53 protein-coding genes, 1 tRNA gene and 1 other RNA gene (2 of these 55 only partly in view) are annotated in these 57,671 nt (G+C 42.7%); 9 read left to right on the top strand and 46 right to left on the bottom strand.

Annotated elements, in window-relative coordinates; all coding sequences use genetic code 11:
* The 3 genes in view from rpoZ to BN3282_RS11585 are tightly spaced (at most 25 nt apart) and all read right to left on the bottom strand, a layout consistent with a single transcriptional unit that may run on beyond the window.
* On the bottom strand, positions 1-109 hold the 5' end (the start) of the coding sequence (gene rpoZ / locus BN3282_RS11595) for a DNA-directed RNA polymerase subunit omega (RefSeq protein ID WP_059069359.1). It extends 134 nt beyond the left edge of the window; the window shows 109 of its 243 coding nt (coding positions 1-109); the start codon lies at positions 107-109; the stop codon falls past the left edge of the window.
* 25 nt (positions 110-134) lie between these two features.
* Positions 135-758, bottom strand: a complete 624-nt coding sequence (gene gmk / locus BN3282_RS11590) for a guanylate kinase (protein ID WP_059069357.1) — start codon at positions 756-758, stop codon at positions 135-137.
* Positions 759-775: 17 nt separating this feature from the next.
* Positions 776-1,654, bottom strand: a complete 879-nt coding sequence (locus BN3282_RS11585) for a YicC/YloC family endoribonuclease (protein WP_059069355.1) — start codon at positions 1,652-1,654, stop codon at positions 776-778.
* 282 nt (positions 1,655-1,936) lie between these two features.
* On the opposite strand from BN3282_RS11585, the gene BN3282_RS11580 reads away from it, so the two are divergent.
* Complete coding sequence (locus tag BN3282_RS11580; RefSeq protein ID WP_059069353.1) at positions 1,937-3,673, top strand: Rqc2 family fibronectin-binding protein; 1,737 nt, start codon at positions 1,937-1,939, stop codon at positions 3,671-3,673.
* Positions 3,674-3,676: 3 nt separating this feature from the next.
* Here BN3282_RS11580 and BN3282_RS11575 read toward each other — a convergent pair whose 3' ends face one another.
* Genes BN3282_RS11575 through pheA form a run of 3 tightly spaced genes read right to left on the bottom strand, consistent with a single transcriptional unit; the run spans position 3,677 to position 6,973 of the window.
* Positions 3,677-4,501: a DUF6612 family protein gene (locus BN3282_RS11575; RefSeq protein WP_059069351.1), complete on the bottom strand. Its 825-nt coding sequence runs from the start codon at positions 4,499-4,501 to the stop codon at positions 3,677-3,679.
* Positions 4,502-4,515: 14 nt separating this feature from the next.
* A complete protein-coding gene (locus BN3282_RS11570) occupies positions 4,516-5,826 on the bottom strand; it encodes an ATP-binding protein (RefSeq protein ID WP_059069349.1) in 1,311 nt (436 codons plus the stop codon).
* Between the two features lie 16 nt (positions 5,827-5,842).
* Positions 5,843-6,973, bottom strand: coding sequence for a prephenate dehydratase (gene pheA / locus BN3282_RS11565; protein WP_059069347.1), 1,131 nt, complete (start codon positions 6,971-6,973; stop codon positions 5,843-5,845).
* An 84-nt stretch (positions 6,974-7,057) separates the two neighbouring features.
* On the opposite strand from pheA, the gene BN3282_RS11560 reads away from it, so the two are divergent.
* From BN3282_RS11560 to BN3282_RS11545, 4 genes are all read left to right on the top strand, one after another.
* On the top strand, positions 7,058-7,435 hold the full coding sequence (locus BN3282_RS11560) for a putative ABC transporter permease (protein WP_082667535.1): 378 nt from the start codon (positions 7,058-7,060) through the stop codon (positions 7,433-7,435).
* Positions 7,436-7,573: 138 nt separating this feature from the next.
* Positions 7,574-8,110, top strand: a complete 537-nt coding sequence (locus BN3282_RS11555) for a nitroreductase family protein (RefSeq protein WP_059069344.1) — start codon at positions 7,574-7,576, stop codon at positions 8,108-8,110.
* Positions 8,111-8,156: 46 nt separating this feature from the next.
* Entirely contained in the window at positions 8,157-9,077 is a 921-nt protein-coding gene (pyrB, locus tag BN3282_RS11550) for an aspartate carbamoyltransferase (RefSeq protein WP_059069342.1), read from the top strand.
* 16 nt (positions 9,078-9,093) lie between these two features.
* Complete coding sequence (locus tag BN3282_RS11545; RefSeq protein ID WP_059069339.1) at positions 9,094-9,531, top strand: aspartate carbamoyltransferase regulatory subunit; 438 nt, start codon at positions 9,094-9,096, stop codon at positions 9,529-9,531.
* A gap of 184 nt (positions 9,532-9,715) precedes the next feature.
* Here BN3282_RS11545 and rnpB read toward each other — a convergent pair.
* The 11 genes from rnpB to BN3282_RS11495 all read right to left on the bottom strand — a co-directional run bounded on the left by rnpB (position 9,716) and on the right by BN3282_RS11495 (position 19,981).
* Positions 9,716-10,088: RNase P RNA component class A (rnpB, locus tag BN3282_RS14480), an RNA gene on the bottom strand.
* A gap of 30 nt (positions 10,089-10,118) precedes the next feature.
* Positions 10,119-10,598 (bottom strand): ribonuclease HI, encoded by a 480-nt coding sequence (gene rnhA / locus BN3282_RS11540; protein WP_059069337.1) that lies wholly within the window; start codon positions 10,596-10,598, stop codon positions 10,119-10,121.
* Between the two features lie 46 nt (positions 10,599-10,644).
* Positions 10,645-11,331 carry an MBL fold metallo-hydrolase gene (locus BN3282_RS11535; RefSeq protein ID WP_059069335.1) on the bottom strand — a complete coding sequence of 229 codons (687 nt, stop codon included), beginning with the start codon at positions 11,329-11,331 and terminating at the stop codon, positions 10,645-10,647.
* Complete coding sequence (locus BN3282_RS11530; RefSeq protein ID WP_059070431.1) at positions 11,328-11,792, bottom strand: MogA/MoaB family molybdenum cofactor biosynthesis protein; 465 nt, start codon at positions 11,790-11,792, stop codon at positions 11,328-11,330. Before BN3282_RS11530 ends, BN3282_RS11535 begins: the two co-directional genes overlap by 4 nt.
* 47 nt (positions 11,793-11,839) lie before the next feature.
* A complete protein-coding gene (locus tag BN3282_RS11525; protein WP_059069333.1) occupies positions 11,840-13,120 on the bottom strand; it encodes an amidohydrolase in 1,281 nt (426 codons plus the stop codon).
* Entirely contained in the window at positions 13,101-13,958 is an 858-nt protein-coding gene (locus BN3282_RS11520; RefSeq protein WP_059069331.1) for a purine-nucleoside phosphorylase, read from the bottom strand. Before BN3282_RS11520 ends, BN3282_RS11525 begins: the two co-directional genes overlap by 20 nt.
* 92 nt (positions 13,959-14,050) lie before the next feature.
* Positions 14,051-15,523: a stage IV sporulation protein A gene (spoIVA, locus tag BN3282_RS11515; RefSeq protein ID WP_059069329.1), complete on the bottom strand. Its 1,473-nt coding sequence runs from the start codon at positions 15,521-15,523 to the stop codon at positions 14,051-14,053.
* An 87-nt stretch (positions 15,524-15,610) separates the two neighbouring features.
* Positions 15,611-16,624, bottom strand: coding sequence for an NAD(P)H-dependent glycerol-3-phosphate dehydrogenase (locus BN3282_RS11510; protein WP_059069327.1), 1,014 nt, complete (start codon positions 16,622-16,624; stop codon positions 15,611-15,613).
* Positions 16,625-16,628: 4 nt separating this feature from the next.
* Positions 16,629-17,264: a glycerol-3-phosphate 1-O-acyltransferase PlsY gene (gene plsY / locus BN3282_RS11505; RefSeq protein WP_059069325.1), complete on the bottom strand. Its 636-nt coding sequence runs from the start codon at positions 17,262-17,264 to the stop codon at positions 16,629-16,631.
* A gap of 3 nt (positions 17,265-17,267) precedes the next feature.
* A complete protein-coding gene (der, locus tag BN3282_RS11500) occupies positions 17,268-18,596 on the bottom strand; it encodes a ribosome biogenesis GTPase Der (RefSeq protein ID WP_059069323.1) in 1,329 nt (442 codons plus the stop codon).
* Between the two features lie 35 nt (positions 18,597-18,631).
* Positions 18,632-19,981, bottom strand: a complete 1,350-nt coding sequence (locus BN3282_RS11495; protein WP_059069321.1) for a DUF512 domain-containing protein — start codon at positions 19,979-19,981, stop codon at positions 18,632-18,634.
* Positions 19,982-20,198: 217 nt separating this feature from the next.
* On the opposite strand from BN3282_RS11495, the gene BN3282_RS11490 reads away from it, so the two are divergent.
* The gene (locus BN3282_RS11490) at positions 20,199-21,377 is read left to right on the top strand and encodes a ribose-phosphate pyrophosphokinase (RefSeq protein WP_059069318.1); all 1,179 of its coding nucleotides are present in this window, start codon (positions 20,199-20,201) and stop codon (positions 21,375-21,377) included.
* 288 nt (positions 21,378-21,665) lie between these two features.
* Here BN3282_RS11490 and BN3282_RS11485 read toward each other — a convergent pair whose 3' ends face one another.
* From BN3282_RS11485 to mgtE, 14 genes are all read right to left on the bottom strand, one after another.
* Entirely contained in the window at positions 21,666-23,240 is a 1,575-nt protein-coding gene (locus BN3282_RS11485) for an IS1182 family transposase (protein ID WP_059066519.1), read from the bottom strand.
* 161 nt (positions 23,241-23,401) lie between these two features.
* Positions 23,402-24,022, bottom strand: a complete 621-nt coding sequence (locus BN3282_RS14930; RefSeq protein ID WP_059069316.1) for a zinc ribbon domain-containing protein — start codon at positions 24,020-24,022, stop codon at positions 23,402-23,404.
* Between the two features lie 42 nt (positions 24,023-24,064).
* Positions 24,065-24,544, bottom strand: coding sequence for a DUF1653 domain-containing protein (locus BN3282_RS11475; protein WP_059069314.1), 480 nt, complete (start codon positions 24,542-24,544; stop codon positions 24,065-24,067).
* A gap of 71 nt (positions 24,545-24,615) precedes the next feature.
* The gene (ilvA, locus tag BN3282_RS11470; protein ID WP_059069312.1) at positions 24,616-25,830 is read right to left on the bottom strand and encodes a threonine ammonia-lyase; all 1,215 of its coding nucleotides are present in this window, start codon (positions 25,828-25,830) and stop codon (positions 24,616-24,618) included.
* Positions 25,831-25,833: 3 nt separating this feature from the next.
* Positions 25,834-26,775: a signal recognition particle-docking protein FtsY gene (gene ftsY, locus BN3282_RS11465; RefSeq protein WP_059069310.1), complete on the bottom strand. Its 942-nt coding sequence runs from the start codon at positions 26,773-26,775 to the stop codon at positions 25,834-25,836.
* Between the two features lie 13 nt (positions 26,776-26,788).
* A complete protein-coding gene (gene smc / locus BN3282_RS11460; RefSeq protein WP_059069308.1) occupies positions 26,789-30,349 on the bottom strand; it encodes a chromosome segregation protein SMC in 3,561 nt (1,186 codons plus the stop codon).
* Between the two features lie 12 nt (positions 30,350-30,361).
* Positions 30,362-31,051 carry a ribonuclease III gene (rnc, locus tag BN3282_RS11455; protein WP_059069306.1) on the bottom strand — a complete coding sequence of 230 codons (690 nt, stop codon included), beginning with the start codon at positions 31,049-31,051 and terminating at the stop codon, positions 30,362-30,364.
* A 61-nt stretch (positions 31,052-31,112) separates the two neighbouring features.
* A complete protein-coding gene (gene acpP, locus BN3282_RS11450) occupies positions 31,113-31,343 on the bottom strand; it encodes an acyl carrier protein (RefSeq protein ID WP_059069304.1) in 231 nt (76 codons plus the stop codon).
* Positions 31,344-31,366: 23 nt separating this feature from the next.
* The gene (gene plsX, locus BN3282_RS11445) at positions 31,367-32,395 is read right to left on the bottom strand and encodes a phosphate acyltransferase PlsX (protein ID WP_059069301.1); all 1,029 of its coding nucleotides are present in this window, start codon (positions 32,393-32,395) and stop codon (positions 31,367-31,369) included.
* Positions 32,396-32,502: 107 nt separating this feature from the next.
* A complete protein-coding gene (rpmF, locus tag BN3282_RS11440) occupies positions 32,503-32,682 on the bottom strand; it encodes a 50S ribosomal protein L32 (RefSeq protein ID WP_004068723.1) in 180 nt (59 codons plus the stop codon).
* A 3-nt stretch (positions 32,683-32,685) separates the two neighbouring features.
* Positions 32,686-33,216 carry a YceD family protein gene (locus BN3282_RS11435; RefSeq protein WP_059069299.1) on the bottom strand — a complete coding sequence of 177 codons (531 nt, stop codon included), beginning with the start codon at positions 33,214-33,216 and terminating at the stop codon, positions 32,686-32,688.
* A gap of 71 nt (positions 33,217-33,287) precedes the next feature.
* Positions 33,288-34,484, bottom strand: coding sequence for an acetate kinase (locus BN3282_RS11430; protein WP_059069297.1), 1,197 nt, complete (start codon positions 34,482-34,484; stop codon positions 33,288-33,290).
* Positions 34,485-34,563: 79 nt separating this feature from the next.
* Positions 34,564-35,559 carry a phosphate acetyltransferase gene (pta, locus tag BN3282_RS11425; protein ID WP_059069295.1) on the bottom strand — a complete coding sequence of 332 codons (996 nt, stop codon included), beginning with the start codon at positions 35,557-35,559 and terminating at the stop codon, positions 34,564-34,566.
* A 128-nt stretch (positions 35,560-35,687) separates the two neighbouring features.
* Positions 35,688-37,022, bottom strand: a complete 1,335-nt coding sequence (gene mgtE / locus BN3282_RS11420) for a magnesium transporter (protein ID WP_059069292.1) — start codon at positions 37,020-37,022, stop codon at positions 35,688-35,690.
* Positions 37,023-37,116: 94 nt separating this feature from the next.
* Between mgtE and BN3282_RS11415 the strand changes: the two genes are divergently transcribed.
* Entirely contained in the window at positions 37,117-38,403 is a 1,287-nt protein-coding gene (locus tag BN3282_RS11415) for a nucleotidyltransferase (protein WP_059069290.1), read from the top strand.
* 145 nt (positions 38,404-38,548) lie between these two features.
* On the opposite strand, the gene BN3282_RS11410 is transcribed toward BN3282_RS11415, so the two are convergent.
* From BN3282_RS11410 to polA, 6 genes are read right to left on the bottom strand one after another with little or no spacing between them, the layout of a single operon-like run.
* The gene (locus BN3282_RS11410; RefSeq protein WP_059069287.1) at positions 38,549-39,409 is read right to left on the bottom strand and encodes a DegV family protein; all 861 of its coding nucleotides are present in this window, start codon (positions 39,407-39,409) and stop codon (positions 38,549-38,551) included.
* Between the two features lie 15 nt (positions 39,410-39,424).
* Complete coding sequence (locus tag BN3282_RS11405) at positions 39,425-40,789, bottom strand: PFL family protein (RefSeq protein ID WP_059069285.1); 1,365 nt, start codon at positions 40,787-40,789, stop codon at positions 39,425-39,427.
* A gap of 29 nt (positions 40,790-40,818) precedes the next feature.
* The gene (locus BN3282_RS11400) at positions 40,819-41,091 is read right to left on the bottom strand and encodes an ACT domain-containing protein (protein WP_059069283.1); all 273 of its coding nucleotides are present in this window, start codon (positions 41,089-41,091) and stop codon (positions 40,819-40,821) included.
* A gap of 21 nt (positions 41,092-41,112) precedes the next feature.
* Positions 41,113-41,910 carry an MBL fold metallo-hydrolase gene (locus tag BN3282_RS11395; protein ID WP_059069281.1) on the bottom strand — a complete coding sequence of 266 codons (798 nt, stop codon included), beginning with the start codon at positions 41,908-41,910 and terminating at the stop codon, positions 41,113-41,115.
* Complete coding sequence (gene coaE, locus BN3282_RS11390; protein WP_059069279.1) at positions 41,907-42,491, bottom strand: dephospho-CoA kinase; 585 nt, start codon at positions 42,489-42,491, stop codon at positions 41,907-41,909. Before coaE ends, BN3282_RS11395 begins: the two co-directional genes overlap by 4 nt.
* A gap of 42 nt (positions 42,492-42,533) precedes the next feature.
* Complete coding sequence (gene polA / locus BN3282_RS11385; protein ID WP_059069277.1) at positions 42,534-45,149, bottom strand: DNA polymerase I; 2,616 nt, start codon at positions 45,147-45,149, stop codon at positions 42,534-42,536.
* Between the two features lie 130 nt (positions 45,150-45,279).
* Here polA and BN3282_RS11380 point away from each other — a divergent pair, with 130 nt between their 5' ends.
* Positions 45,280-45,918 carry an HAD family hydrolase gene (locus BN3282_RS11380; RefSeq protein WP_059069275.1) on the top strand — a complete coding sequence of 213 codons (639 nt, stop codon included), beginning with the start codon at positions 45,280-45,282 and terminating at the stop codon, positions 45,916-45,918.
* 111 nt (positions 45,919-46,029) lie between these two features.
* Here the strand turns inward: BN3282_RS11380 and BN3282_RS11375 are convergent.
* From BN3282_RS11375 to BN3282_RS11355, 5 genes are all read right to left on the bottom strand, one after another.
* Positions 46,030-46,112: transfer RNA gene (locus tag BN3282_RS11375), tRNA-Leu, on the bottom strand.
* A gap of 66 nt (positions 46,113-46,178) precedes the next feature.
* On the bottom strand, positions 46,179-47,447 hold the full coding sequence (locus tag BN3282_RS11370; RefSeq protein WP_059069273.1) for a diaminopimelate decarboxylase: 1,269 nt from the start codon (positions 47,445-47,447) through the stop codon (positions 46,179-46,181).
* The gene (locus tag BN3282_RS11365) at positions 47,444-48,154 is read right to left on the bottom strand and encodes a TrmB family transcriptional regulator (protein WP_059070430.1); all 711 of its coding nucleotides are present in this window, start codon (positions 48,152-48,154) and stop codon (positions 47,444-47,446) included. Before BN3282_RS11365 ends, BN3282_RS11370 begins: the two co-directional genes overlap by 4 nt.
* Before the next feature lie 189 nt (positions 48,155-48,343).
* Complete coding sequence (gene pyk, locus BN3282_RS11360; protein ID WP_059069271.1) at positions 48,344-49,780, bottom strand: pyruvate kinase; 1,437 nt, start codon at positions 49,778-49,780, stop codon at positions 48,344-48,346.
* Between the two features lie 42 nt (positions 49,781-49,822).
* Entirely contained in the window at positions 49,823-50,668 is an 846-nt protein-coding gene (locus BN3282_RS11355) for a rhomboid family intramembrane serine protease (protein WP_059069269.1), read from the bottom strand.
* Positions 50,669-50,954: 286 nt separating this feature from the next.
* Here BN3282_RS11355 and BN3282_RS11350 point away from each other — a divergent pair, with 286 nt between their 5' ends.
* Positions 50,955-55,196: a 2-hydroxyacyl-CoA dehydratase gene (locus BN3282_RS11350; RefSeq protein ID WP_059069267.1), complete on the top strand. Its 4,242-nt coding sequence runs from the start codon at positions 50,955-50,957 to the stop codon at positions 55,194-55,196.
* A gap of 134 nt (positions 55,197-55,330) precedes the next feature.
* On the opposite strand, the gene BN3282_RS11345 is transcribed toward BN3282_RS11350, so the two are convergent.
* The 4 genes from BN3282_RS11345 to gpmI form a co-directional block, all read right to left on the bottom strand.
* Positions 55,331-55,579 (bottom strand): hypothetical protein, encoded by a 249-nt coding sequence (locus BN3282_RS11345; protein WP_059069265.1) that lies wholly within the window; start codon positions 55,577-55,579, stop codon positions 55,331-55,333.
* A 138-nt stretch (positions 55,580-55,717) separates the two neighbouring features.
* Positions 55,718-56,386, bottom strand: coding sequence for an HAD-IA family hydrolase (locus tag BN3282_RS11340; protein WP_059069264.1), 669 nt, complete (start codon positions 56,384-56,386; stop codon positions 55,718-55,720).
* Positions 56,387-56,403: 17 nt separating this feature from the next.
* The gene (locus BN3282_RS11335) at positions 56,404-56,907 is read right to left on the bottom strand and encodes a GreA/GreB family elongation factor (protein WP_059069262.1); all 504 of its coding nucleotides are present in this window, start codon (positions 56,905-56,907) and stop codon (positions 56,404-56,406) included.
* A 109-nt stretch (positions 56,908-57,016) separates the two neighbouring features.
* Positions 57,017-57,671, bottom strand: the end of a protein-coding gene (gpmI, locus tag BN3282_RS11330; protein ID WP_059070428.1) for a 2,3-bisphosphoglycerate-independent phosphoglycerate mutase. 884 nt of this gene lie beyond the right edge of the window; the window shows 655 of its 1,539 coding nt (coding positions 885-1,539); its start codon lies beyond the right edge, outside the window; the stop codon is at positions 57,017-57,019.

The raw sequence follows: 57,671 nt of genomic DNA, 5'->3' as shown, positions 1-57,671 counted from the left end.
TTGATGTCGCAAGGACGATCGAGTAACGGCTGTTTACGATCTTTGTCTCTCCTTCTTCAACATCTTTATTTACCACTTTCATCAAATCTGTATAAGATGGGTGCAGCATATTTTGTCTCCTTTCTTACTTCTTCTCAAATTTCATTCAATTCAGCTTTAATTTCCTGTATAAATTCCATGTTACGGTCACTGCGCAAATGCTCTCCCTGTATGATAGAGTGCATCTTCTCGGCACATGCTCTTAAGTTGTCATTGATGATCAAATAATCATAACACTCCATTTTTTCCGCTTCCTGTGCGGCACGCTTCATACGAGATTCTATAATCTCCATAGATTCTGTTCCTCTGCCGATCAGACGTCGTTTCAATTCTTCTATAGACGGAGGTGTAACAAATAAAAGCAATGTGTCCGGGAACTTTTCTTTCACCTTCAGAGCGCCCTGGATCTCTATCTCCAAGATCACGTCTTTTCCGGCGTCCAACATTTTTTCTACGTATGCTCTTGGTGTACCGTAATAATTTTCCACATACTTAGCATACTCTATCAGTTCTTCTTTCGCAATCATTTTTTCAAATTCATCTTTTGTTTTGAAGAAATATTCTCTGCCCTCCTGTTCGCCCGCTCTTGGTTTACGGGTCGTTGCAGACACAGACAGCGCATAGGTTTCACTGTAATTTGAAAGCAATTCCTTCATAAGTGTCCCTTTTCCAGAACCGGAAAATCCAGAAACAACGATCAAAATTCCTCTTTTTCTCATATCTTTCTCCAACTTATCTATTCTATATTTTGTATCTGCTCTCTGATCTTCTCAATCTCTGTCTTTAATCCGATCGCATAATTAGATACTTCCAGATCATTTGCCTTCGACAAGATCGTGTTTGCCTCACGGTTCATCTCCTGTGCAAGGAAATCTAACTTTCTGCCGATCCCCTCTTTTTCCTCCAGTGTATTTTTCATGTGTGAAACATGGCTTCTTAATCTGACTACTTCTTCATCCGTACAGATCTTATCCGCAAATAAAACAACTTCTGCCGCGATCCGGCTTTCCTCTATCTGTGTATCGGCAAGAAGTTCTTTGACTTTATTTTCCAATTTTTCGCGATATTCTGACACAATCTCAGGCGACCTTTCCTCAACAGATGAGAGGAGGCTCTCCATACCGACCAGTTTTTCCAATATATCTTCTTTTAAATGACGTCCTTCTGCCTCTCTTGTCTCCACCAACTGTGCAAAAGCACCGGTAAGCGCCTCTTTTAAGCCTTCCCACAATTCCTCTTCATCTTCACACTGTTCTTCCAAAGTCAATACTTCTGGATACCGCGACAATGCAGATACCTTTATATCATTTTCCAGAGAAAAATCTGTCTCCATCTGTTTTAAATACTTCAAGTATTCACCCGCAAGAGCCTGGTTATACTTTAAAGCGCCTTCTCCTTCTGACAGATTTTCATAAGAAATAAATATATCTACTTTTCCCCGGTTCGCATACTGCTTCAGCAGATTCCGGATAGCCGTCTCAAAAAAGTTCAGTTTCTTAGGCATACGGATATTGACATCCAGATAGCGATGATTCACGCTTTTTAATTCTACCGTATATTTTCTGGAGTCTTTTTGTATCTCACATCTTCCATAACCAGTCATGCTTTTTATCATATATATATCCTCTGTTTTCCTATTTTAAATTTGCGTAAAACCCCTTTCTACACTTACGATATTATACCCCCTGTAATAGGATACGGTCAACCTTCTAAAAATCTTTTTTAGTATTTTCAAAAAATATGGCTGTACACAGATAAATTTTATGCTTTTCTGATGAAAATCCAAATTTCTTATGGTATCATTTGTAGGTATAATATGAAACCTTAACCCAAAAGGCAGCCTGTAACTCTTATGAGGCCCGGCATTGTCTAATACTATATGAATTGAGGATACTATATGGCTTTTGATGGAATCGTCGTGGCAAACCTTGTCCACGAATTAAAAACAGAATTACTTAATGGAAGGATCGCGAAGATAGCACAGCCGGAAACCGATGAACTGCTTCTGACGATAAAATCTGTTGCAGGGCAAAAACGGCTTTATATCTCTGCAAGCGCCTCCCTTCCATTGATCTATCTTACTGAAACAACAAAAACAAGTCCCATGACAGCGCCCAACTTCTGTATGCTCTTGAGAAAGCATATAAACGGAGGCAGAATTGTAGATATACGACAGCCCAATCTGGAGCGTATCATCTGTTTCACAATCGAGCACTTAGACGAATTAGGCGATCTGTGCCGAAAAGATCTGATCGTAGAGATCATGGGAAAACACAGCAATATCATTTTTTGTGACGGAGACGGCAGGATCATCGACAGTATCAAGCACGTTCCTGCCCAGATGAGTTCTGTCCGTGAAGTTCTGCCCGGAAGGACCTATTTCATTCCCGATACAATGCAAAAAGCAGATCCTTTGCATATAGCAGAAAAGGAATTTATCTGTCTGCTGGCAGAAAAGCCTATGCCTCTTTCCAAAGCAATATATACTAGTTTTACAGGCATCAGCCCCGTAACAGCAGAAGAGATTGCTTTTTTATCCGGCGTAGATTCCAGACTTCCTGCCAAGGATCTTTCTACAGACATCCTGCATCATTTATACACCCAGTTTTCCATTTATTTTTCTGATGTAAAAAATAAGAGTTTCACTCCCGCGATCTATTACGACGGGGAAGAGCCAAAGGAATTCTCCGCACTGCCGCTGACACATTTTTCTGCCTTAAACCGAAAAGAGTTTTCCTCTGTTTCTGCTGTATTAGAAACCTACTACGCTCTGCGCAATACACGTACCCGTATACGCCAGAAATCTGCCGATCTGCGCCATATCGTGCAGACTGCTCTGGAAAGGAACCGCAAAAAATATGACTTGCAGCTCAAGCAATTGAAAGATACGCAAAACCGTGATAAATACAAAGTATACGGAGAACTCATCCACACATATGGATACGGTCTGAAAGAAGGCGCGGAAAAATTGGATGCCCTAAATTACTATACGAATAAAATGGTATCCATTCCTCTCGACACTCAAAAAACGCCCGCTGAAAACGCACAACACTATTTTGATAAATATAACAAACAGAAACGCACCTTTGAAGCGCTCTCTCACTTGCTTAAGGAAACAAAAGAGGAGATTTTATATCTAGAGTCTATCCAGACTGCACTGGATATTGCCCTGACTGAAGAAGATTTAGCTGAGATCAAAGAAGAATTGATCCGTTCCGGTTATATGCGTCGTAAATTTACAAAGAAAAAAGTAAAGATCAAAAATCTGCCGCTCCACTATATATCCTCCGATGGTTTTCACATGTATGTGGGAAAAAACAATCTGCAAAACGACTGGCTGACCTTTGACTTTGCCGTTGGAAATGACTGGTGGTTCCATACAAAGAACGCGCCCGGTTCCCATGTGATCGTCAAATCAGAAGGACAGGAACTGCCAGATTCTACTTTTGAGGACGCAGGCCGTCTCGCCGCTTATTATTCCAGTATGAAAGGCGGAGAAAAAGTAGAGATCGACTATGTTGAGAAAAAACATGTGAAGAAACCCAAAGGCGGAAAACCCGGCTTCGTTGTCTATTACACAAATTATTCCCTCGTAATCGACAGCGACATACGAAACATTAAAAGGGCGGAGTAACATTTACTCCGCCGCTTCTTTCACTTCCACAGGCACCTGTATTTTTTCGATTTCTCCATACTTTCTGAAGACAAGTTCAATCGTAAAATCTTTTACATTTTCCCCCTGCCCATAGGAGTCATACAGACCATCCACCGCTTCTTTCATGTCTACGATCATCCTTGCCGGAAGCATTTCTTTTTTATATACATCAAAAGTCACAGGAATTTCCATATTTTCTATTGTTTCCATGTCCGGCAGTTCCAAAAGTCCAAACGCATAGATCATTTCTTTCCCCAAAAAATCTGTCAATTCTTTGCATGGAATATTTCCATACATCTGATAGCACTCTTGTCCCTCCACCTCCACAGTCTCTCCAGACAGATGAAATTCTTCCATGTGTTCTTTTGCAGACTGAAAAAAACTTTCATTGACTCCAATCTGCGCAGAAGTATCTGCTTCTTCTTTCATCCACTCTCCATAAATACTGCTGTATGTTACGTGTTTTTCTCCTTCTGTCACCTGATAAATTTCTATATCGCTGGCAACCTCCGCGCCTTTTACATGCACTTTTGCGGTTCCCTTTGCATGTCCTGCTTTTGGACGGGCAGTGGACTCCATATCCATCTCCATGGATATCCCCCTGCTGTCTACTACAGTTTCCACTCCTATATCCAGCTTCACCGTATTTGCAAAAGATTCCTCTTTCTCCATGTTTTTTGCCGCGCTGTCTACCAGCTTTTTCGATGTTTCCTGCCTGCAGCCTGTCAGGACTGTCACTCCTGTGCATAATAAAACGATCATACAAAGGACTGAAGCAATGTGTTTTTTCTTTCTATTTTGCTTCATATACTCTCTCTTTTCTAATTTCTGACAGTTTCTTGTTCCTGTCCAAGCAGATAATCAATAAACTGCTGGGCTGTCCTGCCTGTCATTCCTCCATGGGATAATTCCCACTTATTCGCTTCTAGAAGAAGCTTTTCCTCCGCCATAGTGATATTATTTGTCTTCGCCAGTTCTTTTACGATCTTCTGAAATTCTTTTTTATCCGGAGAACCAAAATAAATCGTTACGCCAAACCTTGCCACTAAAGACAGCTTTTCCTGTACTGTATCATTCGTGTGAAGTTCTTCATCTCTGTCTGCTTTATCTCTGAAAGTCTCTCTTACAAGATGCCTGCGGTTCGAGGTGGCATAGATCAAGACATTTTCCGGTTTTCGCTCCAATCCGCCTTCGATCACAGCCTTCAGGTATTTGTATTCGATTTCAAATTCTTCAAAAGACAGATCATCCATATAGATGATAAATTTATAATTTCTGTTTTTAATCTGCGCGATCACATCGTTTAAGTCTTGAAACTGATGTTTATAAACTTCGATCATGCGCAGTCCCTGATCATAATATTGATTTAAAATTGCTTTGATAGAAGAAGATTTCCCAGTCCCCGCATCGCCGTAGAGGAGACAATTATTTGCGCGGCGCCCCTCCACAAACGCTTTCGTATTATCGATCAGCTTTTTCTTGGCAATCTCATAACCGACCAGATTGTCCAGATGTACATGTGCAATATTCGTAATCGGAACGATCGATGGCTTTTCTCCTTCTTCATGTTCTATCCGAAACGCCTTGTGAAGTCCTAATTTTCCTACACCGAATTCTTTGTAAAACTCCGTCAGTTTATCCTGAAATGCTTCTATTGACTCTGCTTTTCCAAGAGATCGGCTAAGGTCGCAGATCCTGTCCCGGATACGGCGGTTAAAAATCTTGCCTCCGTTATTTCCATTTTGATAAGAAAACAATACTGACAGGCACTCTGCCTTCAGCGCATTCTCCATGGGCTGAAAATCATAATCAAATAATTCTTTAAAAATAGCGAAGTCATGTTCCGCGATCGTATTGATACTGCCCTTAACTTTACCGACAATTTCGCATGAAGTGCTGTAGGCATTCTCATCATTTGCCAGCAGAAAAGTAAGATATGTATGCCATAAGTTACCCTCAAATCCATGACTTGTAGAAATTTCTAAGATTTCATTCATGCAGTCAAAAAGAAGCCCTCGCAGATCCTCTATATTATAATAACTGTTATGATAATTCTCCATTAAAAAAGTCATATCTTTTAAGACTTTTTCATAATCCATATGCTTGTACAGCATTAGTTCGTTTGTTCTCATTGTTCTTCCTCACCTGTTAATAATTCCCCAAAATTTTTAGATTTCTTGCTTCCTCTCTGAGTCCCCGGATCGCGTTCTTCACAGCCGGTTCTGCCATATTTCCCTCAAAATCAACAAAAAAACGGTATTCCCAGTTTCTCCCTTCCATAGGACGAGATTCGATCTTTGTCATATTTAAATCGTTATATATAAAATGAGAAAGAATCGTATACAGCGACCCGCTTTCATGGGGCAATTCAAAACAAATACTGATCTTATTCGCTTCTTTTAAGAATATTTTCTGATTTGTGACCACGATAAAACGCGTCGAATTATTTGGTTCGTTATTTATTTCCTCTATCAAAGATGACAGACCGTATATCTTAGCCGCATATGCGCTGCATACAGCCGCCTGTGTTTTATCCCGATCCTCCAATATCTTTTTCGCTGCGATCGCCGTATTGACCACACTGATCTGCTGCCAGTCTGCATGTTTATCCAGAAATCTGGAAGTCTGCATCAAAGCCTCTGCCTTAGAATATACTCTCTTTATATCTGTAAGAGAAGCGCCCGGCACTCCTGCAAGAGTATTGGTAATGGGGATGACCGTCTCTGCCACAATATAATTTTCAAATTCATCCAACAGATCATACATCTCGTTTACTGCTCCCGCGGAAGAATTCTCAATAGGTAACACTGCATAGTCTGCGGCACCTTCCTCTATCGCCTCCATTGCATCACGAAATGTCCGCACATGAAAACTATTTACGTTTTTCCCAAAATATTTCTGCATTGCTGCCTGCCCATAGGCTCCTTCCACCCCTTGAAAAACAACTCTGGCAGAATCTTTTTCAAGGGAATCCACCTGAATAAACGGCAATCTTCCAAGTGCCCCTGCCGAAACAAGCTGCTGATACTGCAGTTTTCTGCTCATGGACATAAGCTGTTGATACAGCTCCTGGATCCCTTTTTTATTAAATTCCCCGGATACTTTGGACGCCACATCTGTTAGTTTATTTTTCTCCCTTGTACGGTCAAATACCTTTCGTCCAGTCTGGATCTTAAATTCCCCGACTTCACTGCAGACCTGCATCCGTTTTTCATATAATTGAACGATCTCATTGTCTATCTTATCTAATTGATCTCTTAATTCCTCAAGTGTTGCCATCCTTTTTCTCCTTTTTCAAAAACTAAATCACATTATAATACATTTCAGGCATAAAATCTACGTTTCTAACTCATACTTTTTCTTATGAAGAATAAATTTATCTTATGCGGCACCCTTGGATGGTGCATGGAAATCCTTTTTACAGGGCTTCATTCCCTGCAAAACAAAGAGCATACCCTTACGGCGCATACTTCTATCTGGATGTTCCCAATCTATGGCATGGCATGTCTTTTAGCGCCTGTCTGTCGTCTGTTAAAAGGGAGAAATCCCCTCCTGCGCGGAAGTATATATGCCTGCTGTATTTTCGCCGGCGAGTATACGACCGGTATGATCTTAAAAAAGCATCACGCCTGTCCCTGGGATTACACAGACTCTCGTTTTAATGTAAACGGCGTGATACGCTTCGACTATGCCCCGCTTTGGTTTGGAGCCGGTCTTATTTTCGAGAAATTCCTGTCCTAGATCTTGTAAATCCCCTGTTCTGAAGCTTGAAAATTTCCAGTTGAAAATCTTTTATAGATAGTATATTATTAGAGGAAGGAAATTTTCCCGCAGGTCTTTCTTCTAAGACTTGTGTTTTCAGACAGGGAGGTTACATATATGAATATCACGGAATGTATTAAAACTCGAAGAAGTATCCGCAGATACAAACCGGATCGGATCGATCATTCTATTATGGATTCTATTATTTCAACTGTTTCTTATTCCCCTTCTTGGAAAAATACCCAAATCACCCGTTATATTTTAATTGAAGACACTTCTATTTTAAAGCAGATTGCTGATCAGTATGTGCCTGCATATAATTCTAAGATCATCAGCCAGGTCCCTATGCTGGTCGCACTGACTTTTATAAAAGGGCGTTGTGGTTATGAACGAGATGGTTCTTTTTCTACCCAAAAAGGAGACCGCTGGCAGATGTTCGACGCGGGTATATGCGCGCAGTCCTTCTGTCTCGCCGCAAAAGAACAGGGTCTGGGAACTGTGATCATGGGAATTTTCGATGAAGATGGGATTGCAAGCCTTCTTGACATTCCTAAAGAACAGGAGCTGGCTGCTCTGATCGCAGTCGGATATCCAGCCATAGAACCTGAAGCTCCTCAACGCAGATCCCTGGAAGACTTGCGTACATACAGATAAAAAACTACCGGCTGTTACCGGCAAAAAATAGGAGGATATTTTATTTATGAGACATTTAATGAGTCCATTGGATTTTTCTGTGGAAGAACTGGACAAACTGTTGAATCTGGCACAGGATATTGAAAAACATCCTGAAAAATACGCACATGCCTGCGCCGGAAAGAAACTTGCCACACTGTTTTATGAACCGAGTACACGTACTCGTTTGAGCCACGAGGCGGCTATGCTGAACTTAGGCGGCAGTATCATGGGTTTTTCTTCTGCTGACTCCAGTTCTGCCGCGAAAGGGGAAAGTGTGTCTGATACGATCCGCACAATTTCCTGCTATGCAGATATATGTGCTATGCGTCATCCTAAAGAAGGTGCCCCGATGGTAGCCAGCCAACATTCCTCGATCCCAGTCATCAATGCCGGGGACGGCGGACATCAGCATCCTACGCAGACCCTGACTGACCTCTTGACAATCTTAAACGTCAAAGGACGGCTTGACAACATGACCATCGGTCTGTGCGGCGACTTAAAATTCGGACGTACCGTTCATTCTCTCATCCATGCTCTTGTGCGCTATCCCGGCATCCGTTTTATTCTTATTTCACCAGAAGAGTTGCGCCTGCCTGGATATATGCGTCACGATGTATTGGATAAACTGAACATTCCTTATAAAGAGGTTGTCCGTCTGGAAGAAGCTATGCCTGAACTTGATATTTTATATATGACACGAGTCCAAAGAGAGCGCTTTTTCAACGAAGAAGATTATGTTCGCATGAAAGATTTCTATATATTGGATCAAAAGAAAATGCGCCTGGCTCCTTCTGACATGTATGTTCTCCATCCGCTTCCGCGTGTCAATGAAATAAGCGTTGAAGTGGATGACGATCCCAGAGCAGCATATTTTAAGCAGGTGCAGTACGGCGTTTATGTGCGCATGGCTTTGATCCTCACTCTGCTTGATATTCATGTAGACTAACGTAAAGGAGATAATTATGGTTAAAAATACTTTAAATGTAGGACGTATTTCTGAAGGTTTTGTACTCGACCATATTGAGGCCGGCAAAAGTATGGAAATCTACAAATATTTGCATTTGGATAAATTAGACTGTTGTGTCGCGATCATTAAAAATGCAAAAAGCACAAAAATGGGAAAAAAGGATATTATGAAGATCGAATGCCCCATTGACTTCATGGATCTGGATATACTTGGATTCATCGATCATAACATCACAGTAAACATCATTGAGAATGAAGAGATCGTGTCTAAAAAAGAACTTCATCTTCCAAAAGAGATCACCAATGTCATCCGCTGTAAAAACCCGAGATGCATCACTTCCATTGAACAAGGCCTAGATCATGTTTTCGTCCTGACAGATGAAGAAAAACAGACATACCGTTGTAAATACTGCGAAGAAAAATATAGTTTGTAATTATATATTTAACGAAGCAACAAGCAGTGCGAAAAGAACAGCTCATGCCCTGTATCATACTTGCATGTAAACAGGGTGTGAGCTGTTCTTTTTCATTCGGCGATAGCCAATAACGAAATAAAGCGTAAGCGGAATTGAGCTAACACTACGGAAGTATTCGAAAGAATGATTGTGTGATAACTGTATATTAAGCAAGACGATAAGCCGGGTTATGTCGTTGGACAATCATCTATCTAGGCCCAGCGTCGCCGCGGGGCTCAAGCGACTTACCTGAAGCGTGACGGGCCGCCACATCGCTTCTGTCTAGTCTTGCTTCGGATGGGGTTTACATATGCCCTTCCTGTTACCAGCAAGGCGGTAGTCTCTTACACTGCCTTTCCACCCTTACCAGCTGACAGTTCCCAGGTATACCCTGAAAACGCTCACTGGCGGTTTATTTCTGTTGCACTTTCCTTGGAGTCACCTCCACCGGACGTTATCCGGCATCCTGCCCTATGAAGCCCGGACTTTCCTCGTCTGCTGCCTGCGCAGTCAGCCGCGATTGTCTGTCTTACTTAACACAATTTCAAATTATACTATAACTTCCTCTACATGTCTACCCCTTCATCCACGATCAATGCTGTTCCGTCCGCCGCTGTCGTCGCCAGTGTATCACAGCGTTCATTCTGTGGATGTCCGTCATGCCCCTTTACCCAGCAAAAACGCACCTGATGCTTCTCCTTAGCAGACAGCAGCCTCTTCCACAGATCTATATTTTTTACCGGTTCATTTTTTCCTCGTTTCCAGCCCTTTTTCAGCCAACTGTCCACCCAGTGCTGATTAAAAGCATCTACCACATATTTTGAATCCGAATATACCTCCACTTCACACGCACGGTTCAGTGCCTCCAGTCCGGCGATCACCGCCATCAGTTCCATCCGGTTATTGGTCGTGCGGACATACCCCTGCGATAACTCTTTTATATGCAATTCTCCTTTTGTATCTACATACTCCAATACGGTTCCATATCCCCCCGGTCCATCTGGGTTCCCCCGTGCAGCGCCATCTGTATATATTTTCACAAGCATACGCTTTATTCCTTTCTTTTCACTGATTCATTCTACAGTTCATTCTCTATTCTAAAGAAAATATCTGTCCTTCTTTTTCTATAATCTGGATCTTATCCAAATACTCCTTTGTGCACTGCTCAAGAGACAGCCTGTGAAAAATATCATACTTTTCCCAAAAATGCATCGGGAATACCACTTTTGTATCTGTTCTTTTCATAAAGCAGTCCAATCCTAAACAATACTGTTCTCCTAGTCTGGGATCCACTGGTACAAAGGCAACATCTATTTTCTCTTTCTGCAGTTTATTAATCTCCTGCTGATAAGATCTTCTCATCTGTGTGTTATACTTCTGGGTTTCTCCTTCCCAATGCCACCAGTTTAAATCCCCTGCATGATAGATCGTTTTCCCCGCATAATGGAGCAGAAAAGCCACCCCTTCATCTGTAGAACGCAGTGTCTCTATCCTAAGTCTTCCTATCCTTCTTTGCTCTCCCGGATTTACAAAGAGAATGTTGCCTTTCTCATTTACCTGTATATCGGCAGAAAGAATATACTGGATCTTCGGAATCGTTTCCTGCAGTATAAAAATCTCTTTCTGAAAATGATCGTAATGCGCATGGCTTGCAAATACATAGAACTCCTTTTTCGTATCGATCTTCGGAAGCTCCCCTTTATAATAATCAAACAGGAAATACGCTGTTTCCATTTCAACAAGAAAACCACTGTGTGCTAAATATAGTACTTTCATCATATCTTCATTGTCTCCACTATCTGCACCAATTCCGGAAGGATATATTCCAATCCTTCTTTTGCTGCTTTTGCACTGTCCGGAAGGTTCACGATCAGCGTCTTTTTTCTGATGCCGGCAGCACTGCGATCTAACAGCGCTTTTTTGGAATATCGGATCATATATGCCCGTACCGCTTCCGGTATTCCGGGGAGCAGCCTGTCCGCAGCCTCTGCCAGGGCATCCGGCGCACAATCTGAAGCCCTGTATCCGCAGGCTCCCGTTGTCAGTATCAGATCTACGGCTCCTGTGTCCGCAAGCTTGCGCAGGACAGATGACACTAACGCTTTTTCCTGTGGAAGGGCTCCCACTGCTTTTACTTCAAACCCCACCTGAACAAGCATTCTCTTCATCGCTGCTGCTGACGCACTTTCTGCCTTTGCTTTATACATACCTGTATCCACTATAAATATTGCTGCTTTCATCTTTTTGTACCCCTTTCTATACTTTTGTTCTCCCCGTTTGTCTGTCTTCACTCTCCCAAGATCCGTCTGACCGTCTTTTCTGCCTCTCTGTATATTTCATCCCTCGATGAGTCCAGATAAAACTCTCCGTCTCGATACAGTACTTTTCCCGCGATCATTGTCATCTTTACATTCTGCTTGCTGCCGCTGTATACCAAATTTTTCTCGATATGCTGCATAGGCTGCATGTTCGGCTGTTTTAGATCGATCAAGATCATATCTGCCTTTTTCCCGACTTCCAGTGTATCACATTCCGTCAGCCCCATAGCATGTGCTCCATTTACAGTCGCCATTTTAAGCACTTCCAACGCAGGCACCGCCTCTGGATCCTCGCAGACAACTTTCTGCAGCCCCGTTACCAAAAACATCTCCCGGAACATATCCAGGCAATTGTTGCTTGCCGGTCCGTCTGTCCCGATAGCAATAGGAATCTGCATATCAAGATACTTTTTGATCGGGGCAATACCGCTTGCCAGCTTTAAATTAGATGCCGGATTGGTCACGATATAGAGCCCTCTGTTTTTTACAACATCAAAATCCGCATCTTCCATATGCACGCCATGAAAAAGTCCGCCACCGTACTGGAACAAGCCTAAAGAATCCATATAAACAGGAGGGGTCATCCCCGTTCTGTTTTTACAGTCCTCGACTTCCTGCTTTGTCTCCGAACAATGAACATAAACAGGCGCTTTATACTTAGCGGCAAGGGCTGCGATTCCTTCCATCTTCTCCCTGGAGGTCGTATACTCTGCGTGAAAACCTAACTGATAAGAGATGAGCTTGGACTTGTCCTGATTATATGTCAGATAGTCTGCTTCCACCTGCTCTATTGTCCCGCCAAAATCATTAATGCTTTCGCAGAATACATTTCGAAAACCTGCATCCTGCGCTGCACGTGCACCGTCTGCCCGGTACATGTACATATCGAACATGGCGGTTATCCCGCTTGTCAGATATTCCAGAATCGCCAGTTTAGTAAGCCAGTATACATCTTCCCCCGTAAGGCACGCCTCCGCCGGAAAAACCTTCTTATGTAGCCAGTCATCCAGCTTCATATCATCTGCATGCGATCTTAAAAAAGTCATCGCAGAATGTGTATGTGCATTTTTGAATCCCGGCATCAATAGATTCTGCTCCCCATCGATCTCCAGATCCCATTTTCTGTTTTCTTCGTTCCTAGGCTGTCCTACATAAACGATTCTATCGTCTTCTATCCAGACTTCTCCGACTATCCTCTTCCTGCCTTCCTCCATCGTCAAAATCTGCACATTATAAATTCTTGTGTTCATCTTCATTTTCTCCCTCATGCAGCTTTATAATAGTCTTTGTCACGAGTCGTTCAAATTCCTCCGCACGCTTATCCGCCACTGCCTGTACATCCAGATGACGCAATTCTTCTGTCGAAATCCCGCTCGCCATATTGGATATGCAGGATATGCCGCACACACATATACCTGCATGCCGTGCCGCCAGCGCCTCGCATGCAGTACTCATTCCCACAGCATCCGCACCAACGGCAGCATACATTTTGATTTCCGCCGGACTCTCAAAATTAGGGCCGCTCGTCTGTACATACACTCCTTTTTGAAGTGGAATCTTTTCTTCTTTTGCTGTCCTTGCGATCACTTCCTGTAATTCTTTATCATAAATCTGTGTCATATCCGGGAAACGCTCGCCTAATTCTTCTATATTTGCTCCAATCAAGGGAGACGGTACAAAGCTAGATATCTGATCTGTTATCATCATGAAATCGCCGACTGAAAAGTTCTGATTGATCCCGCCTGCGGCATTTGTCAGAAATAAAGCTTTTATGCCCATCATCTTCATCAGGCGTACAGGCAAGACAACTTCCTCCATGGAATACCCTTCATAATAATGTACTCTGCCTTTCATCACCATAGCCGGAGTATCTCCTATGTAGCCCAAAAGGAATCTTCCGTCATGTCCCTGCACTGTAGAAACTGGGAACTCCGGGATATCTCCATATGGTATCTCGCATTCTACTTTCATATTTTTTGCATATCCGCCAAGTCCGGAACCGAGTATCAGCCCCACTTCCGGTTTAAAATCTGTCACTGACCTACAGTATTCATAGCAACGTTTTATCCGTTTATATTGTCTGCTCATGTGCTTTCACTCCTTTTTTCAGCTTATAAGTATTGTACTACATAATGATCATTTTCACCATAAAAGTTTTTGTTTTCCTTTTCCTGGACACCTCATATGATGATACACACAAGCCCTCCATTGCTGTCATTGACGATCTTCTGCATGGAATCTTGTAATTTCACTTGACTTTCCTCGTTGATCATCGTGATTTTGTTTCTCATCCCGTCCATAACAAGTTCTTCGATCGACTTACCAAAAATATTTGTTCCCCATATTCCTTGTGGTGTCTCACTCTCCGTTTTAATATATTCGACCAGATCTTCGGCTTGTTTTTCATTGCCGACGATCGGTGCGATCTCCGTCTCTATGACTGCACGGATCATATGAATAGAGGGCGCTTCTGAATGAATCTTTACACCGTACTTACTTCCCTGTTTTATAATAACCGGTTCATCCAATATAATATCTTCCTTTTTCGGGCTTACGACCCCATATCCCTTCCGCTTCACATCTGCAAACGCATCTTTGATCTGCGTATATTCTTCCTTCATCGCTGAAAGTTCTTTCATCGCCGCGATCAATTCATATTCTCCTTTGATCTGGGCACCTGTCAGTTCACTCAGCACTTCATAATAGTATTGTTGTTTGAAATCAATCCGTATGCGGATACAGCCTGTATCCATTTCTACTTTCTCTATCGCGGCTTTCTCTATGTATGCACTCTCCTTAAGTTCCGGCTGGCTAAGAGCACTTCGTATATCCTTCATACCTTGCATAAATGCCTGCGCATTTTCCAAGACATCTTTCTTGATCTTATGTTCTCTGGAGAGCATCTCTACCCATTTAGGGATAAAAAATTCTACTTCCGAGATTGGAAATTCATAGAGCACCTGCTGCATGATATCATGAATATCCTCTGCTTTTAGCTGTTCACAATTTACCGGTACAACTGTAACTCCATACTTCTGGCTTAATTCTTCTTTTAACTCCTTTGCTTCCTGGGTATAGGGCTTTAAACAATTCAGCAAAATAACAAAAGGCTTCCCAATACTTTTCAATTCCCGGACTGTCTGTTCTTCTGCGTCTATATAATTTTCTCTGGGAATCTCCCCAATACTGCCATCCGTAGTCACCACGACTCCTATCGTCGCATGGTCATGGATCACCTTTTGAGTGCCGATCGCCGCCGCCTTAGTAAACGGGATCTCATACTCAAACCAAGGTGTCTTAACCTGACGTTCTTCACCTTTTTCAGTATGTCCCGACGCTCCCTCTACCATATATCCCACACAGTCTATAAGACGGATCTTCACTTGTACGTCTTCCGAAAGATCTACGGTGGCCGCCTCTTTAGGCACAAACTTAGGTTCTGTCGTCATGATCGTCGCACCGGAAGCTGACTGCGGCAGTTCATCCTGTGTTCTTTCCTTTGCGTGTTCATCCGTCATATTGGGGAGCACCAAAAGATCCATAAACCTTTTAATAAAGGTAGATTTTCCTGTCCTTACCGGCCCTACTACCCCAATATAGATTTCTCCGTTTGTCCGTGCTTTCATATCTTTGTATACTTGAAATGAATCCATAAAAATACCCCCTTATTCTGCTGATAACAATCTATGCTTACAAGGGGGTATTTATTCTGCTTTTTTATTCTTTACAAAATTCTTTCTTTATTCTTCCCAGGGTAATTCTTCATGTTCGCTCTTTGATGCTCTCTGCATCAATTCATCTACTGCCTGTGCAGGATCTTTTCCTTCAAACAACACAGCATTGACCTGCTCTACGATCGGCATGGACACTTCGTATCGTTCCGCCAGTTTTTTTGCCGCTTTTGCGGAATAGACGCCTTCCACGACCATCTTAACTTCCTCACATGCCTCCTGCATAGTTCTTCCCTGCCCGATCAAATATCCTGCCTTTCTGTTTCTGCTGTGTACACTGGCACAGGTCACAATGAGATCTCCTATTCCGGTCAGACCAGTGAAACTTTCTATCTTACCGCCCATCCTGACACCCAGTCTTGCAATCTCTGCAATTCCTCTTGTGATCAAAGCCGCCTTTGTATTGTCTCCGTATCCCAGCCCGTCCGCAATGCCGGCCGCAAGAGCAATGACATTTTTCAGTGATCCACCTAGTTCAATTCCTAAAATATCCGGACTTATATATACCCGGAATACCCTGCTGATAAACATAGACTGTAAATACAGCGCTGTCTGCTTTGACTTTGCGCCGATCACACAGGTCGTCGGGAGCTTTCTCCCTACTTCCTCCGCATGGCTGGGTCCTGACAATACAGCGACATCCGCCTGCGGTATTTCCTGTTCAATCTGCCGGGACAAAGTCAACAATGTAGTTTCTTCAATTCCTTTTGCTACATCTACGATGATCTGACCTTCTTTGACATATGGGCACATCTTCTTTGCAGTTGCCCGCGTAAAAGGCGAAGGCACGGCAAGGACGAGAAAATCTTTGCCAATGATCCCTTCTTCCAGACTATTTGTAATGCGCATGCTTTCCGGAAGCTTGACACCTGGCAGCTTTGCTTTATGTTCCCGCTCTTGCTGCAGCATCTTTACTTCTTCTTTATCAATAGACCAAACAGTAACCTGATGTCCATTGTCACTTAAAAGTACCGATAAGGCTGTCCCCCAGCTTCCTGCTCCAAGAATTCCTACATTTGCCATCTTTTTACTCCTTTTTCTTTGAACCAAATTTATTCTCTGTCCCTGCCAGCAGTCTTTTGATATTATCCTTATGCCTGTACCAGGCGAGAACCATCAGCGCAAACACAAGTATATACAATTCATACAAATACATGGCTTCCATGTCAAAGCATCCCAGTTGTCCGCAGACTACAACCTCTAAAAAAAACATGGACGATGCCAGAAGGGAACCTAGAGATATGTATCTTGTGAAAAGCACGGCGATCAAAAATGCTGCCAGTGGGATCAAAGCCATCCAAACTTTCGTAGAAATGACAAGTCCTGCCAGCACAGCGATTCCTTTTCCACCTTTAAATTTTAAATAAAAAGGAAAATTGTGCCCCAACGTTGCTCCAACCCCTGCATACATTGCCAAAAGTGGAAGGCACTCGCTTCCTCTGTATAGATAACGCACGAGCAAGATTGCTATCACACATTTTAGTACATCCCCTGCAAAAGTCATAAGCCCTGCTTTCCACCCCAGAACCCGCAGGGCGTTGGTAGAGCCGGCGTTTCCACTTCCTTTCTGCCGGATGTCGATATGGTTCATTTTTCCTACTAAATATCCTGTCTGCAAAAGTCCGCACAGGTATCCGATCACAAGACAAATTAACCGCTCCATTCTCTACTGCTCCTTTTCCTTTCTTTCTCTGATAAAAAATTTTAAGGAAGTACCTCTGAAACCAAAGGCCTCTCGAATTTTATTTTCCAGATACCTTGTATAAGAAAAATGCATCAGTTCCTTATCATTTACAAAAATAACAAAAGTAGGCGGTTTTACGGAAACCTGTGTAATATAGTACAATTTTAGACGTTTTCCTTTGTCTGAAGGCGGCTGCTGCATTGCCACTGCTTCTGTCATGATCTCATTTAATACTCCTGTAGCGATCCTAAGGGTCTGATTCTGTATCACCATATCGATCGTATCAAAAAGTTTATGCAGACGCTGTCCTGTTTTGGCAGACACATACAAGATTTCTGCATAGGACAGATAAGATAATGTCTGTCTGACACGAGCCTCAAATTCCCGCATTGTTCTGTCATTTTTCTCGATAGCGTCCCACTTATTGACAACTATGATGATCCCCTTTCCTCTTTCATGTGCGATTCCGGCAATTTTTGCATCCTGCTCGGTCACTCCTTCTGAAGCGTCGATCACCACAAGGACCACATCTGCTCGCTCCACAGCGGTCACAGTCCGTATGATACTATATCTTTCTAATTCTTCTTTGATCTTATTCTTACGGCGCAGCCCGGCAGTATCTATAAAAACGTACTCCTGTCCGTCATGTATGACCTCTGTGTCCACGGCATCTCTTGTCGTACCTGCTATGTCGGATACGATCACGCGGTTTTCCCCTATAAGCTTATTGATAATAGAGGATTTCCCCACATTTGGCTTTCCTACGATCGCAATACGCGGACGATCATCTTCTGTTTCTTCTTTCACATCATCTAAAAAATGGGAAACCACTGCATCTAGCATATCGCCGATCCCCAGACGTGATGCTGCTGAGATCGGAATCGGATCTCCGATTCCAAGGTTATAAAATTCATATACATCTGGCATATATTTTTCAAAGTTATCTACTTTATTTACACAAAGAAGTACCGGCTTGCCTGAACGGCGCAGCATATCTGCCACTTTAGAATCTGCGTCTACAACTCCCTGTCTCACATCTGTAATAAAGATGATGACATCCGCCGTATCGATCGCGATCTGTGCCTGCTCCCGCATCTGTGAAAGGATGATATCCTTACTGTCCGGTTCTATTCCTCCTGTATCGATCATTGTAAATTCCCAATCTAGCCAGGATACGTCTGCATAGATCCTGTCTCTTGTAACACCGGGAGTATCTTTTACAATAGAGATCATTTCCCCTGCCAGGGCATTAAATAATGTAGATTTTCCTACATTTGGTCTGCCTACAATCGCAACTACTGGTTTACTCATGATTATTTATTACCTTCCTGATCCAAATTATCTCTTCACCTGTTCTCTCTTTCTTGTGCAGCCTCGTTCTTACAGAGTACTGCGGCAAGTAAATCCTGTCCGCTTGATTTTACAATATATACCGGAACTTGTAAAGCATCAGCCACTTCTTCTACTGTAAAATCATCTAAAAAGGTATTTTCCTGCACCCGCAGCATATTACAGGGCAGAAGCAGCCTTTCTCCCAACCTTTTTCCCTTTAGCTGCGCCACCAGATCCTGACCTGTTATAAGACCTGATACCGTGATGCGCTCCCCAAAGAAATCATTGCGTATAGGATAAATATGGATATCTTTATTAGGAAATTTTTCCTTTACTTTTTCCATCATTGCTTCCAGATACGGCGCCATCAATTTTCCTGTCGCGATAGAAAGTTCCCCTGTCTCTTCATCTCCTTCTATATATGCCAGCTCCTTGTCAAACTCATTTAGAAGAAGCCTGACCATCCCCACTCCGTTTTCCAGCTGCGGATAGCCGTCATAGCGTTCTTCCTCCGGTAATTCCTTTTCCGCAAGAAGATACCATTCATCTCCTGCATGGATAAAGTGTGTGCCGTATTCCTCATATAGCTTTTTCTGCCAGCAGTGAATGAGCTCCAGCACCTGTCTGGCATCCTCCTTTTGAAATGGTTCCAAAGGATACAGACCCTCTCTGTATTTCGTGAGCCCTACGGGTACGACAGATACACTCTTAAGCTGCGGCATATATTCCGTCAAATCCCGGATCGTGCGTTCTAATTCTGCCCCGTCATTGATGCCTTTACACAGTACGATCTGTCCGTTCATCTCGATATCCCCTCTGCAAAGTATATCGACCTTTTTCAATGCCTCCCCGGCAAATCGGTTGTGCAGCATCTTACACCTCAGCTGTGGATTCGTCGTATGAAATGAAATATTAACCGGACCCAACCTGTATCTGACAATCCTCTCTACATCTTCTTCACTCATATTTGTAAGTGTAATGTAATTCCCCTGCAAAAAGGAAAGTCTGGCATCATCATCTTTAAAATATAATGTTTCCCTCATCCCTTTTGGCATCTGGTCGATAAAACAAAACATACACTTATTTCTGCAGGATCGGTATTCATCCATCAGCCCCTGCTCAAACTCAATCCCCAGTTCTTCGTCTGCTTCCTTTTCAATTTCCAGTTCCCATTGTTCTCCATTCATCTTTTCGATCAAGAGAACGATATTTTCTTCTCCTGTCAGGAAATAATAATCAAATACATCCCGGATCTCTTGTCCATCTATTGCGAGCAGTTTATCTCCTGATCCAATCTGCATCTCCTCGGCGATACTGCCCGGACGTACGGCTTTTACTCTATGTTCGTGCTTTTCTTTTTTCAATTTCTAACGTTCCTTTCCCGTCACCTGTGCTGCTGTCTAACCTTTCCATTTATACAGCCGGCTTTTCAAAAGTACTATATAGCATAGTATACCCTTTCTTTATACGTTAAACAGTATAACATAATTCCTGTTCCATTCAAAGCAATGCTTGAATTTACCGTAAAAAAATGATATAAACATATATGATATGTAAAATATATAAACATAGGAGAAGATCATGCCAAATATAGAATTATTAGAAAAAACCCTTCCTATCGCTCCCTTAAAAATCGTAGCAATGGAAAGCTGCAGAGCATTAGGTCAGAAAGTCAATGATTATATTGTCTCTTTCCGGGCAGATACCATCAATGAAGTATCCGAGTCCCCTTTGTATGTCAATTACAGATCCAATAATTATCTCGTAGACTGCTCCTGTCCTCGTTTCGGAACCGGAGAAGCAAAGGGAATGATCAAAGAAACAATCCGCGGTACAGATTTATTTATCATGACAGATGTCTGCAACTACAGTCTGACTTATACCGTCAATGGTCATGTAAATCATATGTCCCCGGACGATCATTTTCAAGATTTAAAAAGAGTCATCTCTGCCGCAAATGGAAAAGCTCGCCGTATTAACGTCATTATGCCTTTCATGTATGAAAGCCGCCAGCACAAACGTACAAAGCGGGAATCTCTGGACTGCGCGATCGCGCTGGAAGAGCTGACTGCTATGGGTGTGACAAATATTATCACTTTCGATGCTCATGACCCACGTGTACAAAATGCAATTCCTTTAAAGGGATTTGACAGTTTCAATCCTCCGTACCAATTCATGAAAGCACTGTTTCGTGATGTACCAGATTTTATTGCAGATAAAAAACATTTGATGATCATCAGTCCTGATGAAGGAGCAATGCACCGCGCCGTTTATTTTTCCAACGTACTTGGCGTAGATATGGGAATGTTCTACAAACGCCGTGATTACTCCACTGTAATAAACGGGAAAAATCCAATCGTAGCTCATGAATTTTTAGGAGACGACGTAACCGGAAAAGATGTGCTCATCATTGACGATATGATCTCATCAGGAGAAAGCATGCTTGATGTGGCAAAGCAGCTTAAAGAACGTAAAGCGGCACGTGTATTTGTCTGCTCGACATTCGGACTCTTTACCGATGGTCTGAAGAAATTTGACGAATATTACGAAAAAGGATATATCTCAAAGGTGATCACGACCAATCTCACCTATCTGCCACCGGAATTGTATGAAAAACCTTATTTCATTAAGGCCGACATGAGTAAATTCCTCGCCTTGATCATTGACTCCTTAAATCACGACGTCTCCATCGGAGCAGTCTTAAATCCAACCGATAAAATACACACGCTGCTCGAAAAACGTGCCAAAGGAGAAATATAACTCCAACTGATGAACTGCCTGTTATAGAGAAAGTAAAATTTGTCGTAGAAAGTACGTAAACAGCGAAAGCGTATGTGTGAAATATTCGCTCATCAGAGCATACCGCAACATATACATTTCATACGTCCTTTTATAATAAATTTAGCGAAACAACAAACAGCGCGAAAAGGGGCTGTGAAAAAATGAGAAATCATTTTTTCACAGTCCTCTTTTTATACATAAGCACATTTTTTTCTAAAAATGCGTATAACTCCCCCTTACCCCCCATAAGTCTAATGATTGAATGGCTTATGCGGCGGCTGCAGACCTTATCTTTTTATTGTGAAATTTATAGAGATTCTGTCCAATAGAAACCAGAAATACTTCCAGCCGAACCGATTCTATTCCTCTTCGTACGATTCGCTTATACCATCGATCATTCTTCATAATACCGAATGTTCCTTCCGCCTGTATCGAACGGTTCATCCTGAGCAGTGCTCCCTGGATGCTTTCCAGATTTTCTATCACTTCACGGTGCATGGCTGTGAGTTCTCGATTGACCCGCACCGTACGGTTCTTATCTGTCTTTTTACACTTCTCTGCATACGGACATCCGCTACAGTCTTCGCATTGATACACTTCTTCCTGTCTGCCGTATGCATTCCCTTTTACATTTTGGCGATACTGCAAGTGAAAGGCTTTTCCATTCGGGCACCGCATCATTCCATCTTCGCCAATCGGAAAGTTGGCTGCTCTGAATGGGTCTTCCTGATATTTCTTATCCGTTGTTTCCTTCTTGAACATTGGAAACTTCATATACTTTTCCATTTCATTCTGCTCACAAAAAATGTAATTGTTGTAGGAACCGTAGCCGGCATCTGCAACAGGATATTTCGGATAGAATCCATAAATATCTTTGAACTTGTCCATCAGCGGCACAAAGCAGTCCATGTCGCTGCGGTATTGATTCACCTCTACTACTGCTATATATTCATCTGCAACACCGATCTGGACATTATAGGCAGGAAGCAGCTGATCATTTCCCATATAATCTGTCTTGATACGCATAAATGTTGCGGAATGGTCCGTCTTGGAATAGCTGTTCCGCCCTTCTCCGCATATATGGATTTTCTCCACATATTCTTCCAATTTTTCCGCATATTCCATCAGCTTCTCATAGTGACGCTGCTGCATCGATTTATGATGGCCACGGCCATGTACAAATGTGGTTTCGTCTATCTGCCACATCTGAGCATATTTGCCGACGGCCTCCTTTAGGTATTCCGGTGCATACTCCGTATTGATACAGAGCCTTGTCCCAGTATAAGCAATCTCTTCATTGATCTCCTGCAGAAGTTTCGTAATCCTATCAAACAAGCGGTATCTGGACTTCTCGGTTGCCTTTTTCCATACCCAGGAATATTTGTTTGCATTTGCTTCAAATTTGGAACCGTCGATATACAGATGCTGCAGATCCACATGTTCTGTTTCAAAGATCTTCCGGTTGATATCGTTAAATATCTCTTCGATAGAATCTCCGAGCACTTCGTTGATAAAGTAGCCGAATGTCCTATAAGACGGGGTTTCATGATCCATAAGGTACATGAAGCGAAGATTCACCTTGCAACTGTCTTCCAGTTCCCGTAGTGAGATATACCCGTTTGCCATAAATCCGAATAAGACTGTTTTCAGCATGCTGACCGGGTTGTATCTGAGTCTTCCCGTATAGTGTTTCGGGATTCCTTTCAGATATTTCTCCAAATCCATTTCCTCCATAAAACGGTCAAATGTCAGCACTGGATCACAGATATCCAGATAATCCGAAATAAGTATTGGCAAAACTGCCTGTTTTGCGTTAGAATTAGACTTGTTAATAATTATCATCACAAGTTAATTTTAACACAAAAGAAGGACCTTGGGCTTATTTTTGACCCATGGTCCTTCTTTGTTTTTAGGCTATGCTTTTTTCACAGCCCCTTCTTCATTCAGCGATTGCCGAAATCCCCCGCTTTTGCAGCATACCGTTATCACAGTTACGTTTATATTTACGGGATCAGCATAGTCTGTGCTGCTTTTTTTATTCCTTTCCACATCGCGAATCCCCATGCAGGAGTGGTTTCCATATATTCTATCTGTCTTTTACTTAAATCCACGACGATCGGAAGCTCAAAGGCCGCATAGTGCTTATTGGGTTTTTTCTTTGTATAGGCAACTGCGTTTGGATCTGCTTTTGTCTGACACATCACTGCATAGATGCCGACACCTTTTTGAAGTCCTCGCGGCAGTCCCTTATAATTATCCAGCGCATACTGCACACAGGCTTTTGTATAGTTTTCCATAATTTGATAATCGGCGTTATCATTTTGTGTAATGAAAAAATATTGATGCATATTTACAAGCGCTGCCGACATTCTTTTTGATATATACAGATAACTGTGCAAAGAAGATACAAATTCGGCCTGTTCTTCAAATCTTGTATTTAATGTGTTTAAATATCCGGTTAATGCCGGGAAATACATATTTTGACTGTTTTCTGTATTGCTCACTGCCGTCTGATATAGTGCGGCGGATTGGTTATTTTCCGGAATATCAAACGCTTTCTTTCCACAAGACGGGCAAAAGACATAACCGTCTTCCAGTTTTTTTCCACAATTCCCACAAAACATACTCTTTTTCCTCTTTTTATTCTTGAATTTTTTACGTGTATTTTACCGTAATCTGCTTCTTTCATACTTTATTTTCGTTTTTAAAAACTTAAGCATATCTTGATAGCGTTCTTCCAATGTACCTTTTTTCTCCACATATTCCAAGCTTTCTGCTGCCGCGGTCAGAAACGTATCGTTCAGTTTTCGTTTATTCCTCTGGAGGAATTCTATTCTTTCCTCATTTCTGTCAAGTTCCAAAAATACAGGAAGAAGATGCGGACCACTTGCTTCTGTTATATCCTTCTTTTCCTCCTTAACAAGTTCAAACCGGTATTTCTGTCTTGCCTCCGGATACTTTTCTAGGTCTACCGGACTTAGAAACATATCTAATGGCCTAGCATAGATCCCCCTGTTTCCATACAGCGCCTGATACACGACCAGTTCTTCTTCCGTCTCGGTATGCATGGCAATGCAAATGATCTGATACTGTTTCCCCTTAAAATGTATATAGACATCGCCCTTTTGCGGTCTTTTTCTATCCATATCGTCGCCTCTCTATTTGTTTCTTTTCACTGCTGTCTGTATATATCCGGTTATGCCCCTGTGCAAATCCATTAATACAATTTTGCGCTGATCAACTTAGGACGGAATCCTTTCTTTTCCAAGGCATCCAATATTTTCTTCTTATGCTCTGTTCCAAAAGCTTCCATTGTAATACGTAGTTCTACTGCTGCATTACGGTTTGTGCTTACAAACTGATTGTGTTCCAGTTTGATCACATTGCCCTTTGCCTCTGCGATCGTCGCCGCCACACTCACCAGTTCACCTGGCTTGTCCGGCAAAAGTACGGATACAGAAAAGATCCTGTCTCGCTGGATCAATCCATGCTGCACGATAGATGCCATTGTGATCACATCCATATTACCGCCACTCAAAATACACACTACTTTTTTTCCTTTTAAATCCATCTGCTTTAGTGCAGCTATAGAAAGCAGACCAGAATTTTCCACGATCATCTTATGGTTTTCCACAAGATCTAAAAAAGCTCCGATAAGTTCATCATCCTCTACAAGCAGAACATCATCTACATTTTCCTTTACGTAGGGGAATATCTTCTCTCCTACTTTCTTTACCGCGGTTCCGTCTGCGATCGTATCCGCACTGTCTAATTCTACGACCTCGCCTGCTGCAAGCGCTGCCGTCATGCTTGCCGCCTCGGCAGGTTCTACACCGATCACTTTAATTTTGGGATTGAGCATTTTTGCCAATGTGGAAATTCCTGTCACAAGTCCGCCCCCTCCGATCGGAACAAAAATATAATCTACTGTGGGTAACTCCTGGACAATCTCCATAGCGATCGTCCCCTGTCCGGTCGCTACATCCAGATCATCAAACGGATGAACAAATGTATACCCGTTCTTTTCTGCCAATTCCATGGCATACGCACATGCATCATCATAGACGTCTCCATATAAGATGACTTCTGCCCCATAATTTTTTGTTCTGTTTACTTTGATAAGAGGTGTTACAGTCGGCATAACGATCGTTGCCTTGCATCCATATTTCTGCGCCGCATAGGCAACTCCCTGGGCATGGTTGCCTGCGGAAGCTGTGATCAGTCCTCTTTCTCTTTCTTCCTCTGTCAGTGTACTGATCTTGTAGTAGGCGCCTCTCACTTTATAGGCCCCTGTATACTGCATATTCTCCGGTTTTAAGTAGACTTTTCCTCCAGTCTGCGCACTTAGATAGTCACTGTACACCAATTTTGTAGGATTCGTCACCTGTTTTACGATATCACTTGCTTTTTCAAATTTTTCCAATGTCAGCATTTTTCACCCTTCTTTCTCGTCTGCCGTATAAAATAGCGCGTTTACAAACTCGTCTGCATCAAATTTCTGGAGATCTTCTATCTTTTCTCCCACTCCGATATATTTTACAGGAATACCAAGTTCTGCCTGAATTGCAACAGCGATCCCGCCTTTGGCCGTTCCGTCCATCTTTGTCAAGATCACTCCTGTAATCTCTGCCGCCTCGTTGAATTCTTTTGCCTGTGCAAGTGCATTCTGCCCTGTAGTCGCATCTAATACGACCAATGTCTCCCGGTAAGCTTCTGGGTATTCCCGATTGAGCACACGGTCGATCTTTTTAAGTTCTTCCATCAGATTCTTCTTATTATGAAGTCTTCCTGCTGTATCACAGAGCAATACATCTGCCTTTCTTGCTTTTGCAGCTGCTACTGCATCATAGACGATCGAGGCGGGATCGGATCCTTCTTGTCCGCCGATCAGTTCTGCGTTGGACCGATTTGCCCATTCTGTTAGCTGTTCTTTTGCCGCGGCACGAAATGTATCTGCTGCCGCTAGAATCACTTTTTTCCCCTGAGCGTGCAGTTTTCCTGCCAGTTTTCCGATAGTCGTCGTTTTCCCGACACCATTTACTCCTATCACAAACACCACCGAAGTTTTCTCTTCAAATTCGTATGCAGTCTCGCCCACATACATCTGTTCCCGGATACTGTCTATCAACAGTTGTCTGCACTGTACAGGCTCTTTTATATGTTCACTGCGCACTTTCTCCTTCAGATTGTCTATGATCTCCATCGTTGTCCGCACACCTAGGTCTCCCATGATCAAAGTTTCTTCCAATTCTTCGTAAAAATCATCATCTATCTGGGAGAATCCGTGAAATATGCCGTCTATACCAGAGACAATATGATCTCTCGTTTTTCCAAGTCCCTCGACGAGCCGTTTAAAAAAGCCTTGTTTTTCTTCCATTTTCTGCCTCCTTCTATTGTTCCAGTTCTTTTTCCAATAAATCTACAGATACAAGAGTAGAAACTCCCTTCTCCTGCATCGTGATCCCATACAGTCTGTCCGCAGATGTCATCGTCCCTCTCCGGTGCGTGATCACAATAAACTGTGTACTCTTTGTCAGCTTGTGCAGATACTGTGCAAAACGTTCTACATTGTTATCGTCTAACGCCGCTTCTATCTCATCTAAGAGACAGAATGGGGAGGGCTTCAAATTCTGGATAGCAAATAGCAAAGCGATTGCTGTCAGAGCCTTTTCCCCGCCGGAAAGCTGCATCATATTCTGTAATTTTTTTCCCGGAGGCTGTGCAATGATGCGGATCCCTGCTTCCAGTATATCTTCATCCTCCATCAGTTCCAGTGTCCCTTTTCCGCCCCCGAACAACTGCTTAAAGACATGATCGAATTCCTCTGAAATACGCGCGAACTGTTCTTCAAACTGCTTTCGCATAGCAACGTCCAATTCCCCGATGATCTGCTGCAAAGATTTTTCTGCTTCTACCAGGTCATCGTGCTGATTTTTCAGAAAAGAATATCTCTCCAGCAGATTTTTATAATCTTCGATAGCATTGACATTAACGCTGCCTAATTTGCGTATGTCGTTTTTCAGCGATTGGATCTGCCGTTTCATATGCGCCAGATCTGTCAGGTTCTCATTTCGAAGTTCTATTGCGTGATTATATGTGATCTCATATTCTTCCCACATATAATTCATCAATTTTTCCGAGGCCTCTTCATAAGATTCTTTCTGGCTGTTCAAGCGGAAACATTCTTTATCCAAGTCTGCCATATGTTTCGATAGTTCCTCTCGTTTTTCCAAAAAATCTTTATGCTTTTGGTTTAATTCTTCCCGCTTTTTCACCTGCACCCGGATCTCTGTTTCTATCTCAGCAAATAAATCCTTGGAATTTTCAATCGTATCTTTCAGTTCTTTTATTTCCTTCTCTTTCTTCTCTATATCTTCCGCTGCGTTTCCCTTATTTACATCTAATTCCTTTAATTCTGCGGAAAACTTCTCTATTTCTTCTTCGATACGGCTTACATTTTCTAAAATAAATGCATTTTGCTGTTCCAGGCCCGCAAGAGATAAGTGTACTTCCTCCACTGTACGTATCTGTGCCGCTTCCAACTCTTTATCTTCGGAAAGTGCAGCATTTAATTTTTCAATCACCGCATTTAATTCTTGTTCCAGATCTTCAGAAGTCTCTAATTCCACTTGAATAGAATCTTCATTTTCCACAATTTCCGCCAGATCATTTTCCAAATTTTCCTGTTCTTTCGCATAAGAGAGCACGCGGTTTGCTATCTCTTCCTGCCGGCTTTTGATCTGCTCGATGTACATTTTTACCGTATTTTCAATGACCGATGCTTTCCTGAGCTTTTCCTGTATTTCATCAATCTCGTTATAACATACTGTACGCTTTTGTTTCACACTGTTGACAGATTGTTCCATCTCGTCCATATCTGCTTTGAGCATGGAGACGGTTTTCTCAAACTCCTCGATTTCTCTTCTCCTGCTTAACAAATTGCTCGAATTCTTGAAAGCGCCGCCTGTCATAGCGCCGCCCGGATTGATCAATTCTCCCTCCAGCGTCACGATACGCAGAGACTGCCGATACTTCTTAGCAAGCTGTATTCCATGGTCGATCTTCTCTACCACGATCGTTCGTCCCAAAAGCTGATCTGCCAGGGCTAAAAACTTTTGATCCACCTGCACCAATGTATTGGCAAGTCCGATCACGCCCTTCTCTTTTAAAGCTTCCGGCGTGCGTATCCCACTTCCTTTTGACATACTGGTAAGCGGAAGAAAAGTAGCACGCCCGAATTTATTCTGTTTCAGATAGGATATCATTCTTTTTGCTGTTTCTTCATTATCTGTTACAATATTCTGGATATTGCCTCCAAGTGCGGTTTCTACAGCAATTTCGTATGTTTTCTCCACTTTGATGATATCTGCCACAACGCCTAACAGTCCTTTTTCCTTTTCTTTGTTCGCCATTACTTTCCGTATACTGTTTCCATATCCATCGTAACGTTCCGTAATATTTTTCAAGGAATCCAGGCGTGAAGATTCTCTGTGATAAGCTGTCTGTCCGATCCGGAGCTTTTCCTGCTTTTCTGATAGTTCTCTTTTGAGCTGGTCGATCAACTTCTCATTTTCTTCTATCTGCATTTTATAGCTGACAATCTCTCCGTTGATCTGGCTTTGTTCTCTCTCACGAGCATGCAATGTTTCTGTTTGTCTTTTCTTTTCTTCTTCCAACTCCTTTAGGCTGGCCGCCAGTATCTCTTTTCTTGAGGCGATCTGCTGCTTTGTCGTATCATAATGCTGTATCTTCGCTTTAGTAGTAGCTCTATTGTTCAAAAGCTCCATGATCTCCTGTTTGTTCTTCTCGATCTGATCTGTACGCTGCGCAATCCTTGTTTGCACTTCGATCAGAGCCTTCTTAGCCTTCGTATCCTGCCCTGAGATCTCGCTTAATTTCTCATGCACCTTTTCTTTCTCATGGTACAGCTTTTCTTTTTGCGCTTCTCTTGTCTCTATCTCTACACCTATCGTACGCAAACGATTATCATAGTGTTCGTCATTTATACGTGCTGTATTGATCTGCTCCTTTAAAACATTGATATTTCCCTCCAGCTGTTGTTTTAACAAAGTCGTCTTATTCAGTTGATTCTTTGCCTTCTCGATAGAATAATCGATTTCATCTACTTCTTCTTCAATCGCCTCATATTCAGACTTCATCTTATCATAACGGGATTTTACATCTTCTAATTCTCCTGAAGCAGTTTCATATTTTTCATCTATCCCCTGTATCTGCTCTTTTACTCGTTCAGCTTCCAACAGAAACATATTGATATCGTAGGTTTTTAACTCTTCTTTTTTCTTTAAATACTCTTTTGCTATCTCCGACTGTTTTTCCAGAGGACCAAGCTGCTGTTCCAGTTCTGAAAGAATATCATTTACACGCGTCAAATTCATCTGTTCTTCTTCTAATTTTTTCACAGACATATTCTTTCTTCTCTTAAATTTTACGATACCGGCAGCTTCATCAAAAAGTTCTCTTCTTTCTTCTGGCTTTCCACTTAAGATTTTATCAATCTGTCCTTGTCCGATAATGGAATAGCCTTCTTTCCCGATCCCCGTATCATAGAACATTTCATTGATGTCTTTTAATCGGCACATGGATCCATTGATCAGATACTCACTTTCTCCCGAACGATAGAGTTTTCTCGTCACTGTCACTTCTTTATATTCTACCGGAAGCTGCTGATCAGAATTATCCAAAGTGATCGCGACAAACGCATAGCTGAGCGGCCTTCTATTTTCTGTTCCGGAAAAAATCACATCCTGCATGCTGCCGCCTCTTAGCTGTTTTGCCCTCTGCTCTCCGAGTACCCAGCGTACCGCATCGGCTACATTGCTCTTGCCGCTTCCATTTGGCCCCACGATCGCTGTAATGCCATTGTGGAACTCAAATTTTATCTTATTGGCAAAAGATTTGAATCCCTGTACCTCTATACTTTTTAAATACATACATTCCTCGCTTTATTTTTCTTTTTTCATTCTTAAGATTGCTTCATAAGCTGCTTTTTGCTCCGCTGCTTTCTTTGTCCTGCCTTCTCCTATGCCAAATACTTTTGTGCCTATTTTTACCTCTACAAAAAAAGATTTATTGTGATCCGGACCTTCTTCTTTTACGAGCTGATAACAGATTTTTTCATCTGCCTGTGCCTGTACTATTTCCTGCAAAATAGTTTTACTATCATAAAAGAGTTTTTTGTTCTCCAAATCTGTTAAAATAAACCGATGAACGAACTCTTTTGCATTAGTAAAACCACCGTCCAGGTAGATGGCTCCAATCAAAGCCTCCATAGCGTCTGATGTGATAGACTCCCGTTGTCTTCCGCCTGTCGCTTCTTCTCCCCTGCCTAAAAGCAGATACTCTCCTAATCCAATTTCCCGCGCGCAAAATGCAAGCGCAGGCTCGCATACCATACTGGCTCTTGTCTTTGTCAGTTTTCCTTCTGAAACTTTAGGTTCATTTAAAAATAAATATTCACTGGATACCAATTCCAAGACTGCATCTCCCAAAAACTCCAGCCTTTCATTACACAAATATTTTTCCATATGCTTTTCATTTGTATAAGAACTATGCATCATCGCGCACTCTAGGAGAGAAAAATCATGAAACTTATATCCGATTTGTTTTTCCAATTTTCTTAGCTTTTCATTCATATGGCATTTTCCTCTTAAAACGAAAAAGCCCATAGGGGCTTTTTCATTTCTTCCATTCCTATTATTCAACAGCCTTTTTTATCTGATCTACCGCATCCTGTACGGTCGTAATTTTCTCTGCCTCGTCATTGTCAATCTCAATGTCAAATTCTTCTTCAATCCCCATGATAATCTGGAAAATATCCAATGAATCTGCCCCTAGATCGTCCACGAACGTAGTCTCCGGTCTGATATCTTCTTTTTGTACATTTAATACGTCTGCAATAATTTCCTGTAATTTTTCAAATTCCATAACTTTTTTCCTTTCTTTCCTGCTTATTCTTCTTTTTCTTCATTCTCTGTCCTCTGGATCGCTTCTTTTATCTTCTCATTGATCCTTTGTTCCTTAAATGTAAGACATTGGATGATCGAATTGCATATCTCTTTTGAAGTCGAACTTCCATGGGTTTTGACAACCAGTCCATTTAATCCCAGCAGCGGAGCTCCGCCATGTTCACTGGAATCAAAATCTTTTAAAGTAGCTTTCAGTGCCGGTTTTACCAGAAGCGCCCCTATTTTGCTTCTCATGGAACTCATCATACCTTTTTTAATCTTCTTGACTAACGCAGCGCCTACACCCTCGTAAAGTTTAAGAATCACATTTCCTACAAAAGCCTCACAAACGAGTACATCTGCCGCTCCGTATGGAATATCTCTGGCTTCTACACTTCCGATGAAATGAATGTCTTTGCATGCCTTTAAAAGTGGAAATGTCTCTTTTACAAGTGCGTTTCCCTTTTCTTCTTCCGCACCTATATTGACGATTCCTACGGTCGGATTCTTTTTCCCAAGTACATTTTCCATATAAATGGTCCCCATCTTCGCAAACTGTACCAGATGAGACGGACGAGCATCTACATTTGCCCCACAGTCAATCAACAAGGATACACCGTTTAATGTAGGCAGGAGCGGTGCTAATGGCGGTCTCTCCACACCTTTGATCCTCCCGACCAGAACCTGTCCTCCTACCAGAACAGCCCCGCTGCTACCAGCCGACACAAAAGCATCTGCCTCTTTCTTTTTCACAAGATTCATTGCAACTACGAGTGAAGAGTCCTTCTTCCTGCGGATCGCCATTACCGGCGGTTCTGCCGTTTCGATCACTTCTGTAGCATTGACGATCTCAATCTGGTCCTGCGGATAGGTATATTCTGCTAATTCTTTTTTCAGCACTTCCTCCTGTCCGGTCAGCAAGATATGGATATCCGTTCTTGCCTTCACAGCCTCTACTGCCCCTTTGATGATTTCTTTCGGCGCATTATCTCCGCCCATCGCATCCAGGGCTACTCTTGTTATATCAGACATGATCTCTCCTCCTATCGCTACTGACAATTATTCTACTGGAAAACATATGAAAAATCAATAAAAAAAGACGTAAAACACAAAGTTTTTACGCCTTTTTTCATTTCTGATCAATCTACAGAAATGATTTCTTTTTTGTTGTAAGAGCCGCACGCCTTGCACACTCTGTGAGGCATCATGAGTTCTCCGCATTTGCTGCATTTCACCAGGTTGGGAGCGCTCATCTTCCAGTTTGCTCTTCTTTTATCTCTTCTTGCTTTTGAAGATTTATTCTTTGGACAGATTGACATAGGTTACACCTCCTTAAAATTCTTAAATAGGTCACGGACAACCGACATTCTAGGGTCAAGCCCCGTATCTTCACAGTTACAAAAACCCTCGTTCAGATTCTGACCACATGTACTGCAGATTCCCCGGCAGTCTTCCCTGCACAGGACTTTCACCGGCCATCCTATCAAAATCTCATTATAGAGTAATTTCTCTATGTCAAGGTTACATCCGTCAATAATAAAGTTGGACTCATCCAGTTCTTCTGTCAACTCTGCATCCGGCACATCCAGATCTACATGCTTTTTTATATCCAGCACAAATTCCTGCCGGACATTTTCCAGACATCTGTCACAGGGAATCTCTATAACAAGACTCGTCTGTACACATAGGAACATCTCTTTTCCTCTGACATGTTCTGCCTTTACATGCACCGGAGTCTTCTCCACAATGGAAAATTTTCCTGCTTTAGACTCGAACACATCCATCTTAAGTTCCACTGTTTTATCCAACGTCTCATGCCGGTCCGACATTACGTCTGACAGGTTGATTAACATAACTGATACTCCTATCCACACCTAAACTATTATAGCATGTAAATATCGTTTGTCAAGAGGTGTATTCTATACTATTTTACGAGCGCCATCGTTTCTCTTGCAATTGCCAGTTCTTCGTTTGTAGGAATTACAAATACTTTTACCTTTGAGTCCGGTGTAGAAAGCACTTCTTCTTTTCCTCTCAAACCTTTGTTCTTTTCTTCATCAAATGTAATCCCCAGATAACCAAGATAGCTGCACACCTGACTTCTGACAATATCATCATTTTCGCCGATACCTGCTGTGAATACAATATCGTCCACACCGTTCATAGCCGCCGCATATGCCCCAATATATTTTGCCACACGGTAAGAGAATACTTCCATCGCCGTCTGTGCTTTTTTATCTCCTGCCAGAGACGCATCCGTCAGATCACGGAAATCGCTGGAGAGCCCGCCTGAAAGTCCGTACACACCGGAATCCTTGTTTAGGACTTTCATCATTCCGTCTATATCGAGTCCTTCTTTGTGCGCAATAAATTCCATGATAGCCGGATCGATATCACCGCTTCTTGTTCCCATTACCAGACCTTCAAGAGGTGTAAGCCCCATAGATGTATCAACAGACTTTCCATTGAGTACTGCTGTCACACTTGCGCCGTTTCCAAGATGACACACGATCGTTTTCAGATTCTCATATGGTTTCGCCATCAATTCAGCTGCTCTTTTGGATACAAAGCTGTGGCTTGTCCCATGAAAACCATAGCGTCTTACTTTATATTTTTCATAATATTCATAGGGAAGTCCGTACATATATGCTTTGGCAGGCATTGTCTGATGGAAGGCTGTATCAAACACAGCGACCATCGGTGTGCCCGGCATCAATTTTTCACATGCCTCAACACCGATCAAATTTGCTGGGTTGTGAAGCGGCGCCAACTCATTACATTCTGCCACCGCATTTTTCACTTCTTCCGTGATCACAACAGAAGATGCAAACTTTTCTCCGCCGTGCACCATACGGTGTCCTACTGCGCCAATCTCATCCAGACTGCTGACAACACCTGTTTTCTCATTTGTCAGCGCCTCCAGCACATACTGAATCGCCTCTGTATGTGTCGGCATTGGTTTTGCGCTCTTTTCCTTTTCTCCGCCTGCCGGCTGATAAGTAAACTGCCCGTCTATCCCGATTCTTTCACAGATTCCTTTTGCCAAAACTTTTTCTGACTCTGCATCAATGAGCTGAAATTTCAAAGATGAACTTCCACAGTTGATTACTAATACATTCATTTCCTTATTCCTCCTAAAGATTTCCTGTAATATTTTAGCGTACGCCTTCTCCCGAAACACCGCGAAACACTTTTATTTTTTATTGTGCCTGTGCCTGCACTGCTGTAATGGCAACAACCCCTTCGATGTCTTCCGCGCTGCAGCCGCGGGAAAGATCATTGACCGGAGCTGCGATTCCCTGTGTAAGTGGTCCATACGCCTCTGCTTTTGCCAGTCTCTGTACAAGCTTATATCCAATATTTCCTGCATCCAGATCTGGGAAGATCAAGACATTGGCATGTCCGGCCACAGGACTGCCCGGTGCTTTTGACTCTCCGACTGAAGGAACGATCGCAGCATCCAACTGCAGCTCTCCATCCAATTTCAGTTCCGGAGCCATCTCTTTTGCCAGTTTTGTGGCTTCTACCACTTTATCTACATCTGCATGCTTTGCGCTTCCTTTTGTGGAATGAGAAAGCATAGCGACAATCGGTTCTTTGCCTGTCAATGTACGGAAAGATTCTGCAGAAGAAAGTGCGATGTTTGCCAGTTTCTCCGGATCTGGATTCTGCTCCAGGCCTGAATCTCCGAAAATAAATGTCCCATCTGCTCCCATATCGCAGTCCGGCACGACCATTAAAAAGAAAGCGGATACCAGCTTTGTCCCCGGCTTAGTTTTCAGGATCTGCAGGCATGGACGCAATGTATCTGCCGTAGAATGGCATGCCCCTGAAACCATACCGTCTGCATCTCCCATTTTCACCATCATAACGCCGTAGTAGAGATAATTGGTCAAGAGCAGTTCTCTTGCCTGTTCTTCTGTCATACCTTTTTTCTGTCTTAATTCTACTAATTTCGCGATATAAGCTTCCGTTTTTGCATTTGCTGCAGGATCTACGATCACAGCTCCGGAGATGTCATATCCTTTCTTATTTTTCTCGATCTCTTCTTTGTTTCCTACTAAAATAAGATTTGCTGTTCCTTCTCTTAAAACTGCTTCTGCAGCTTTATACGTTCTTTCGTCCTCTGTCTCAGGAAGAACGATCGTTTTTTTGTCAGCTTTCGCTCTTGCTTTGATTTCATCAATAAATCCCATGGTTTACAGCCACCTTTCATAATTTCTCACTGTCTTCTATTATAGCGCAAATGTTTTTTGTATACAAGGGAATTTGTAGGAATTCTATGTGTATTTTTAAGTACAATCTCACACATCTGACAGTGTGCTCACAATCCAAAAAAGACTGTTACGATATTGAAATATACGAGTATTGTACACGTATCCAATATCGTCGTGATCAAAGGCGCCGCCATGATCGCCGGATCCAGTCCCAGCTTCTTTGCCAGAAGCGGCAATGTACAGCCGATACATTTTGCCATCACCACCACTGCGATCATCGTAAGTCCAAGCGCCAGTGAAAGCATGATATTCTGCCCATACATGATATAGATACGGATACCGTTTACAAAAGCAAGCATCATACTGACGATCAAAGCAATCCGTATCTCTTTAAATATCACCCGAAAAATATCTTTAAACTGAATCTCTCCTACCGCAAGTCCGCGTATGATCAGGGTAGAACTCTGCGAGCCGCAGTTTCCACCCGTTCCCATAAGCATAGGGATAAAAGTGATCAGAACCGGCATGATCGCCATCGCTTCCTCATAATATCCAAGGATCTCCCCCGTCACAGTAGCGGAAAGCATAAGCAGCATAAGCCAAGGAGTACGATTACCCGCATGTTTAAAAACAGAGGTACCAAAATAGGAATCTTCATTTGGACTGACACCTGCCATGATGCTGATATCTTCCGTTGTCTCGTCCTGCAGGACAAGCATAGCATCATCTACTGTTACGATCCCCACCAGACAATTTTCATGATCGATGATCGGAATTGCTACAAGACCATATTTCTTGATCGTTTTTGCCACATCTTCCTGATCGTCCAGTGTCCGGGCATAGAGCACATTTTCATCCATAATTTCTTCGATCAGTCTGGATTCTCCGGCTGTCAGCAAATCTTTTACATCTACCATACCGATCAAATGCCGCTTTTCTGTTACATAGCAAGTGTAGATCGTCTCTTTGTTGATGCCAACCTGCCGTATTTTCAAGATCGCGTCTGCCACTGTCATTTCTCGCCTAAGGCTGATATATTCCACATTCATTATACTTCCGGCGCTGTCCTCCGGGTATTGAAGCAGAGCATTGATCTTTACTCTTGTATCTTCATCTGTCGCAAGAAGCAGTCTGTCGACTACATTTGCCGGCATTTCTTCCAATACATCCACTGTATCGTCTACATACATTTCTTCCATGACTTCTTCAAGTTCGGAATCTGTCAGCGCATTGATCAGATCTTCCCTCATATCACTGTTCATGTCTGTAAATACTTCTGCCGCTTCTTCCTTCGCCAGCAGACGGAATATCAAAATCATCTGCTTTTCATCCAGTTCTTCTAATATCTCTACTATATCGACTGGGTGCATGTTCTCCAGTTCTTCTTTTAGTTCCTTGTAACTGTGTTTTTCCAGCAGATCCATGATTTTCTCTTTTTCCATTTCTGCCGCACCCTCTTTCTTTCATGATTTTACTGACAAAAAGCCTTCTTTTTATAGTATAATAGTTCATATATTGATATACAAGGAGATTATTATGAAAATTGTCGGTTTGATCACAGAATACAATCCGTTTCACAATGGACACCGCTATCACATCGAAGAGGCCAAGAAAGTGACAGGCGCCGATGCGGCTGTCGTCATCATGAGCGGCGATTATGTGCAAAGAGGTATACCTGCCATCATGCCTAAGCGCCTGCGCGCAGAAATGGCGCTCAAATGCGGAGCAAGCGCCGTCTTCGAACTTCCCGTCTGCTATGCCACAGGAAGCGCAGAATTATTTGCCTATGGCGCTGTTTCTTTTTTAAACAGTTTAAATATAGTAGACTGTCTTTGCTTTGGAAGCGAATGTGATGATTTAAACAGTTTAATCCGGATCGCCCACATTCTTTCAGAAGAACCACCTGCGTACCGACAGGCTCTGCAGGCTTCCTTAAAAAGAGGAAATTCTTTTCCTGCCGCAAGGCAAGAAGCACTCTTTTCTTATACAGGCTTACAAAAGGAGGCTTCCTTGTTAAATGATCCGAACAACATACTCGGCATAGAATATCTGAAAGCACTGATAAAAACCAAAAGTTCTATTTGTCCTTATACGATCAAACGTCAAGATTCTCACTATCATGATACTGCACTGACAGACGGCTATAGTTCTGCTTCAGCTATCCGCTCTTTGCTTGCCTACTCCAGTGCCTCCATCCACACAAGCCATTATGGAGAAACCTTTGACAACACTGCTTTTTCCAATATATTAGGGCAACTGGAAAACCAGGTTCCTTCCTGCTGCCTGGAACTTTTGAAAGATTATCACCGTGTTCTCTACCCAGTATATCAAAATGATTTTTCTCTTATCTTAAAATATAAACTGCTAAATAAAAATTCTATGGAATTTCTTCGTTATATGGATGTATCCGAAGAACTTTCCAATCGTATCTGCGCGAATTTAAACAACTTTTTTAATTATAAACAGTTCTGCGAACTTTTAAAAACAAGAGAAGTCACGCAGACACGCATCAACCGTGCTCTTCTTCATATTATGCTGGGTATAAAAAAAGAAAATGTAAAAGGAACTGCTGTACGCGGCGGACATTTATATGCCCGTCTTTTGGGGTTTCGCAGAGACAAAGAAAAGCTTTTGTCCCTCATATCAGAACATTCCAAACTGCCTCTTCTTATTCGTTCAGCTGATGCAGAAACCCTCTCAGAAACTGCCAAAAAAATGCTCACCCAGGATATACTGGCATCGAACCTTTATACTTCTGTTATAACCGACAAGTATAAAACCGCATTCGCAAACGAATATAATCAACCTGTCATAAAAATATAGACAGACAAATCTGCCCTTAAAATACAAAAAGACAACTGTACACTGCTGTGTATCCGGTTGCAGGCAGTTCTCTGCCTCTGCCCGAAGATATACAGCCATGTGACGTCGTCTTTTTTATCTTAGGATATAACGCTGCTCCTATATATTACATCACTTTCTTGGTACATGTAACTGCCAGTGCCCCCGGCCCGATATGGCATGCCACACTTAGAGATAAAGGCGCCTCCATGATCTCGTACTCCGGAAATCTGGCATGTATTTCTCCCTTCCATTCTTCTGCCGTTTCCGGACTGCATGTGTAGGCCATTCCGAGCACCAGCTGTTCTTCTTTGCCTGCGAAACGGGTGTTTATATCCTGTTCGATCGCACTGAGCATGGTACGTTTCGCTGCTTTCCATCCTCTCACTTTCGCATAAGCATCTAACTTTTCTCCCTGTATCTGCAAAACGGGTTTTAAATTGAGTACCGTTCCCAGCGCTGCCGCCGCCGGCGTGATCCTGCCGCCCTTTTTCAAATACTTCAATGTATCTACTGTAATATAAATACTGGATTCTAATTTTTCTTTTTCCAGAATTTCTTTTATTTCTTTTGCGTTCTTTCCCGTATCTCTCAAATATAACGCATCCAGCACAGACTGTTCCTGCGTGACAGAAATCCTCTGATTGTCTACAACCTGCACTCGGTCTTCATAATTTTCTGCCAGCGTGACAGAAGTATCACAGGTACTGCTCAGACCGCTGGACATCGGAATATGCACGATCTCGTCATATTCCTTCAAAAGGCTCTCCCACAGCTGCAGCACTTCTCCTGGTGCCGGCTGGGAAGTAGAAATAGCAGAATCCTCTGCCAGTTTTTTATAAAATTCTTCCTGTGTAAGAGTAATGTCCTCCTGAAACAGTTCTCCATCTATAAAAAACGGCATCGGGATAACAGAAATGCCTAGTTCTTCTCCCTTTTTCTGTGTAATTCCACTGTTACTGTCAGTTACAACCGCAATTTTTCCCATAATTCTTTCCTCGCCTTAGTTTTTAAAACTGTGGATTGGAGCAGGTATACGACCTTTTCTTCCAACAAATGCCTCGCATCCAAACTCGTTTACAGGCATGATCGGAGCATACCCCAAAAGGCCGCCAAATTCCGCCGTATCTCCCACATCTTTCCCAATAACAGGGATCAGCCTGACCGCCGTTGTTTTTTGGTTGACCATACCGATCGCCATTTCATCTGCTATAATTCCCGCAATCGTACTTTCTGATGTTCTTCCCGGAATCGCGATCATATCCAGGCCCACAGAACATACGCATGTCATCGCTTCTAATTTTTCCAGCGTCAGCGCCCTTGCATTGACCGCATCAATCATTCCTTGATCCTCACTGACCGGGATAAACGCGCCACTCAACCCTCCCACATAGGAAGATGCCATCACGCCTCCTTTTTTCACCTGATCATTGAGCATAGCAAGAGCTGCCGTTGTTCCCGGAGCCCCAACTCTTTCCAAACCAATCTCCTCCAGTATTTCCGCTACGCTGTCTCCTACCGCTGGGGTAGGCGCAAGCGAAAGATCTACGATGCCAAACGGTATTCCCAGTCTTTCTGACGCTTCTTTTGCCACCAGCTGTCCGACCCGTGTTACTTTAAACGCTGTCTTTTTGATCGTCTCGCATAGTTCCTCAAATCCTTTTCCCCGCACCTTTTCCAGTGCCTTCTTCACAACTCCCGGTCCGCTTACACCTACATTGATCACCGCGTCTGCTTCCGTCACGCCTAAAAAGGCACCTGCCATAAACGGATTGTCATCCGGAGCATTACAGAAGATCACCAGCTTCGCGCAGCCCAAAGAATCCTGCTCTTTTGTAGCCTCCGCCGTCCTCTTTACAATCTCCCCGCTTAAACGGACCGCATCCATGTTAATGCCTGTTTTTGTCGAACCTACATTGACGGAACTGCAGATCCTCTCCGTCTGCGCAAGAGCCTGCGGAATAGAACGGATCAAATATTCATCGCTCTTTGTCATCGCCTTGGACACTAAGGCTGAATAGCCGCCGATAAAGTTCACGCCCACTTCTTTCGCCGCCTTATCCAATGTTTTCGCAATGCTCACAAAATCTTCCGGACTTTTGCACGCTGCTGCCCCTACAAGTGAAATCGGCGTGATAGAAATTCTTTTATTCACGATTGGGATCCCAAATTCTTTTTCAATATCTGCCCCTGTATCTACTAACTTTGCCGCCGTAGAAGTAATCTTTTTATAGATCTTCCGATTCACTTCTTCCAGATTGGAATCTATGCAGTCTAAAAGGCTGATGCCCAGTGTAATGGTACGCACATCCAGATTCTCATGCTCGATCATCTTATTCGTTTCTGATACTTCGTACATATTAATCATGTCGTTTTTCCTCGCCTTCGTAAACTTTTCTACAGTCTGTGCATCTTTTCAAAGATTTCTTCTCTCTGGCAGTGTATTTTCACCCCAATCTGCTCTCCCATCTCTGCAAGTTCATCGCAGACCACTTTAAAATCTTTCTCTATGCCTGTCACATCCACGATCATCATCATATTAAAATATCCCTGTATGATCGTCTGTGAAATATCTAAAATATTGATTTGATTCTCCGCAAGGTACGTACATACCTTTGCAATGATTCCCACCGTATCTTTCCCCAAAACTGTCACAATACATTTCTTCATATTTTTTCCTCCTATCTCTTTCTAAACTGTCACAATTTTTGAAACAGTATCTCTTTTTGCCACAAACATATCCAAGTCATCCCCTTTATATGCATTATCCGCAAGCGTTACTTCTAGTTTTACAGTTTCATATGCCAATTTTGCATAATTATTCTCTTTGCTTAAATGCCCCAGAATGATCTGCTTCAAATTATCATGTAGTATATCACAAAGAAGTCGTCCTGACAATTCATTTGAAAGATGCCCTTTTTCCCCAAGGATCCTTTGTTTCAGATAGTAGGGATAGGCGCCGACCTCCAGCATATGTATGTCATGATTCGCCTCCAAAAGCACTGCATCCAGATTTTTCAGATTTTCTACTGTATATGCGTCATACACCCCCAGATCTGTCGCCACCGCCACTGCTTTGTCTCCACATTCCATACGATATCCGCATGGTTCATTCGCGTCATGTGAAATAGCAAATGGGTGAATACGCATATCACCCAGGCAGAGTTCTTCATCCGTGTAGATCGGATGAAATAAATCCTTAGGTACTTTCCCCAGCCCCGAATAGGATAAAATTCCCTTGATCGTTCCCGGTGTAGCATATACCGGAATCTCATATTTTCTGCTGAACACGCCCAGCCCTTGTATATGATCCGAATGCTCATGTGTGATCAGGATCCCGTCCAATTCTCCTCCTTTTATTTCCAGTTCTCTTAAGCCTTCGTCGATCCTCTTTTTGCTGATTCCTGTATCTACAAGCAGATGCGTACGGTCACTTCCCACATAAATACAGTTTCCGCTGCTTCCACTGGCAATACTGCACATTCTCATAATACTCTGTCTCCTATTTGTCTCTCTGTATTTTCAAATGTTCCGCTGTTGTCGATCACAGCCGTACATCTTTCTCTAAACATTTCTTCATCAAGCTGAGAGGCTACTATCTTTTCCGTCTTTTCCCTCGTATATCCGCGGGATTCTTGGAGCCTCTTTATACGCACTTCTTTTGGCGCATAGACATACCATATTTCATCGCAGAGCGGCTCATATCCCGCCTCTAACAGCAATGCCGCCTCCATGACATACAGTTTTCGGTCCTCTTTTTTCCGGCGTTCTATATCTGCGCAGACCCACGCCTTCACCTCCGGATGTACGATCTCATTAAGTCTTTTTAACTTTTCTTGATCTCCAAATACTTCTCGGCTCAATTTTTGTCTGTCCAGTTTGCCGTCTTCCCTTAAAATTCTTCTTCCAAACAGCGCGACTATTTTTTCCAGGCATGTACTCCCCGGTTTCTGCAGTTCCTTTGCCACCGTATCCAGCTGACATACATATGCGCCATACTTTTCTTCTAAAACTGTGAGCACAGCGCTTTTTCCACTGCCTACTCCACCCGTTACTCCGATGATCTTCATATCTTCTCTGTACCTCTTGCTTGATCGCTTCCCGGTCATCCTTTACTTTGCTTCATACCAACTCTGTCCTGTATGCATGTCCACAATGAGCGGTACCTGCAAATCTGCCGCCTTTTCCATCTGTTCTTCCAATATATCTTCGATTTGCTCCAACTCCTCTTTTTCTGCTTCGATCAGTAATTCGTCATGCACCTGCAAGATCAGTCTGGATCTTAAATTCCGCCGCTTTAATTCCCTATCTACGCCTATCATTGCCATCTTGATGATATCTGCCGCGCTTCCCTGTATCGGCGCGTTCATCGCCACTCGTTCCCCAAAAGAGCGCTGCATAAAATTGCTGGATCTAAGTTCAGGCACGGGTCTTCGTCTCCCAAACAGCGTAGACACATACCCCTTTTCCTTTGCCTGTTTTACCGTATCATCCAAAAATTTCTTCACGCCCGGATACGTCTCAAAATAATGTTCTATATATTCCGCAGCTTCTTTCCTCGTGATACTTAAGTCTTGGCTCAGACCAAAAGAACTGATTCCGTACACGATACCAAAATTTACCGCCTTCGCATTTCTTCTCTGTACATCCGTCACCTCTTCAAATGGCGTGTGAAACACCTGTGACGCCGTCATCCTGTGAATATCCTTCGCTTCTCTGTACGCCTGGATCAACTGCGCGTCTCCTGAACAATGTGCGAGGATACGCAGTTCGATCTGAGAATAATCTGCATCCACAAAAACACAGCCTTCCTTTGGGACAAACACTTTTCTGATCAGCCTGCCTAATTCCATGCGGACCGGTATATTCTGCAAATTCGGCTCTGTACTGCTGATACGCCCCGTCGCTGTGATCGTCTGATTGAAAGTTCCATGGATCCTCCCGTCTCGTCCGATAAAATTTGCCAGACCGTCGGCATACGTAGATTTCAATTTTGTAAGCTGCCGATACTCCAATATTTTCGCCACGATCGGGAAATCTGGCGCCAGCTTCTCCAACACATCAGCGGCAGTAGAATATCCTGTTTTGGTCTTTTTGGCATGCGGCATTTTCAATTTATCAAATAAAATAACACCCAGCTGTTTTGGAGAATTAATGTTAAATTCTTCTCCTGCCGCCTCATAGATTTCCTGTTCCAGCTGCACGATCTGCTCCCCCAGACGCCCGCCGTACTTTTTTAATTCTTCTGCTTCTACTTTGATACCGGCCTGTTCCATAGCATACAGTGTAAACAAAAGCGGCATTTCGATTTTCTTAAACAACTGATACATATCCGCTTCTTTGAGCTTGTCTGTCAATGGCTTTGCCGCTTTCAGACAGGTGTACGCTTCATAACACGCCTTGACCGGCGCTGCTGCATTCGCATCTATCATAAAATCCAACTGCTCTCTTGCGATATCTTCATACGTATAATCATTTTTAAGAGGATTTAATAAATAGGCCGCAACGACTGCATCAAAACATCTTTCTTTGTTTATCTCCGAAAAAAACGGAAGATATCGCTTCAGATCACACATCACAAACGTTCCTGCCTGCCGAGCGATCTTCGAAAGACCGGCAAAAAGATATTCCATATCCGTCTGCATATCACAGGGGATCGAATACACCTGATCTTCTCCAAAGGCCAGCGCGATTCTTCCATAACCTGACGGATGGGCAAACAAAGGCAGTACATTCCCGTCATCTTTTAAGATAGCCGCCCCTACCACCTCTGCCATGCATGCCTCTTCAAAAATCTTTTCCGTCTCTGTCCTGTCTGTAATTTCTTTAAACTTCTTTTCTATATCATTTACAGATGCCTCCACGTCAAAACGCCGGAGCAGATTTTTAAACTGCAGTCTCTGAAAATACGTATATGCTTCCTTGGTATAAATATTCCCATGTTTTGCCGCATCCAGATCAAAAGAAATAGCCGCATGTGTTTGGATCGTAGCAAGCGTTTTGCTCATCTGCGCCTGCTCCCAGTACTCTTCCAGATTTTTTCCGGCTCTTGGCGGCTTTAAATTTGCCGCATGGGCATAGGCCTCCTCTATCGTTTTATATTCTTGTATGATCTTTGTCGCCGTTTTCTCTCCGATTCCCGGCACACCGGGGATATTGTCAGAAGTATCTCCCATCAATGCTTTTACATCGATAAATTCCTGCGGCGTCACTTTATATTTTTCTAGGACATCCGCAGCATAGTAATCCTCCACTTCCGTCCTGCCTTGTTTCGTCTTTGGGATCCGGATCTTTACATGTTCTGTAGCAAGCTGCAAAGTGTCCCTATCCCCGGAAATAATAGACACATCCAGTCCTTCTGCCTCACATTTGACAGAAATCGTGCCAAGCAGATCATCCGCCTCAAGTCCTGCCTGTTCAACAATCTCTATCTGCATTGCCTTTAATACCTCTTTTAGTACGGGCACCTGCTGACGTAGTTCTTCTGCCATCGGTTTTCGAGTCCCCTTATACTCTGCATACATCTCATGTCGGAAAGTAGGTGCGTGCACATCAAATGTAACCGTCAGATACTGCGGTTTTTCCTCATCCAAAATCTTAAAAAGGATCGTTAAGAATCCGTAGATTGCATTCGTATGCAGCCCTTCTGCGTTTGTCAGATCCGGAAGTCCATAAAATGCTCTGTTTAAGATACTGTGTCCATCTATCAATACGATTTTTTCTCTCATGATCTATCTCCATTATATCTATTTTCACCACGAAACAAGTATACACTAAAATCTTTCTTTTTAAAAGGCTCTTTTTATGTTATGATAACTGTGTATACAGTAAGACAGCAGAAAGGAGTTTACAACATACATGACTGCAAATGGAATTATATTTGACGTAGACGGCACTCTGTGGGATTCTACCGATACAGTGGCAGAGGCCTGGACAGATGCGATACAGCATCACACACAGCTCGATATGGAGATCAATGCAGAAATCTTAAAAAATGTATTTGGAAAGACAATGCGCGAAATCGCCAACACCCTTTTTCCCACTCTGTCGGATAAAGAAAAAATGACTATTCTTGATATATGTTATGAATATGAAAATCAACTTCTGAAGACAAAGCCGGGCAAACTCTATGACAAAGTATATGAAACCTTGAAAACACTTTCAAAAGAGCACCCTCTTTTCATTGTCAGCAACTGCCAGTGCGGATATATTGAACTCTTGCTGGAAACAACCGGCATCACACCTTTTATTCAGGATACCCTCTGTTTTGGCCAGACAAATACATCTAAAGGGCAGACGATCTTGACACTCATGAAAAGAAATCATTTGGAGAAAGCGGTATATGTAGGAGATACACAGGGTGACTGTGATGCCTGCAAAGAGGCAGGAATCCCCTTTATCTATGCCGACTATGGATTTGGTGAAGTAAAAGAGGCGCCTGTGCGTATCCACGCTTTTTCCGAATTACTCACACTGTCTCCCAACTTCTTTCGTTAAAAACCTGTTTTCATCCAGATTGAAAAAGGCAGGAAGAAATCTATCCAGACGACGGATTTCTTCCTGCTTTATTTACATAAAAAGAGCGGCAAATCTGCCGCTCTCACATACTGCGGATGGTGGGACTTGAACCCACACGTAGTCACCTACGCAAGATTTTGAGTCTTGTGCGTCTGCCATTCCGCCACATCCGCATATGCGGCTTCTATCAGAAGCCGAAAATAATTATATCACAGCATTTTCCATAATGCAAGCCCTAATTAAAGCAATTTTTTTCCTATTTCAAAACAATCAAACGTCGCAAAATAATCTTTCGGCTTCTCTGCCCGGCGGATCAATTTTACGCTGCCATCCTCTTTTAAAAGCAATTCCGCAGATTTTAGCTTGCCATTATAACTATATCCCATAGAAAAACCATGCGCTCCTGTATCATGGATCACCAGATAATCTCCTATATCAATTTTAGGCAGCATCCTGTCTATGGCAAACTTATCATTATTTTCACAAAGCGAACCCGTAATATCATATTTATGATCATGAGGCTGGTTTTCTTTGCCCATCACTGTAATATGATGATAAGCTCCATACATAGCCGGACGCATCAGATTGACTGCGCAGGCGTCAACCCCGATATATTCTTTATGCGTATGCTTTTCATGAATCGCTTTTGTCACAAGGCATCCATACGGCCCCATCATAAATCTTCCAAGTTCTGTATAGATTGCCATATCTCCCATTCCGGCAGGCACTAGTACTTCTTCATAGACACGGCGCACACCTTCTCCGATCATACGGATATCATTTGGCTCCTGATCCGGATGATAAGGAATTCCGATTCCCCCGGAAAGATTGATAAACTTAATATGCACACCTGTTTCCTGCTGAAGTTTTACCGCCTGTTTGAACAAAACCTTTGCAAGCATAGGATAATACTCATTTGTCACCGTATTACTTGCCAGAAAAGCGTGCAGACCAAATTCCTTCGCCCCTTTTTCCTTCAAAATTTTATACGCCTCAGACAGCTGTTCTGTCGTCATGCCATATTTTGCATCCCCCGGATTATCCATAATATCATTACTGATCTTAAAAAGTCCGCCTGGATTATATCGGCAGCTGATCGTCTCCGGAATATGTCCGATTGCTTTTTCCAGATATGCAATATGTGTGATATCATCTAAATTGATGATCGCGCCCAGTCTATCTGCCATCTGAAAATCTTCTTCCGGCGTGTCATTAGAAGAAAACATAATATCTTCTCCCCGGATCCCCACTGCATCCGAGAGCATCAGCTCCGTATAAGAGGAACAATCACAGCCGCATCCATATTCTTTCAAAATATCGATCAGGAAGGGATTGGGTGTCGCCTTTACCGCGAAATATTCTTTATATCCCGGATTCCAGGCAAACGCCTCTTTCAACGCTTCTACATTCTTGCGGATTCCCTTTTCATCATAGAGATGAAAAGGGGTTGGGTATTCTTGTGTAATTTTATCTAACTGTTCCTTTGTCACAAACGTTTCTTTATTCATTTTATCTTTCCTCCCTGTAGTGTAATCAATTTGATCTCATTTGCCATCGCACTTTTAAATAACTTCACAAAATTGCTCTGTCCGGAATACAAACAAGTATTCATACTCCCATCTCCATATTCTCCTGACAGGACATATACGGAATCAACAATGATCCCGATCTGGCTCCCTCTGTCATCTGCCACATAAACTTCCGCTCCTTTGAGCACCGCCGGATAGTCTGTTACGACTACGACTCTCTTTCCTTTCGCCAAAAGCGTCTCTAATTCTTGTCTCAAACTTTCCAGACATGTCCTCGAACAAGATACATAGACACGTTCTTTTGCCCGCAACAGAAGGTTTGTCATTTTATTATAGACGTTCTGCACACCTTCAATCGTAATATACCCTTCCTCTTCTGTCTTTGCCGATGGTATATTTGCAAGCAGCCAGCTTTTTTCCTTTTCCAGTTTTTTCATGTAATTTTCCAGAAACTCCTCCAATGGGACAGGCATATATTTTTTGGCGGTACCTTCTACAACATGGGCCGCCCCCTTTTCCACCAACGCCGCGAGAGCTCCATACACATTCGACCGGGAAATCCCTGTTTCTTTCGCCGCTTCATAACCGGTCTGTTTTCCATTTAGCAGAAGCTTTTCATACACGCCGGCCTCCTGTCTGGTCAAACCAAAACTCAATAAATATTCTGTAAATTGATGTTTATCCATATTCCTCTTTCTTTCCGGCATTTTTAGTAGTTCTTTTCAGAAACACTATACAGTATATCCAACGATATGTCAACGCACAATTCCAATTTTCCTACCGTACTTTTCTCTCTTTTCTTATAGATTGTCAAATGAGGGTATCTCGCAAGTCTTTTTATGACTTTTAAGACACCCTCATCTTATTTATCTGTTCTACTCAACCGTAGCAATTCTCATCATATTGCTCACACCACTTCTCTCCTTCTTCACATTCGGAGATGGGATACCCGCAGTCAAAACAACTATATCTCCCGGCTCTACATATTGTTTCACAACAGCCAGTTCTATCGCTCCGTTGCAAATATCCTCTGTCGTATCAAACTCCAGGGATTTAATAGGACGCACTCCCCAGTATATAGACATCCTGCGCAGCGTCCTTTCATTTGGAGTAACACCCAATATCTCCTGCTTCGGCCGCAAATTAGAAACCACTCTTGTTGTAGCTCCTGAGACGGAAGGCGTGATGATACATTTCGCATGCAGATTTGCCGCTGCAAGAACAGAAGAATAGCCAATTGCACTGGATACCCCTGCTTTTAAATGCTCCCCTGCCTTTTCCAGCATCAGATCATATTCCAGATGCTGTTCTGTATTTTCAATGATATGCACCATCATCTGAAGCGATTCCAGCGGATATTTTCCCTGCGCAGTCTCACCAGAAAGCATCACGGCGTCTGTGCCGTCATATACAGCGTTCGCCACATCGGTTACCTCTGCTCTGGTGGGTCTTGGATTGCGTATCATAGAATCCAGCATCTGTGTAGCCGTAATAACCGTCTTAAAATTACTATTGCACTTCTGAATGATCATTTTCTGGAGATACGGAACTTCTTCAGCCGGAATCTCTACTCCCAGATCACCTCGTGCGACCATGACTCCATCTGCCGCCCGTATGATCTCATCAATATTCTGTATTCCTTCCGCATTTTCCACTTTTGCGATGATCGGAATATACGGTGAGCCTAGTTCTTTTAAATAGGCGCGTATCTCTAATATACATTCCGCATTTCTCACAAACGATGCCGCAATAAAATCAACGCCTTGTTCCACTCCAAATTTTAAGTCTTCTTTGTCTTTCTGTGTGATTGCCGGAAGTCTGACAGCTACATTCGGCACATTTACCCCCTTGCGCTCCCCCAGCTCTCCGCCGTTAATCACTGTGCAGATAATATCTTTTTCTGTCTTTCCGGTCACACGCAGACCGATCAGACCATCATCGATCAGTATCGTTTTCCCAATCTCCACATCTTCTGCAAGCCCTGCATAGGAAATGGATACTTTCTTTTCATCACCTTCTATTTCATCGATCGTCAGGGTAAACTGTTCTCCTTCTTTCAGTGTTACTTTTTTTCCCGCTTTCAGAAGTCCTGTTCTGATCTCAGGTCCCTTGGTGTCTAAAAGGATTGCTGTATTACTATGTTCTTCTTCACGGAGCTGCTTCAACATATCCATCCGCCCTTTATGTTCAGCATAATCTCCATGAGAAAAGTTAAAACGCGCTACATCCATTCCGTTTTGGATAAGTTTTCTCATAAGTTCTCTGTCATTTGTGTTTGGTCCCATTGTACAAACCACTTTTGTCTTTTTCATTTTCTAGCTCTCCTTTTCTCTCACACAACTTCTATAAAACATCTATTTTACATGCTCATGCGTAAATAAATGATCCTGACAATACTCATAATTCCCATTGCATTTTGAGCAAAATCTAAACTCCAATGTAGGATCGTCCAGTTCTGTACGTCCGCAGACAGCACAGCGATGCCTTGCTCCATTTGCATATGTCATATGCGGGCGTGTCTGCTGCTTAAATTTTGCTTTTCTCGCTCTTTCCTTCGGTGTATAGGGTTTTACATTCCTGCTGGACAAGAAAAAAATAATAAAGTTCAAAAGCGACGCGCCGACCGCCACTTTCGTAGCGATGCCGCCCATAACAAAATAGTACAGCGCCATTGCCGCATACACAAGCGCCATCCACTTCATTTTGATCGGCAGGATAAAATACAGCAATATTTCCATATCCGGATACATAGCGGCAAACGCAAGGAAGATCGACATTGTAATATAATTTGTACTGATCATCCCCACACTGGAAAGAGATACTGAGAACCCGTATATTCCATAGAGCACGCCGTATAAGATGCATGTAGCGATGACGGTAAACAAGATTCCAGAAAAAATATATACATTATAACGAAAAGTTCCCCATGCTCTTTCTAAAGCTGTGCCAAGAGAATAGTATAAAAGTACTAAAAACAACAGAGATATTATATTCGTTGTCGGCGGTATCAGTACCCAAGATATCAGTCTCCATATCTGTCCTCTCAGGATCAGCGCCGGTTCCAGCGTAATCCAGCCTATAAGCTGCGGCATAAGATGCAGGATTCCAAACCCGATCACATAACCTGCCAGCAAATACATTGTCAGATTTGAGATTGCAAAACGTCCAAATTTTCGCTCTAATTTATTTAGCCAGTTCAAAGATTTCTACTCCTTATTCTCCAAATTTATACCCAATGAGTATATTCATTGAGTATTGTAACGTTATGCCCCCAGTTTGTCAAACAGTTGTTGTGCACTTTTTCTCTTTTTAACCGTATCTTTATCTAAATTTCCTATAGCGGCCTGGAATTATTTTGCAAACCCGCATAATAATGACAATTGTCTTTTTATACATCCTGTCGTATAATGTAAATTGTTGTAAAAACAAGAACACATTTAATAGGAAGTAACTGAGCATAGATCAAATGAAAACGAGGTTATATTTATGAATTTAAATGAATTACATACTCTTGGAATTGATATTGGTTCTACGACAGTAAAGATCGCTGTCTTAAATACAGATAACGAAGTCTTATTTTCTGATTACGAACGGCATTTTGCCAATATCCAGGAAACCCTTTCCGACCTTCTTGGAAGAGCGCTTTACAAGCTTGGTCCTATTTCTGTCTCCCCTGTCATCACTGGTTCCGGCGGCCTTACACTTGCCAAACACCTGGAAGTCCCTTTTGTCCAGGAGGTGATCGCCGTATCTACAGCACTGCAGGACTATGCGCCACAGACAGATGTCGCCATTGAATTAGGCGGCGAAGACGCAAAAATCATCTATTTCGAAGGGGGAAATGTAGAACAGCGTATGAACGGCGTATGTGCAGGAGGTACCGGCTCTTTTATCGACCAGATGGCTTCTCTTTTACAGACCGATGCTTCCGGTTTAAATGCATATGCAAAACAGTATAAAGCACTTTATTCCATTGCTGCCCGATGCGGCGTGTTCGCAAAATCAGATATTCAGCCTCTGATCAATGAAGGCGCCTCCAAAGAGGATCTTTCCGCTTCTATCTTTCAGGCAGTTGTTAATCAGACGATCAGCGGACTTGCCTGCGGAAAGCCGATCCGTGGGCATGTGGCATTTTTAGGCGGACCTCTTCATTTTCTGTCTGAACTGCGGGAAGCGTTCATACGGACGCTGAAGCTGGACGAAGAACATATCATCGCGCCCAAACATTCCCATCTTTTTGCAGCGATCGGTTCTGCCTTAAATTCTAAAAAAGACTGCAAAATGGAACTGCAGTCTCTTCAAAAACGCCTAGAAGACAAGATCCAAATGGATTTTGAAGTTGACCGCATGGAACCGCTATTTGCAACTGCCGCGGAATATGAAACTTTTATTTCTCGGCATGAAAAGCATCAGGTTCCGTTCAAAGACTTAGCTACGTATCACGGAAAAGCCTTTCTAGGAATTGATGCGGGTTCTACAACTACAAAGGCCGCACTTGTCGGTGAGGATGGCACCCTCCTTTATTCTTTTTATCATAACAATGAGGGAGATCCACTTGGTACTACTATAGCAGCTATCAAAGACATATACAGCCAGTTGCCGGAAGATGTGGAGATTGTACACTCTTGTTCCACCGGATATGGTGAGGCATTGATCAAAGCTGCTCTGCTGTTGGATGAAGGCGAGGTAGAAACGGTATCCCACTACTATGCCGCTTCCTACTTTGAACCGGACGTAGATTGTATACTGGATATCGGCGGTCAGGATATGAAATGTATCAAAATTAAAAATCAAACCGTAGACAGTGTACAGTTAAATGAAGCATGTTCCTCCGGCTGTGGTTCTTTTATAGAAACATTTGCCAAATCTTTAAATTACAGCGTAGAGGATTTCGCTCATGAGGCGCTCTATGCTCAAAATCCGATCGACCTTGGAACGCGGTGTACTGTATTTATGAATTCCAAGGTAAAACAGGCACAAAAAGAAGGGGCTTCTGTCGCCGATATTTCCGCAGGCCTCGCCTATTCCGTTATTAAAAATGCCCTGTTTAAAGTAATCAAAGTGTCGGACGCTTCTGAACTTGGAGACCATATCGTCGTACAAGGAGGTACATTCTACAATAATGCAGTTCTTAGAAGTTTTGAGAAAATAGCAGACTGTGAGGCTATCCGCCCGGATATTGCCGGAATCATGGGTGCTTTTGGAGCGGCCCTCATCGCAAGAGAGCGTTATGCGGACTGTAAAGGTACTACCATGCTTTCTATCGAAGACATCGAAAATCTGGAATATTCTACCACTATGACCAAATGCAGAGGATGTACAAACAACTGTCGTCTGACGATCAACCATTTCAGCGGTGGGCGAAAATTTATCACCGGAAATCGCTGTGAGCGCGGATTGGGAAAAGAAAAATCTTCTAATGCCCTTCCAAATTTGTTTGATTACAAGTTTCACCGGTATTTTGACTATACACCGCTCAAAGAAGAAGATGCGCAAAGAGGGACGATCGGTATCCCGCGCGTTCTGAATATATATGAAAATTATCCGTTTTGGTTTACCTTTTTCACAAAACTGGGGTTCCGAGTTATTCTTTCTCCAGCTTCCACCCGAAAAATATATGAACTCGGGATCGAATCGATTCCAAGTGAATCTGAATGTTATCCCGCAAAACTTGCGCACGGGCATGTACAATGGCTGATCAACAAAGGGATAAAACACATTTTTTATCCTTCTATCCCTTATGAAAGAGAGGAATTCAAGGAGGCGAACAATCACTATAACTGCCCGATCGTTACTTCCTATCCAGAAAATATAAAGAACAATATGGATCCGATCGTTCACAAAGAAGTAGATTTTATACATCCGTTTTTATCCTTCCAGAATGAAGACACCCTTTCCTATCGTTTGTTTGAAGAATTGAAGGGTACATTTTCTCTTTCCAAAGAAGCTGTCAGATCTGCTGTCCATGACGCATGGAAGGAACTTTCCTCATGCCGTGAGGATATGCGCAAAAAAGGGGAGGAAACGATCCGTTTCTTAAAAGAAACCGGCAATCGGGGAATCGTCCTCGCCGGCAGACCTTATCATATCGATCCGGAAGTACATCACGGTCTACCTGAGATGATCAATTCCTATAATATAGCTGTGCTGACAGAGGACTCTATCTCCCACCTGAATCCGGTAGAGCGTCCTCTAAACGTCATGGATCAATGGATGTATCATTCCCGCTTGTACGCAGCGGCAAATTATGTAAAAACAACAGACAATCTGGATCTGATACAGCTAAACTCCTTTGGCTGTGGTCTGGATGCCGTGACCACAGATCAGGTAGCAGAGATTCTGACAAATTCCGGCAAAATATATACAACACTAAAAATCGATGAAGTGAATAACCTAGGTGCGGCAAGGATCCGTGTCCGTTCTCTTCTTGCGGCGATACGTGTGCGAGATCAACATAAGACAAAACGCGAGATCCATCCTTCTTCTATCGAAAAGGTACCCTTTACAAAAGAAATGCGAAAGACTCATACGATCCTTTGTCCACAGATGTCACCCATACATTTTGAGCTTTTAGAAGCAGCATTCCGATCGGCAGGATACAAAGTAGAAATTCTTCCAAATGACAATAAGCAGTCTGTAGACATGGGCTTAAAATACGTAAATAATGATGCCTGCTATCCGTCCCTCATAGTAGTCGGGCAGATCTTAGACGCCATTTTATCCGGCAAATACGATACAGACCACCTGGCAGTCATTATCAGCCAGACAGGCGGAGGATGCCGCGCCTCCAACTACATCGGTTTTATACGGCGCGCTTTAAAAAAAGCAGGATACGGGCACATCCCTGTTATCTCTGTCAACTTAAGCGGACTGGAAGGCAACCCCGGGTTCAAGCTGACTCCTTCTCTTGTCCTGCGTGGTGTTTATTCCGTCGTACTCGGTGATATTTTCATGAAATGTGTCTATCGGATGCGTCCTTATGAGGCTGTCGCTGGTACGGTCAATGCTGTCCACCGCAAATGGGCGCAGGTATGCAAGGAATTTCTGTCCTGCGGTTATCCATCCCGCCGCAGATTCAAAAAATTATGCCAGGACATTATAGATGATTTTGATCATATTGAACTCTTGCCAATTCAAAAGCCGCGTGTCGGAATTGTAGGAGAAATTCTTGTCAAGTTTCTTCCTGCCGCAAACAATCACCTGGTCGATCTGCTGGAAAGTGAAGGTGCAGAAGCAGTCGTGCCTGATCTGACTGACTTTTTGCTCTACTGTTTTTACAACCAAAATTTCAAGGTTTCTCATCTTGGCATGAAAAAAAGCAAAGCACTCATCGGAAACTTAGGAATTAAAGTGATAGAATGGTTCCGTGCTCCTGCTTCAAAGGCATTTAGCCAAAGTAAACATTTTGCCCCGCCTGTCCATATTGAAGACTTAGCAAAAATGGCTTCAGAAATTGTTTCCATAGGAAATCAGACCGGGGAAGGCTGGTTCCTCACTGGAGAAATGCTGGAACTCATTCACAGCGGCGCAGGCAATATCGTGTGCACACAACCTTTTGCCTGCCTTCCGAACCATGTTGTAGGAAAAGGTGTCATAAAGGAATTGCGGCGCCGTTACCCTCAATCCAATATCGTGGCAATCGATTTCGACCCCGGCGCCAGTGAAGTAAACCAATTAAACCGTATCAAACTCATGTTGTCCACAGCAAATAAAAATATGCATATATAAATTGAACAAAGCAACAAACCGTGCAAAAAAACAGATCATACCTTGCTTACATGCAAACAAGGTATGATCTGTTTCTTTGCGACCTTCTATGATAAATTTTACTTTCTCTATAAAAGGCAGTTCGTCGGTTCAATTTATATTTTTGTATGTTTACAGAGAAAGAATATCCCTCCGCATAATCCAAATATGATGCCTGCATATGCCCCTGTGCATACGATGTCTGCCAGGCATTTTACTATATCCTTTTTCTCAGCTGCACAGACAAATACTCCTGCAAATATGGCCAGAGCTGTCCAAAGCAGGATCAGTGTCGCAAGATATACAGACACGCCTGTTTCTCTCTCCGTATATCGTTCTGTCAATTTCCATAATCCTTTGTACATCTTATCGCCCTCACAATTCTTTAAAATATTGTCATATACTTTTCACTATCTGACATATGGATATCCCCGATCAAAGGAACTGCTCTTATTGTAAGGACAACTTGTAAAAATTATTCTTTTCTCTTGATTAATTTTATGTTAAATCCAATTTTCTGCATTTTTTATAATAACAGATGCAATCTCTTCTGGTACAGATACAAGGCGCTCCGCCTTCGCCTCCTCTAGTTCTTCCCGGCTGCCATAACCGTATAATACGCCAAGAGAATGCACGCCGGTCTGCGCCGCTCCAATCATATCATAGGAACGGTCTCCTACCATCAAGATTTCTTTTCTGTCTCTGATCTGAAAATGCTCCAGTACATATTCTATGACTTCTGTCTTATCTGTTCTGCCTTCATCCAATAATGCTCCGCCTATGAACGCAAAATATTTATCAAAACCAAAATGTTTCGCTATGATTTTGGCAAAATGTTCTGGCTTAGAAGTCGCGATCACTAGCCGAAAATCATGTTCAATCAGGCTTTGAAATACTTTTTCCATTCCTTCATATACACGATTTTCAAAGATTCCTTTTACGCTGTAGTATTCACGGTAATACTGCACCATCTGAAGGCTCTCTTCCCTGGTAATATTACAGAATTTTTCGAATTGTCCGGCAAGAGGCGGCCCTATAAAGCATTTAAGCTTCTCTGTATCTTCTCTCTGCCTGCCGGACTTCTCAAGCGCATAGTTTATACTGTTTAAGATTCCAGGTCCGGAATCCGTGATCGTTCCATCCAGATCAAAAGCTATCGTATGAATCCCCATCTTCTTTCCCCTTTCTGTCAATAACTTCGGATTTTGTCCTCTGCCTCATCCTGTGTTTTTATGATTTTTTTAATGACTACATAATAGCCTGTACTTTCATTCACTTTTACATAGGCGCGCTCCCCTTCTTTTTTCCCGAGCACTGCCTTGCCTAAAGGAGATTCAATACTGATCAGTCCATTCAAAGAACTTCCTCTGACAGAAGTAACAATGCGGTATGTCTCTGTCTCCTTATCATCTTCACAATATATTTCCACTGTATTATTCAATCCAACCTCGTCATTCTTCGAATGATCTTCCACGATTTCCGCTGTTTTTAACATTCTCTCCAAATAGTGTATTCTACTCTCATTTCGATTTTTTTCTTTTTTCGCTGCATGGTATTCAAAATTTTCACTCAAGTCGCCATGAGACCGCGCTTCTTTTACCGCTTCTATCAGTTCTTTTCTCTCGACCAGTTTTCTATGCTCTATCTCTTCTTGTATCTTTTTCACATCACTTTTTGTCAATCTTTCCCGCATATTTCCTCCCATTTTCTTAAAGTCAAACGCCGACGTACATAAGAATTTCTTCTTAGCACACCGGCGCTGCACAGTTTTATTTTTTAAGGCTGTCTGGCTTCTGCCGGCCTTATTTTATCAACAGAGAACTTCCTGTCATTTCTTTCGGCTGTTCCAACCCCATCATCTCGATCAGGGTAGGCGCTATATCCGCAAGACAACCGCCTTCTCTGAGTTTATAGGATGGATCTGCGTTTACGATGATAAACGGTACCGGATTGGTCGTATGCGCTGTAAATGCTTCTCCGGTCTCTTCATCGATCAGCTGCTCAGCATTGCCGTGATCTGCACAGATAAACAGCTGCCCGTCTACTTCTTTGATCGCATCTACTGTTCTCCCTACACACTTGTCCACTGCCTCTATGGCAGCAATGGCAGCTGTCTCTACGCCCGTATGCCCTACCATATCCGGATTGGCAAAATTGATGATAATGACATCATATTTATCCGCTTTGATCGCTTCTACCAACTTATCACATACTTCATATGCGCTCATCTCCGGCTTCAGATCATACGTAGCAACCTTTGGAGATTTTACCAAGATCCTATCTTCTCCTTCATTTGGTTCCTCCACACCACCATTAAAGAAAAAGGTGACATGAGCATATTTTTCTGTCTCCGCTATCCTTGCCTGTTTCAAGCCATTAGCAGCAAGAAATTCTCCGAATGTATTCGTGATCTTCTCTTTTACAAAAGCAACAGATTTATTTTCAATCGTCACATCA

The organism is Mediterraneibacter massiliensis (assembly GCF_001487105.1).
Classification (GTDB): Bacteria; Bacillota; Clostridia; order Lachnospirales; family Lachnospiraceae; genus Mediterraneibacter; species Mediterraneibacter massiliensis.
This window is presented reverse-complemented; position numbering and strand designations above follow the sequence as displayed.

Coding starts and splice junctions, on each gene's coding strand:
- gmk (WP_059069357.1), bottom strand. CDS start 758: ATGAGAAAAAGAGGAATTTTGATCGTTGTTTCTGGATTTTCCGGTTCT.
- BN3282_RS11585 (WP_059069355.1), bottom strand. CDS start 1,654: ATGATAAAAAGCATGACTGGTTATGGAAGATGTGAGATACAAAAAGAC.
- BN3282_RS11580 (WP_059069353.1), top strand. CDS start 1,937: ATGGCTTTTGATGGAATCGTCGTGGCAAACCTTGTCCACGAATTAAAA.
- BN3282_RS11575 (WP_059069351.1), bottom strand. CDS start 4,501: ATGAAGCAAAATAGAAAGAAAAAACACATTGCTTCAGTCCTTTGTATG.
- BN3282_RS11570 (WP_059069349.1), bottom strand. CDS start 5,826: ATGAGAACAAACGAACTAATGCTGTACAAGCATATGGATTATGAAAAA.
- pheA (WP_059069347.1), bottom strand. CDS start 6,973: ATGGCAACACTTGAGGAATTAAGAGATCAATTAGATAAGATAGACAAT.
- BN3282_RS11560 (WP_082667535.1), top strand. CDS start 7,058: ATGAAGAATAAATTTATCTTATGCGGCACCCTTGGATGGTGCATGGAA.
- BN3282_RS11555 (WP_059069344.1), top strand. CDS start 7,574: ATGAATATCACGGAATGTATTAAAACTCGAAGAAGTATCCGCAGATAC.
- pyrB (WP_059069342.1), top strand. CDS start 8,157: ATGAGACATTTAATGAGTCCATTGGATTTTTCTGTGGAAGAACTGGAC.
- BN3282_RS11545 (WP_059069339.1), top strand. CDS start 9,094: ATGGTTAAAAATACTTTAAATGTAGGACGTATTTCTGAAGGTTTTGTA.
- rnhA (WP_059069337.1), bottom strand. CDS start 10,598: ATGCTTGTGAAAATATATACAGATGGCGCTGCACGGGGGAACCCAGAT.
- BN3282_RS11535 (WP_059069335.1), bottom strand. CDS start 11,331: ATGATGAAAGTACTATATTTAGCACACAGTGGTTTTCTTGTTGAAATG.
- BN3282_RS11530 (WP_059070431.1), bottom strand. CDS start 11,792: ATGAAAGCAGCAATATTTATAGTGGATACAGGTATGTATAAAGCAAAG.
- BN3282_RS11525 (WP_059069333.1), bottom strand. CDS start 13,120: ATGAACACAAGAATTTATAATGTGCAGATTTTGACGATGGAGGAAGGC.
- BN3282_RS11520 (WP_059069331.1), bottom strand. CDS start 13,958: ATGAGCAGACAATATAAACGGATAAAACGTTGCTATGAATACTGTAGG.
- spoIVA (WP_059069329.1), bottom strand. CDS start 15,523: ATGGATTCATTTCAAGTATACAAAGATATGAAAGCACGGACAAACGGA.
- BN3282_RS11510 (WP_059069327.1), bottom strand. CDS start 16,624: ATGGCAAATGTAGGAATTCTTGGAGCAGGAAGCTGGGGGACAGCCTTA.
- plsY (WP_059069325.1), bottom strand. CDS start 17,264: ATGGAGCGGTTAATTTGTCTTGTGATCGGATACCTGTGCGGACTTTTG.
- der (WP_059069323.1), bottom strand. CDS start 18,596: ATGAGTAAACCAGTAGTTGCGATTGTAGGCAGACCAAATGTAGGAAAA.
- BN3282_RS11490 (WP_059069318.1), top strand. CDS start 20,199: ATGCCAAATATAGAATTATTAGAAAAAACCCTTCCTATCGCTCCCTTA.
- BN3282_RS11485 (WP_059066519.1), bottom strand. CDS start 23,240: ATGATAATTATTAACAAGTCTAATTCTAACGCAAAACAGGCAGTTTTG.
- BN3282_RS14930 (WP_059069316.1), bottom strand. CDS start 24,022: ATGTTTTGTGGGAATTGTGGAAAAAAACTGGAAGACGGTTATGTCTTT.
- BN3282_RS11475 (WP_059069314.1), bottom strand. CDS start 24,544: ATGGATAGAAAAAGACCGCAAAAGGGCGATGTCTATATACATTTTAAG.
- ilvA (WP_059069312.1), bottom strand. CDS start 25,830: ATGCTGACATTGGAAAAATTTGAAAAAGCAAGTGATATCGTAAAACAG.
- ftsY (WP_059069310.1), bottom strand. CDS start 26,775: ATGGAAGAAAAACAAGGCTTTTTTAAACGGCTCGTCGAGGGACTTGGA.
- smc (WP_059069308.1), bottom strand. CDS start 30,349: ATGTATTTAAAAAGTATAGAGGTACAGGGATTCAAATCTTTTGCCAAT.
- rnc (WP_059069306.1), bottom strand. CDS start 31,051: ATGAATGAAAAGCTAAGAAAATTGGAAAAACAAATCGGATATAAGTTT.
- acpP (WP_059069304.1), bottom strand. CDS start 31,343: ATGGAATTTGAAAAATTACAGGAAATTATTGCAGACGTATTAAATGTA.
- plsX (WP_059069301.1), bottom strand. CDS start 32,395: ATGTCTGATATAACAAGAGTAGCCCTGGATGCGATGGGCGGAGATAAT.
- rpmF (WP_004068723.1), bottom strand. CDS start 32,682: ATGTCAATCTGTCCAAAGAATAAATCTTCAAAAGCAAGAAGAGATAAA.
- BN3282_RS11435 (WP_059069299.1), bottom strand. CDS start 33,216: ATGTTAATCAACCTGTCAGACGTAATGTCGGACCGGCATGAGACGTTG.
- BN3282_RS11430 (WP_059069297.1), bottom strand. CDS start 34,484: ATGAATGTATTAGTAATCAACTGTGGAAGTTCATCTTTGAAATTTCAG.
- pta (WP_059069295.1), bottom strand. CDS start 35,559: ATGGGATTTATTGATGAAATCAAAGCAAGAGCGAAAGCTGACAAAAAA.
- mgtE (WP_059069292.1), bottom strand. CDS start 37,022: ATGGAAAAAGAGAAAATCATGGATCTGCTGGAAAAACACAGTTACAAG.
- BN3282_RS11415 (WP_059069290.1), top strand. CDS start 37,117: ATGAAAATTGTCGGTTTGATCACAGAATACAATCCGTTTCACAATGGA.
- BN3282_RS11410 (WP_059069287.1), bottom strand. CDS start 39,409: ATGGGAAAAATTGCGGTTGTAACTGACAGTAACAGTGGAATTACACAG.
- BN3282_RS11405 (WP_059069285.1), bottom strand. CDS start 40,789: ATGATTAATATGTACGAAGTATCAGAAACGAATAAGATGATCGAGCAT.
- BN3282_RS11400 (WP_059069283.1), bottom strand. CDS start 41,091: ATGAAGAAATGTATTGTGACAGTTTTGGGGAAAGATACGGTGGGAATC.
- BN3282_RS11395 (WP_059069281.1), bottom strand. CDS start 41,910: ATGAGAATGTGCAGTATTGCCAGTGGAAGCAGCGGAAACTGTATTTAT.
- coaE (WP_059069279.1), bottom strand. CDS start 42,491: ATGAAGATCATCGGAGTAACGGGTGGAGTAGGCAGTGGAAAAAGCGCT.
- polA (WP_059069277.1), bottom strand. CDS start 45,149: ATGAGAGAAAAAATCGTATTGATAGATGGACACAGTATCTTAAACAGA.
- BN3282_RS11380 (WP_059069275.1), top strand. CDS start 45,280: ATGACTGCAAATGGAATTATATTTGACGTAGACGGCACTCTGTGGGAT.
- BN3282_RS11370 (WP_059069273.1), bottom strand. CDS start 47,447: ATGAATAAAGAAACGTTTGTGACAAAGGAACAGTTAGATAAAATTACA.
- BN3282_RS11365 (WP_059070430.1), bottom strand. CDS start 48,154: ATGGATAAACATCAATTTACAGAATATTTATTGAGTTTTGGTTTGACC.
- pyk (WP_059069271.1), bottom strand. CDS start 49,780: ATGAAAAAGACAAAAGTGGTTTGTACAATGGGACCAAACACAAATGAC.
- BN3282_RS11350 (WP_059069267.1), top strand. CDS start 50,955: ATGAATTTAAATGAATTACATACTCTTGGAATTGATATTGGTTCTACG.
- BN3282_RS11345 (WP_059069265.1), bottom strand. CDS start 55,579: ATGTACAAAGGATTATGGAAATTGACAGAACGATATACGGAGAGAGAA.
- BN3282_RS11340 (WP_059069264.1), bottom strand. CDS start 56,386: ATGGGGATTCATACGATAGCTTTTGATCTGGATGGAACGATCACGGAT.
- BN3282_RS11335 (WP_059069262.1), bottom strand. CDS start 56,907: ATGCGGGAAAGATTGACAAAAAGTGATGTGAAAAAGATACAAGAAGAG.